Genomic DNA, 57,671 nt, shown 5'->3' with positions numbered 1-57,671 from the left:
TTTACCCCGTATCGCGGCTGAACCAATCACCCGCCTCGCGCGTTTGTGATGATGCACCATAAAGGGGACCGCCCGTGACCGATAACATCGCCTCGATCCGTCGATCCCTGCAATTGCTGTGCGTGATCGCCTGCTTTGTCACCGCCTATTTCGCCAAGGATCTGATCCTGCCGGTCCTTCTGGGCTTTCTGCTCGCCCTGACACTGAGCCCCGTGGCGCGCGGCATGGCCCGCATGGGCATCCCCAGCGGCGTGTCGGCGGTGCTGCTGGTCGGCACAGCGGGGGCGATGATATTCGTTCTTGTGGGGCTGTCGGCCAATACCATCAGCAGCTGGTCGAACGAGCTGCAGACCATGGGGGCGCAGATCCAGTCGCGCCTTGCCGGCATGGCCGACACTGTCGAGACCGTGCGCGAAACGACAGAGCAGGTCGAAAAGATCAGCAAGGGCGGTGAGGACGATCCACAGCGTGTCGTCGTCGAGCAACCCGGCCTGCTGAGCAGTGCCATGAACGCGGGCGTGACCCTCGGTGGCACGATTGCGGTGATGCTGGTGCTGGCGCTGTTCCTGCTGGCATCGGGCAATCTGTTCTACGTGAAACTGGTGCAATCCTTTCAGACCTTCACCGGCAAGAAACGCGCGTTGGCGGCGGTTTACGACGTGGAGCGGCGCGTGTCGCGCTATCTGCTGACGATTACGCTGATCAACGCGGGGCTGGGCCTGTGCGTGGGCAGCTTTCTGTATCTGCTTGGCCTGCCCGGCGCCTATATCTTTGGGATCGCGGCATTTTTGCTGAACTTCCTGCCCTACATCGGCGGCGTGATCGGATCGGTGATCGTCGGCGCCTACGCGATCATCACCTTCGATACGGTCGGTTATGCCCTGCTGGCGCCGCTAGGCTATCAGGCGCTGACCACGATAGAGGGGCAGTTCATCACCCCTTGGCTGGTGGGACGGCGCCTGAACATGAACACCGTGGCGGTTTTCTTGACAGTGGTGTTCTGGGGTTGGCTTTGGGGCATCGCGGGCGCGCTGATCGCGGTGCCGTTCCTCGTGGTGTTCAAGGTCGTGTGCGAGAATGTCGAGGCGCTGCACCTGATCGGCAACTTCCTCGACAGCTCGGAACAGCGGATGGAAACGGCGATGAACGAGCCCGAACCCTAACCCGCAAGCGACGGCAGCCACAGCACGATTCCGGGGAAGGCCACCAGCAGCGCGATCGTCACCGCATCGGCGAGGAAGAACGGTGTGACCCCCTTGAACACGTCCTGCACGGTCAGATCGTCCCGCACCCCCGCCACGACAAAGCAGTTGAGCCCGATGGGCGGGGTAATCAGACAGAACTCCGCCATCTTGACCACCAGGATCCCGAACCAGATCGCACACATCGGGCCCGACATGCCAAAGGCACTGTCGGCGGCAGAGACCAGCTCCCCTCCGTTGAGCGCCATCACCGCCGGGTAGACCACCGGCAGCGTCAGCAAAAGCATCCCGATCGCGTCCATGAACATGCCCAGCACGGCATAGGCCAGCAGGATGCAGATCAGGATCGCGATCGGCGCCATGTCGAGCGATGTGATCCAGTCGGCAAAGGCGTCCGGCAGCTCCGCAAAGCCCAGAAAACGCACGTAGATCAGCACGCCCCAGATGATCGAAAAGATCATCACCGTCAGCTTTGCAGTATCGAGCAGCGCGTCCTTGAGCTGTGCCCAGCGCATCCCGCGATAGAGCGCCATCAGGAAGATGATGAAGGCGCCCACCGCGCCACCTTCGGTCGGCGTGCCCCAGGCATCGCCGAAGGGGTTGTAGACAAAGAAGATGATGATTACGACCACCGCCACGATGGGCAGCGCGGGCGGCAGGCTTTCGAACCTTTCTTTCCAGGTGAATCCGCTGACCGGGGGGCCCACGTTCTTCCAGATCATCGCGATGCCCACGATCATCGAGCCATAGACGATGGCCGAGAACATCCCGGGGATGAAGCCCGCGAGCAGCAGCTTGCCCACGTCCTGCTCCACGATGATGGCGTAGATCACGAGGATCGCGGAGGGCGGGATCAGCGAGGCGAGCGTGCCGCCTGCGGCCACGACCCCGGCCGCGAATTGCTTGTTGTACCCGATCTTGAGCATCTCTGGGATGGCAATGCGGGCAAAGACCGCCGCCGTGGCAACGCTCGCGCCGGACACGGCGGCAAAGCCCGCCGTGGCGAATACGGTCGAGACGGCGAGGCCGCCGGGCACCCAGGCGATCCAGCGTTTGCACGCCTCGAACAGCGCGGTCGTCAGCTTGGCGTAATAGGCCAGATAGCCGATCATGATGAAGACCGGGATCAGGCTCAGCACCTGCGCGGAGACTTTGGAATGCGGGGTGAGCCCCGCGATTTTCGTGCTGATTTCAACGGCTTTCCAAAAGCGGTCGGGGTCATAGTCAAACCCGTTCCAGCGCAGCCAGACCAGCCCGACAAAGCCCGCAAGCCCCGCGGCAAAGGCCACGCGCATGCCGAGGATCACCAGCACCAGCATGGCGGCTGAGACGTAGATGCCGATTTCGATGGGTTCCATCAGTCGGCCCCTTCCAGTGCCTTGGCCTCGATACGGGCCTGTTCAGCGATCGTCAGTGTCATGGGGACGGCCACAGGATTTTCCAGACCGAGGATGAAGGCCCGCCCGTATCCCCATGTTTGCAAAAGCAAACGCAACGTCAGCACCGCGAAAGCGATGGGCACGACCAGCTTGGACGGCCAGATCGGGATACCGATGTCGATGGAGCTGTCACGTGAGCACAGCGGCCGCGCGCAGTCGAACGAGCGGTCAAAATGCTCCCACGCGCCCCAGGTCAGAAAGACGATCAGCAAGAGCATCAGCAGGACCGAGATCAGCTCGAATAGCCAAAGGATACGGCCCTTTAGCGCGCCCACCAGCATGTCCATGCGGATGTGGCTGCCGTCGCGCTGCACGTAAGAGACACCCATGATGGCGATCACCGGCATCGCGGCTTCGATATAGTCGACATAGCCCGCGAGCGGCGAGGCGAAAAACTTGCGCCCCGTGACGGAATAGGCCGCCAGAAACATCAGCGAAAAGATCGCGAGGCCCGAAAGAAGGGCCGCGAAACGCTCGACGGGCAGAAGCCATCGGTCGAGTTTGCTCAGTAGGCTGGAATCCTCCAGCACCGCGGCAGATCCTGCCATGATGTTCCCTCCCCTTGGGCCCGGACGGGGGCGTCTTTGGCCCCTCTTTTCGGTAAAATCAGCGTGTCACACGGTGTGCACACGACGTACACCGCCCGTGCACCGGCTGGCACACGGGCGGTGACCGTTTCAGGCGGGTTTAGCTGCCGCCGGCTTTCGCCTCTTCGAGGGTCTTGACGACCAGATCGTAGAGTTCCTGACCCGGCAGTCCCTGCCCTTCCATGTCGGCGATCCAGGCGTCGCGGATCGGCGTTGCCGCCTTGGCGCGGAATTCCTCGATCACCTCGGGCGCGATTTCGACCTTCTGCACGCCCTTCTCTTCGAGAACGCTGTCCCAACGCTCCAGAAGCTCGGCGTAGTTGGCGAGGTAGTGATCGAGCGCCTCGTCCACGGAGCTGTCGAGCGCTTCACGCTCCGCATCCGAGAGCGACTCGTAGGCGTCGATGTTGACGACCACCGGGCAGTTCACCGTGCCGGGGTTGAGGTTGGCGGTCCACCAATCGGCCTCGTTGATGGTGCCGAAGGACAGATGCGCGTGCTGGGCAAAGGCCACCGTGTCGACGACGCCGGATTCCATTGCCTGAAACGCCTCGGTCGCGGTTACGGAGGTGGGCACACCGCCGACGGCTTCAAACGCCTGACCCAGACCACCGGTCGCACGGACACGCATACCGTCGAATTCGGCCAGCTCATCGCGCGGCTCGCCGGTGCCGACGAGGTTGTACTGCGGCATCGGCGAGGTCATCAGCAGCTTGGCGTTCCACTGCGCCATTTCATCGGTCGCGGCGGGGTGGGCATAGACGGCCTTGGACACGGCCACTTCCTGTTCAAGGTTCTCGACGCCGAGGAAGGGCAGCTCAAGCACGGTGATCACGCGGTTCTTGTCGCGGTGGTAGCCCGCGCAGAACTGCGCCATCTCGAACGCGCCGATGGAAATGCCATCGAGGTTTTCGCGGTTCTTGCTGAGGCCGCCGTAGCTGACGTTCATGGTGAATTCGCCGTTCGTCTTTTCAGACACCAGCTCGGCGATTTTTTCGACGTGCTCGGTAAACGCACGGCGCTTGCCCCAGACGGAGACATTCCATTCGGTGGCCATCGCCTCGGCGGCGAAAGCAAAGGACACGGTGCTGGCAACGGCACCCACGATAAACTTGTTCATTTCTCTCTCCCGTAGTGTTTTTGGGGCCCGTCAGGCGGGCCGCTCCGCTTTTGCGGAATGAGCGTGAGCAAAGCGGCTCACGTGCCGAGTTTCAAGCATTTCCACCGGAAATCTCGAAACCGTTGATTTTGGACGCGTTAACAGTCGCTTGCGCGGAAACCGCCGCGTACCGCCGCCGACACCTGCGGCAGCCCCTGTCCGAATTTCCGCACAGGCGGTGCGGAATCGTGGCCGCGCGCCTGCGCCAAAGGTCGGATTTACACCCTTTACCGTTTGGCGGAAAAAACTTTACACAAAGGCCGGGAGGGCCGCGCAGGCCCGTTCCCTTCGCCCCGCAGCCGCCCTAGGCTGTGCCGCAATACGACGCCGCATGGCGCAGACAACGACGGAGGAGATCCCATGGCCGAGACGGCAAAAACATACCCGCCCAGTGATGATATGGCCGCATGTGCCCACGTGGACGCGAGCCGCTACGATGCAATGTACGCGGCCTCGCTGAACGATGCCGACGCGTTCTGGGCCGAGCAGGCCGGGCGGATCGACTGGATCAAGAAACCCACGCAGATCAAGGACGTGGATTTCACCCTCGGGAATGTGTCGATCAACTGGTATGCCGACGGTCAGCTGAACGTGTCGGCCAACTGCATCGACCGGCATCTTGAGACGCGCGGCGATCAGACGGCGATCATCTGGGAGCCCGACAGCCCCGATGAGGCCGCCCAGCACATCAGCTACCGCGATTTGCACGCGGGCACCTGCAAGATGGCCAATATCCTGCGCGATCTGGGCGTGGGCAAGGGCGACCGGGTCATCATCTATCTGCCGATGATCCCCGAGGCCGCCTATGCCATGCTGGCCTGCGCGCGCATCGGCGCCATTCATTCGATCGTCTTTGCCGGTTTCTCGCCCGATGCCTTGGCCGCGCGGGTGCAGGGATCGGACGCAAAGGTGGTCATCACCGCCGATGAAGCGCCCCGCGGCGGGCGCAACACGCCGCTTAAGGCGAATGCCGATAAGGCGCTGGCAAACTGCGACGCGTCCGTGAAATGCCTGACCGTGCGGCGCACCGGCGGCGATGTGGCGTGGGATGACGCGCGCGACGTGGATTATACCGCGCTGGCCAAGGAAGCATCGGACACCTGCGAACCTGCGGTGATGGACGCCGAAGACCCGCTGTTCATCCTCTATACTTCAGGCTCGACCGGCATGCCAAAGGGCGTGGTGCACACCACCGGCGGCTATCTTGTCTATGCCGCGCTGACCCATGAGACGACGTTCGATTACAAGGATGGCGATATCTACTGGTGCACGGCGGATGTCGGCTGGGTCACCGGGCACAGCTATATCGTGTACGGCCCGCTCGCCAATGGCGCGACGACGCTGATGTTCGAGGGCGTGCCGACCTACCCCGACGCGAGCCGGTTCTGGCAGGTCTGCGAAAAGCACAAGGTCAATCAGTTCTACACAGCCCCCACCGCGCTGCGCGCGCTGATGGGACAAGGCAATGATTTCGTCACCAAATGTGATCTGAGCGATCTGCGCATCCTCGGCACCGTGGGCGAGCCGATCAACCCCGAGGCGTGGAATTGGTACAACGAGGTCGTGGGCGGCGGGCGCTGCCCCATCGTCGACACCTGGTGGCAGACCGAGACTGGCGGGCATCTGATGACCCCCCTGCCCGGCGCGCACGCGATGAAGCCCGGATCGGCGATGAAGCCGTTTTTCGGCGTGCAGCCCGTGATCCTGGAGCCGACCACGGCGGAGGTCATCACCGAAAACCCCGCCGAGGGCGTGCTGTGCATCGCTGACAGCTGGCCGGGGCAGATGCGCACCGTCTGGGGTGATCACGAACGGTTCGAGAAGACGTATTTCAGCGACTACCCCGGATATTACTTTACCGGCGACGGGGCGAAGCGGGACGCGGATGGCGATTATTGGATCACCGGCCGCGTGGACGATGTGATCAACGTCTCGGGTCACCGCATGGGCACGGCGGAGGTCGAAAGCGCGCTGGTCGCGCACCCCAAGGTCGCGGAAAGCGCCGTCGTCGGCTACCCGCACGACATCAAGGGGCAAGGCATCTATTGCTACGTCACGCTGATGGGCGGCGAGGCGCCATCGGACGCGCTGCGCAAGGAGCTGGAAACCTGGGTCCGCTCGGAGATTGGGCCGATTGCCAAGCCGGACCTGATCCAATGGGCGCCGGGCCTGCCCAAGACACGCTCGGGCAAGATCATGCGGCGCATCCTGCGCAAGATCGCCGAGAACGACTATGGCGCGTTGGGCGATACCTCGACACTGGCGGATCCGTCGGTCGTCGATGATCTGATCGAGAACCGGATGAACCGCTAGGCAATCGGGCCGGCGCCCCGCGCGCCGGCCCGTTTCGCGCGGCTGCGGCCCCGCGCGCACTGGACAAACCCGGCCCTGCGTGGCACCGCGTGGGGCATGACAGCGCCCATGCACATCATCACCCCCGATGCGACCAACACCGACACCCTGCGCCGGGCCTTCGGGCAATTCGGCACGGGCGTCTGCGTGATAACGGCGCAGACCGATGCGGGGCCGCTGGGGATGACCGCGAATTCGTTTTCTTCCGTCTCGCTCGACCCGCCGTTGGTCTTGTGGTCGGCGGCGCGCTCCTCGGCGCGCCACGATGCGTTTGCGCAGGCGGCGGCGTTCTGCATCCACGTGCTGCGCGACGATCAGGGGGATCTGGCGCAGCATTTTGCCCGGCAGGGGCATGATTTTAGCGGGATCGACTGGGCCCCCGGCCCCGCCGACACGCCCACGCTCACCGGGTGCAACGCCACGTTTCACTGCGCGCGCTACGCGGTGCATCCGGCGGGCGATCATTCGATCATCCTTGGCCAGATCACGCAGGCCGCCCTGCAATCGGGCGACCGCGACGGGCTGCTGTTCAAAAAGGGTCGGTTCGGCCGGTTCGACCCGGATCAATAGTCCCGCTCAAAGAAGATCCCGAGCGATGAATTCCCGTCCGACCCCAGCGTCGCCTTGCCCTTGAGGTTGGGCGTGATGTCGAGGTTGAGCGAGACATCGGCCGTACCGTCGGAGGCCGCCGTCACATCCGTATAGACGTTATCGGTGAGGTATTTGCCGATGCGCAGCGCCGTTTCTCCGTCGTCGGTGGTGGTCACGTCCAGATCATCAAGGCCGAACTGGTCGCGCAGGTTGCCCACCACGCCGTTGCCGCCGCGCCCGGCGAGCGTGGCCACGGCATTGGCCAGTTGCAGCGCCTGAAACGCCGAAATCTCGGAGATGTTGCGCCCGAAGAGAAGCTGGGCCAGCACCTCGTCCTGGGGCGCTTCGGGATTGGAGGAGAAGGTCACATCGGGCGAATCCGCCGGCCCTTCGACGATGACGCTCACCGTGCCGCTTTCGGTCGAGGTGGTGGTGACAAAGCGGATGTAGGGCACAAAATCGCCCTGGAAGGTGGCGGAGCCTTCTTCGAGGTCAAACCGTTTGCCGAGGATGTCGAGGCGCCCGCGCTGAAGCTCGAACCGGCCCGCCGAGATGATGTTGTTCGTGGTGCCCGTGAGGCGCAGGGAGCCGCCAAGCTCCGCATCGAGGCCGCGCCCGCGCACAAAGATGCGGCCCGGCGCGTTGATGTCGATCGCGAGCGGATAGCCGCCCGAACCGCCGCCGGAGGCGGTGGGATCGCTTGCCGCCCCCTCCTCCAGCAGGCCCGCACGGTCACGCGTGGCGCGGTTGTCGGCGGGGGCGCCGATGTGGGTAATCGGTGGAATGTCCCCGATGCTGGTCAGGCCCGTCGAGGGCACGGTCACAACCGTTTCGCCCACATTGAGATCGCCCGCGATGCGCGCGCCGCCGGCGAGCGGGCCGTTGATGTTCACATTGCCGTCGATGGTGGTGCGGTAAAGGCGCGGATCCTGCACGACAACGCCCTGCAGCGCGATGGCCAGATCGGCGGGAAGGCCGCCGCCCAGACCGATCCCGCCCGTGGCCGTCAACCCGCCACCGCCCGTCGCTGCCGCGCGCACATCGAGTGCTGCGCGGCTGTTGGCGAGGCGGATATCGGCGCTGATGCCTTCCAGCCCCAGCCGCAGGTTGGGCGCGGTAAAGCTGGCGTTGCCCGTTCGGATGGTGCCGGTCACAGAGCTGAGCGCCGGCGGCCCGTTCACCGCCAGATCGAATTGCGCGATGCCCTGCAGCACGCGCGGCTCAAGAAATGGCTGCGTGAGGCCCAGCGGCGCCTGTCCGGCGACATCAAGATTGAGCGTGCCGCTATCGGCCACGGTGCCCGCAACGCTGGCCCGCGTGCCCGCAGGCCCGGCCACATCGGTATCGAGGCGCCAGCCGGTGCTGACCTTGTTGGCGGAGCCATCGACGCTGAGCGGGCCGTTGATCTGATCGACCAGCCGTCCGATATCCGGCATGGCAAAGCTGAAATCGACCGCCGCCTGCGGGCCTGTCACCACCCCTTCGACGCGCGCGCGGCTGGAATAGGGGCCGGTGGCGTTGGTGTTGACGCGCAGGCCCGCCTCGGTCTGCTGCACGGAACCGGTGGCGGCCAGCGCCCCGTTGATGCCCGGCGCAAAGGCCGCGACATTGGGGGCGTTCACGTCGAACGTCAGCGACATGTCGGGCCCGGTGGCCAGCCCTTCGACCAGCGCGCGCGATCCGGCGGGGCCACGCGCGTCGGTATCCACGAAAAAGCCACGCTCGGTCTGGCGCACGCGGCCTGTTGCGTTGAGCGGTCCGCGCGCCTGCGGCACCAGCGGCGCGAGATTGGGCACGGCAAGGTCAAACGCGATGTCCACCGCCGGGGTCAGCGCGCCCTGCACGCTCAGATCGGAGTTGTAGGGGCCGGACGCTTCGGTATCGATTTCAAAGCCGTCGTCCGTCTGGCGCAGACGACCCGTGGCGTTCAGCGGCCCGTTCACCTGCGGTGCCACCGCCGCGACCTGCGGCAGCGAGACGTCGAACCCGATGTCGAGCGCGGGCGTGAGCGTGCCGGTGACGCTCAGATCCGCGTCGTAGGGGCCGGAGGCGTCGGTGTCGATCTCGAACCCGTCGGCGGTCTGGCGCAGGCGACCCGTGGCGCGCAGCGGGCCGCTGACCTGCGGCGTCACGGCGGAAAGTTCGGGCAGCGAGAGATCGAATGCCACGTTGACGGCGGGGGTAATCAGCCCGTTGATCGTCGCATTGGCGTCATAGGGGCCGGAGGCGTCGGTTTGCAGCAGGTAGCCTTCGGGCGTCTGGCGCAGGGAGCCGTTGGCGCTGAGCGCGCCCTCGATCCCCTCGGCAAAATCGCTGATGCGCGGCACGCGGGCGGAGAAATCAATATCGGCGTCCGGTCCGGTGGCCAGACCGTCAACGCGGATCTGCGCGTCATAGGGGCCGTCGGCGTCCACATCCACGCGCCAGCCGATCGCGTCCTGCGTGGCCGATCCGGTGAGCGTGACCGGCCCTTCGTACTGGGGCAGCACGGTGGAGATGTCGCGCAGCGTCAGATCGGCGTCGACACGGCTGTTGTCGGTGGCAAGCTCCGCACTGCCGATGAAAAGCAATGCGGGGTTGTTGAGCTCAAGATCGCGCAGGAAAGTGCCGTTGACGTTGCGGATGGCGCGCAGGTTGAGATCGGTGCGTCCTTCGAGCAGCGCGTCGGCCTGTGCGATGCCGGTGATGATATCTTCGGTCGTGCCTTGCGCGGTCAGATCGAAGGTGCCCGACAGCGCGCCGATCTCACCGGCCAGTTGCAGGGCCGCGGCGCCCGCCAGCTCGCGCCCGGCGAGTGCGGAAAAGCGGCTGAGATCGGAGGCGGTGAGGCCCGCATCAAGCGTGATGTCCACGCCGGAGGTCAGGTTGTCGATCGACAGATCGCCGGTCAGCCCGTAATCGCTGCCCTCAAGATCGAGGCCCGAGATGCGCATCGGCTGATCGGTGAGGTAGTTGATATCCGCGCGACCCGAGATCTCGGGGCCGATCGCCTCGGCCAGCGCGGGATCGGCCAGCGCAAGCGCCTGTGTCGCAAAATTCACCGCGCCGCGCAGCTGGCCGATGCCGCCGTTGGCACCGCTGAGCGTCCCGGTCGAGCGCAAGGTAACCTGATCGGCCTGCGCCTGCGCCGTGACGAGATTGGCGATGTCGAACACGGCCTGATAGGCCTCGCCATTGGCCACGTCGTAATCCACGTCGAGGGCGATGCGCCCCACAGTCACGTCGCCGTTGCCACCCGGCAGCAGAACCGGTTCACCGTCGGCGCGCGCCACGGTGCCCTCAAGGTCGATGCGTTGCGGCCAGCCGTCGGGGGCCAGCGCCAGATCGCCCGTCAGATCCACCGCCGCCGCCAGCAGCGCCAGATCCGAAACCGCGATGGACCCGTCCGCGCCGATCAGCGCGTCGGCGCGCAGCGATACGTCGCGGCCAAAGAAATCGCGGTATTCGGGCAGGATGATTGCCGTCAGATCGCCGCCGATGTCGGCGGTGATGCGGCGGTCGGGATCGGCGGCGTCGCCTTCCTCGGCCAGATTTATCTCACCGGCGAGGCGTTCCTCACCGTCGGTGTCCAGTTGCAGGGTGATCGGCAGATCGCTGAGCGGTCCCGCGGCGGTGAGCGTCAGATCCACCGAGGGCGTGCCGGGGATGTTCATCAGGGTGGCGGCGATACCGTCCTCGGCCTCTTGCGCGGTGATCGCCAGATCCAGCACGTTGTCGCGGCCCAGCACGGCGGTGATATCGAACACCCCGCGCGCGCCGTCGATGCGGCTGGCGGTGAATTTCGCGTCCAGCCCGGTGTCGTTGAGCTGCGCGCGCGCCTCAAGGCTGAGGCTCACGGCCTGGCCCAGAATGCTTTCGCCAAGGCTGATTTCATTGGCGTTCAGCTGTTCGATGTCGATGGAGACCGGCAGATCGGGCAGCGTGGGAAAGGTAAACGGCTGCGCCTCGGCGGAGGGCAGCGCGTCGGGGTCGCCGTTGGGCAGGCGTGCCAGATCAATCAGCGCGGCGCTGAGCTCTTCGACCTCGAGCCGCCCGCGCAGCAGCGCCGAGCGGTTCCAGTCAAGCACGACGTCTTCGAGCGTGAGCCAGATGCCCTCGTCGTCCGCGATGGTCATCCGGTCAAAGGATGCGCTGGAGCTGAGCGCCCCGCGAAAGCCCACGATATCCACATCGCGGCCCGCGCCGCTCAGCACGTTCTGGATCTGGCGGGTGAGGAAGCCCTCGCCCTCTTCCTGTGCTGCGGCGGGCTGCACCGCGAAGGCGAGCAGCAAGAGAAAAACCTTGAAAAAACGCATTAAAATGCCTGCCCGATACCGATGTACACCTGGAAATTCTCGTCCGATTCAGGGCCCGAGACCGGCACCGCCACGTCGAGCCGGATAGGCCCCACGGCGGTGTCGTAGCGCAGGCCAAGACCCGCGCCCGAGTGCCACTCGCCCGAGCCGTCGTAGAATTCTTCCTCACCGACGTAGCCTGCATCGGCAAACCCCACGAGGCTGATCGCATCCGTCACGCCCACGCGCACCTCTGCCGAAAGCCCCACGAAGGCGCGCCCGCCCGCCGTCTCGTCGCCCACCGGCACGCCGAGGATCTGGTATTCCTGCCCGCGCACGGTGCCGCCGCCGCCGGAATAGAACAGATAGTCGGCCGGCGCCTCCGAAATCTCGGGGCCGAAGACCGAACCGACCTGCCCGCGCAGGGCCAGCGTGATCGGGCGCGCCTCGCCAAAGGTGCGGTAGGCGCGGGCGTCGAGATAGCTGCGGATGCCGTTGTCGGAGCCTGCAAGCGCCACGAAGGGCGTCGCGGAGGCATTGATATAGTAGCCGTTGCGCGCATTCAGCGAATTGTCGCGATAGTCGAATTCGGCGCTGAGCGGCAAGGTCAGCAGGGTGTATTTATTCTCGCCAAAGACATCGCGGGTCTCGGCCCGGCGCAGGCCGACGCCTAGGGTATAGGTCCGCTCCTGCGAGGCGATGCGTTCGATGCCCGCCTCAAGGTCAAGCTGGCGGGAGAAGAAGAACTCCTCGTCGAGTTGCTCAAGCTTGGCGAGCGCGTAGAAATTGGTGTCTTCGTTGAAGGTCGCGGGCCGGTCGAACCGGGCGCTGAGCGTGTAATCCTCGCCGCCTGTGCTGCCGCCGATGCCGGTGATTTCGGCGTCAAAGCGCAAGCGCTCCGCCCCGCCCAACAGATTGCGGTGCAGCCAGTAGGCGCTGAGCGACAGACCTTCGAGGGTCGAGACCTCTGCGCCGAAGCCAAGGCGGCGTTTGGGCGCGTCGGTGGTCTGAAGCTCGATCGGCAGGGTGTTGTTCGGGCCGATCGCGTCCGCCTCTGACAGGGCGACGGCATTGAAGGCCCCCGTGCGGCGCAGCCGTTCGGTGGCCAGCCGGATCTCTTCGGGCGAAAAGACCTCTCCGGTGGGCAGACCCGCGATGTCGATGATGCGCTGGGTGCGCACATCGCTTTCGCTGAGCACAACGAGCGGGCCGAAGGTCAGCCGGGGGCCGGGCGACAGGGTCAGATCGGCGTTGATCTGGCGCTGAGGGTGATTGGCGGTGATGTCCTGGCCGGTCAACGCGGCCTTGGCGTGGCCCTGTTCGCGCCAGCCGTCGACGCCCGCATCGGCGGTCGATTTCAGGATGCCGAGGCTGGCGGTTTCACCGGGGGCGAATTGCTCGGGCAGGTCTGTGCCCTCGGCCACGGGCGCGATTTGTGCCCGGCCAAAGGTGAAGCTGGGGCCGGGATCGACGGTGATGACCACCGCGCCGATGCTGGCGGGCGGCTGCACCGGCGGGATCGACGCCGCCTCGCGCCCGTCGACGGAAATGCGCACCGCCCCGCTGAAGCGTCCGTTGTCATAAAGCACGGCAAGAAGTCGGCGGTAATCGGCCTGTGCGGCCGCGAGGATCTCGGCGGTGCTGGGGGGATTTTCCTCAAGCAGGGTCTGTTCGATCAGGAGCGATCCGCCGCGCAGGGCATCGCGCAGATCATCGTCTTCGACGCCATTGAGACTGACATCCGCCGCGAAGGCGCCCGTGCTCATCACTCCCCACGCAACAAGGCTGACGCCCGCTGCGCGCATCACCGCTTTCGCCGTTCGCTTCACACACTCTTCCTCAAACTTGGCGCGGCATTTCGGGCGCTTGTGCGCTCTTTGAAATCCGTACCGTGACACACGCTTGGCCGGTAGTATCGTCGCAGACACCCGAAGGTGCAAACCACAAAGGCGCGATTGGCCGCCGATCTTGCGGCTAACTTACACTGCGGGGCAAAATCGGCAAGAAAATGCGCATCACGTTTCGCGTTAAAGCAGAGTGCGCGGCGCGTTGACTTCACCTGCGCGGGATCCGCATAGTTCGCGCGCGAGGAGGGGTTTTGCATGACGGTATTGATCGCGGGCGCCGGGATCGCGGGGCTGGCGCTGGGGCTGAGCCTGCATCAGATCGGCGTGCCCTTCCGGGTGATCGAGGCGCGCGCGGCGGTGCAGCCGCTGGGGGTGGGCATCAACCTGCAACCCAACGCGGTGCGCGAGCTGTACGATCTGGGGCTGGAGGGGGCGCTGGACGACATCGGCGTGCCGCTGCGCGACTACCGATTGCTGACGACCTCCGGGCTGGAGTTGTGGCGCGAGCCGCGCGGGATCGACGCGGGATATCGCTGGCCCGCCTATTCGGTGCACCGGGGGCGGTTGCAGATGATGCTCTACGAGGCGCTGCTGGCGCGCGCGGGGCCCGATGCGGTGCTGTGCGGCTGGCGCGCGACGGGTGCGGAGACGCGCGGGGCACAGGCGGTACTGCATCTGCGCGCAGCGGACGGGGCGGAACGACAGATGACCGGCGCGCTGGTGCTGGGTGCGGACGGGATCCATTCGGCGCTGCGCGCGCAGATGGTCCCGGACGAAGGCCCGCCCGCGTGGGGCGGCGCGGTCCTGTGGCGCGGCACCACGCAGGCGGTGCCCTTTGGCGGCGCGGCGACGATGGCGCTGGTGGGCGAGCCGGGATTGCGGTTCGTCACCTATCCGATCAGCCGCCCCGACCCCGACACCGGGCTGAGCACGGTCAACTGGATCTGCAATCTGCTGCGCGATCCGGCACAGGGCTACGCCCGCGAGGATTACGCGCGCGGTGCCGATCTGGCGGATTTCCTGCCCGCGTTCGAGCGGATGGTGTTCGACGGGCTCGACGCGCCCGCGCTGATCCGGGGCGCGCGCGAGGTGTTCGAATACCCAATGGTCGACCGCGATCCGCTGGAGCGCTGGACCCACGGGCGGGTGAGCCTTTTGGGCGATGCGGCGCATGCGGCCTATCCCGTGGGATCAAACGGCGCCGGATCGGGGATCATCGACGCGCGCTGGATCGCCGCCGAGATCGCCGCGCGGGGCTGCGAACCGGCGGCGCTGGAGGCCTATGAGGCGCGGCTGCGCCCGGCGACCAGCGCGATGGTTCTGGCCAATCGCGGGGCGGGACCGGACAAGATCATCGATACCTTTGCGGCGCGGGCGGGCGACGGGGCCACCGATGTGGCCGATGTCTTTACCGACGACGAGCGCGCCGAGCACGCCGCGCGCTACAAACAGATCGCGGGCTACGGCGTGGCGCAGACCAATGATGCGGCCCCCATCGTGCCGCCCGAGGCGCGGCGGCCGCTGCCGACGTAGGCGCGCGCCCTGCCCCGCGCGGCCTAAAGGCCTTTGCGCATAAGGGCCTTGATATCCGCCTCGGACGTGCCCGCCACGAGACGGCCCAGCTCGGCCTCGCCGCGCAACACCAGGAGGGTCGAGCGGCGCGGGATGCCGCGCGCGCGGGTCACGGGGTGGCTCTTGAAATCATCCCAATCGACCTTCACGAAGGTCATCGCGGCGTCATAGGCCGGATCGGCGGCGCGCAGGGCGTTGATCACCCGCTCCTGCCGTTTGCAGGTGCTGCACCACGTGGCGGAATAATCGACAAAGACGGTCTGCCCTGCGGCGAGTGCCTCACGGATCAGCCCGTCGCGGTAGGTGACGAAGCCTGCGGCGTGGCTCATCCCGGGGGCGAACGCAGCGGTGGCAGTGGCGGCAAGCAGGAAGTGACGGCGGTTCATGGCAATATCCTTTGCTAGACGGAGACGGAAAGATCCTGAAGCCAGATCGGCATGACATCGAGCAGCCAGCCTTCGAGCATGTGGTGCACGTTGAGCAGCAGCATGCCGCCCACGGCGATGAAGGTGACGCCGATGATCGGCTTGGCCCGCGCGGCGAGCCCGCGCAGGGATTGGGCGCGGCGGGTGATCGCCTCACGCGCGCCGAGGCCCAGACCGACGATCAGCGTCGACACCCCGGCGGCAAAGGCGACCATGATCGCCGTTACGTAGCCCAGGTTCTGCCCCTGTGAGGCCAGCGCGATGGCCCCGCCCAACGTGGGGCCGATGCAGGGCGACCAGACGGTGCCGAGCAGCAGACCGCCCAGAAACTGACCGCCCAGCGATCCGTGATCGAGCCCGCCCATGCGCGCGTCGGCGCCGGCGGCGATGCCGGCCGTCGCCAGCTCGAACCGCCGCGCGAACATCGGCAGCACCAGCATGAGGCCAAAGACGATCATCAGCACCGCGCCGATCTGCGCCAACCGGTCCTGCGTGAGACCCACGGCCGCGCCAAAGGCGGTGACAAGCACGCCAAAGACGACAAAGCTGACGCTCATCCCGGCGGCGAGCGCCAGAGGCCCCGCGCGATTGGCGTTGAGCGCGCCGACCAGCACGATGGGCAGCACCGGCAACACGCAGGGGTTAATCAGCGTCAGCAGGCCGGCAAGATAGGCAAGCAGGAATTCCATGGGGGCGTCCAGAGCTTGTGCGGGATTGCGGGCAGGATACCGAAGGGGTGCGGCGTGGCCAGCCCCCGCCCCTTCACATTCGCGTGGGGATGCCATGCGCATTGTCGGGCGCGGATGGGGCGCTATGATCGCGCGAACAACGCTAAAAAGGAAGTGCCGATGTCTGATCGTATGAAGGAGGGCGCGCGGGTGCGCCGATCGGTGCTGGGGGATGCCCATGTGGACCGCGCCGAGGCCGCGCAGACCGACTTCGACGCGCCCTTCCAACGCCTGATTACCGAAGGCGCCTGGGGCACGGTCTGGGCCGATGACACGATCCCGGCGCGCGAGCGGTCGATGCTGACGCTGAGCCTGCTGGCGGCCACGGGCAATTTCGACGAGATCCCGATGCATATTCGTGCCACCGCCAGTACCGGCGCAAGTCCGCAGGATGTGATGCAGGCGTTCCTGCACGTGGCCGTCTACGCAGGCGTGCCGCGCGCCAATCACGCGATCAAGCTGGCCAAACAGACCTACGCCGAGATGGGCGTCGATTTGTGACAGTGGCCCGCCCGGAAGGTCCGGACGGGCCACTGATGCGGCGCAACGGCGTCAGATGACGAGAAAGTCGCCCGCATCGAGGGTGGGCAGGGTGTCGAGCCGGACAAAGCCGGTCGCCGCCCCCGCCCCGTTGCCATCCCCGTCAAAGGAGACAAGACCCGTCGTGGTATTGTAGAGTACGCGGTGATCGGCGGTGGTGGCCAGACCGTCGGCGCTGGCAAGAAACGCCGCTGCGTCGAGCGTGCCCGCCGTCAGACCCGCAAAAACCGCGCTGTCGAGTGCCATCACGTCCTCTGCGCTGACAAAATCGGTGATGCGGTCCAGATTGCCCGCGCCCAAAGCACTGTCAAAGACGAAGCTGTCCGCACCGGCGTCGCCGCGCAGCACGTCATTGCCGTCGCCGCCCGAAATCGTATCGTCGCCCGCGTCACCGAACAGGAAATTGCGCGCCCCGTCGCCGGTCAGACTGTCGCCCGCCGCAGAGCCGCGCAGGTTTTCGAAACCGGTGATCGTATCACCCGTGGCGTCCCCTCCGCTGGCCGATGATGCGCCGGACAGATCGACTGTCACACCCGTGGTGGAGCTGTTGTAGAGCAGCCAATCCGATCCTGCGCCGCCGTCGAGGCTGTCGGCGCCGACACCGCCGCGAACCACGTCATCCCCGTCGCCCCCGGTGATCGTATCGTCACCGGCATCGCCAAACAGGAGGTTATCGCCTGCGTCGCCGGTCAGCCCATCGGCGAAGGCGGAGCCGCGCAGGTTCTCGACACCGGTAAGGCTGTCGCCCGTGGCGTGGCCGCCCGTCGCGGTGCCGCCCAGCTCCACGGTGACCGCCAGATCGGAGGTGTTGTAGGTGACCCAGTCAAGGCCCGCCCCCCCGTCGAGGCTGTCGGCACCGGCGCCACCGCGCAGCACGTCGTCGCCGTCGCCGCCGGTGATCGTATCGTCGCCCGCATCGCCAAAGAGCATGTTGACGCCGCCATCCCCGATCAGCACATCGTCGAGCACCGTTCCGCGCAGGTTTTCGATATTGGAGAGAACGTCGCCTGCCGCGTCGCCGCCGCTGGCCGTCCCCGCACCCAGATCTATGGTCACGGCGCTTCCCGTGCCCGAATAGACCGCCCAATCCAGACCATCGCCACCGTCGAGCGTATCCGCCCCCGCGCCGCCGCGCAGCACGTTGACGCCGGCATCCCCGGTCAGATCATCATCGAAGGAGGAGCCGTCGATGTTTTCGATGTTGCTGATCACGTCGCCCGTCGCATCGCCGCCGGAGGCTGTGTTTGCGCCCAGATCGACGGTAACGCCGGTGCCGGAGCCCTTGTACATCACCCAATCCACACCGACACCGCCGTTGATCGTATCCGCGCCGCCATCGCCGCGCAGCACGTCATTGCCGAATCCGCCCGTCAGCACATCGGCAAAATCCGATCCGCGCAGCTTTTCGAAACCGGAGACAAGATCGCCCTCGGCATGGCCGCCGCTGACGTTTTGAACGCCAAGACCATTCGCCGTCAGGTTCCCGAGGATGGCCGCATCGGAGCCATTGTAGAGCAGCCAGTCCGACCCGTCGCCCCCGGTCAGCACATCGGCGCCCGCGCCGCCCAGCACCGCGTCATTGCCGTCATCCCCGCCCAGCGTATCGTTGCCGTCGAGCCCGATCAGCACATCGTTGCCCGCATCCCCGGCGATGACATCCGCGCCGGTGGTGCCGATCAGCACATTGTCCGCAGCCGTGCCTGCCTGCACATCCACCAGATCCGCGATGTCCATGTTGACGGTCCCGAGCGCCACATCGCCGGAGCCGTCGTCGAGCGTCAGCGCGACCGTGGCCGCATTGTCACCGATCACGTCGAGCGCGCCGGTGAATTGCACGGCGGCGGCATTGGCGAGATAGGCGTTGAGCGCGGCGATGGCGCCTGTCAGCGTCAGCACGGCCGTGCCGGTGCCGCCGACCGTCACACCGCCCGCGTCCGCCGCGCTCAGCGTGCCGTCGCTTGCGGTAAGCGTCAGGGTCTGCGCACCGGCCTCGTCGACGTCCGCCAGTGTCACGCCCGACAGATCAAGGTTCCCCGGCGTCTCTTCGAGAACCGCCGCATCAGTGGGAAGCCCCGTCGCCGTGGGTGGATCGTTGACCGGCAGCACGAATACCGCGACCGTGCCAAGCGTCACGTCGCCTGTGCCGTCAAGATCGTTGAGCACCACGCTGAGCGTGTCGCCGGGAAGGCCAAAATCATCCGGTGCGCTCAGGTAGGAGACGGCACCGGAGGTCGCAAAAAAGCCGTTCACTTCCGCAAGGCTGCCCGTCACGGTGATCGTGGAGGTGCCGCCGCCGGTGACGAGCGGCGAGGCGATGGTGGAGAGCGTGCCCTCCGCCGCCGATATGCGGACGGTCATGTCGCCGCTGGCGTCCGCGTCGCTGATGACGATGCCCGACAGGTCGAGTATCGACAGGATATCCTCGGTGCCGGCGACAGAGGGGGGCAGCGTGCCGGTGGGCGCCGCGCCGATTGTGAAGGCTGTGGTCGACAGGGGCACGGAGGTGGCCGACAGGGTCCAGTTCGCCTCGTTGTTCAGCGCGGCCTTCAGATCGCCCAGCGCGCCGCTGAGCGGTCCGTTGTAGGTCGCCGTCTCGGTCTCGGAGCTGGAGGTTCCGACGGGCCCGCGGCCCAGGGAGATCGCGTTGACGCCATCCGTCAGCCCTCCGGGCACCAGCGAGCTTCCGGTGCTGTCGACATAGACGGTGTCCCACTCAGTCCCTTCGAACTGCACGGCCGTCAGATTGGTAATGCCCGTGCCGGTCGCGGTGGCGGTGCCCTGATAGGCGATCAGCTGGTCGCCAGAAGTCGACAGGCTGAAAGTGGATCCGAAGTGTCCGCCGTCGTCCTGCGCGTTGATGGTCGGATCGGTCGCCACGGCGCCGGAGTCCGACGCGACTTCGATCACGGTCCCTGCGCTGATCGCCGTGGGCGCGATCCATTCCAGCATCCCTTCGCTGGTGGTGCGGAAGGTCGTGCCGGTCCAGCCTGCATCGGTGAATTTGATCGACGTCCCCGCGACGACATCCGTCAGCAGCACAAAGGTAAACCCTTCGGGTGCGGCGGCGTTGAAGCCGGTGAAGGCGATATCGCCCGCCGCCAGTGTCGTGCCACCGCCCGCCGCACGGCCCGAGCCATTGACCGCAAAGGAAAATGCAGGCTCGTCCGGGTCATCGCTGGGGATGTTCACGACCGCCTCGCGCAGGCCCGCGGCAGAGGCGTCAAAGACCACCGAGAACGTGAGCGAGGTTCCCGCCGGAATGGTCGACGTTCCGGGGGGCGTTATCACGAAATCCCCGGCGTCATCGCCGCTGACGCTAAGGGTGCCCAGCGTCAGATCGGCTCCGCCGGCATTGCGGATCGTGAAGGTTTGCGATGACGTGCCCGCGCTCACGTCGACCGCGCCGAAGGACGTGGCGTCGGTATCCGAAGGAGTCGTATCCCCATCCACGATGCTGATCGCGGCGCCCTGCACGTCGATGTCGGGCACAAGCGGACCGGTCGCGAATGGCCCCGTCGGGATCGTCTGACCGCCGGTCGCATCGGTTCCCGACCAATTGGTGTCATTGTTGATCGCCGCGCGCAGATCCGCGATCGACGCCTGCGTGCTCTCGATCCAGATGCCCGAATTGAAATCGGTCGTGGCATCGGCGCCGAAGGAAATCGCGTTCACCCCATCGGTCAGCCCAAAAGGCACCGCGCTGTCGCTGGACGCGGTGGAGGTCAGATCGTATTCCGACCCGTCGTAATGCAGCGATGCGAGGTTGGTCGAGGTTGCCGTACTCGCACTCAGCGTGCCCTGAAAGGCGGTGATCGTGTCACCGCCCGAGGAGGGCGCGAAGTTGAACGCGGCAAAGCCGCCCTCGGTCGATTGCTGGAAATCACGGTCGTAGGTAGGCAGGCTCGTATCATGGATGACGACCGCACCGGCGGTGAAGTCGGTGGGGGCGGTCCATTGCACGACGCCCTCGCTTGCGTTGCGCCAGGCGGTGCCGGTCCAGCCCATGTCGGTGAATTTGATGACTGTCCCGGCAACGATATCGGCCAGCAGCACGAACCCGAACTCATCATTGTCGGAGTTGAAGCCGACAAAGGCCACGTCGCCCGCGCCCAGCACCGTGCCGCCGGTGGCCAGTGATCCGTTGCCGGTGACGTCAAAGCTGTAGCTGCCCTCGTCGGCGTCGTCATTCGCCACGGTGATCGTGGCCGTGCGGGTTCCGGCGGCGGTGGGGTCGAACGTCACCTGAAAGGTTGCGCTGCCGGCGGGCGCGATGGACGCGGGCGGCGGCGTCGAGACGGTGAAATCGCCGCTGTCGGCGCCCGAGACCGTCACGCCGCTGATGTTGAGCGTGGTGCCGCCGGTGTTGTTGATCGTGTAGGTCTGGGTGGTCTGGCCGCCGGTGACCTCTGCCGCGGCAAACACGGTGCCTTCGGCGGCGCTGGGGGTGCTGTCGCCGTCCACGATCTCCCCCCCACCGTTGTTGATCAGGATCTCGGCGGGCGTGGCCGCGCCGCCGATGGTGAAACTGCCCGGCGACAGATCGAAGGCGATGGGATCATTGCTGCCTGCCCAGTTGCTGGGCGTGTGGATCGCGGTGCGCAGGAATGCCTCGCTGCCCGAGGTGGGGCCAGTGTAATAGCCGTTGTCGAATTCATCGGGGGCCGCGCCCGAGGTATCCACGAAATGCAAGGCGGTCTGGCCCAGCACGAGCCCGGTCGGAAGCTCGGAATCAGACCCTGAAGCGGTAGCGACGAAGCCAGCGGGGCGGTTGGTAAACGCGGTGATAGGCGTGATCGCCCCGCCCGCAGTGCCCTGATAGGCGATGATCTGATCGCCGGCGCTGGAGTACGAATAGCTCCCTATCCCAAGAAACGCGTTATCGACCTCATCGACGACTGTTCCGGTGTTGGCGGTGTGCGTGCCTGTTGTGGCCGCACCCGTTTCGATGCGCACGACTGTCCCGGCGCTCAGGGCGGTGGTCGCGGTCCAGGAAATGGCACCTTCCCCCGCAACCAGATTGGACCCGGCCCATTCGGTATCCGTGAATTTGATTTCCGTGCCCGCGTCGATCGCACGGAACAGCACAAAGGAGATCCCATCAATCGAGGTGCTTTGCGTATCGGCGGTCAGGGGTTTTTCGGAGTTGTATCCAACAATGGCGATATCGCCCGCGCTCAGGGTGGTCATGGCTTTGTCCTGTCAAAAAATTCGTCAAAAAAGAGATGAGTGCATAGAGCCTTAACGAAGGCTGAAAATAAAGTGATTTGTGCCGCAGACCGCAAACTTCCCGCGCCTCGCGGGTGACGATGTGCATTCCACATCCTCGCAATGCCCCGCAATCAAACGCTATTCGGGCAGCGCAGCCCAAAAGCGCCCACTCCCACAGTGTCAATGGCGCAAAGGGGTCTCAATCGGGAGGGTTCAGCTCCGTAGGGTCATTGCCCCCTCCGAAAGAACAAGAAGCGTGACGCTCGATCGCTGGTTGAAACCTTCGGATCGTTAATGCGGGTGACGCGCGCCACGTCGCAGTTGCAACATGGTGTATGAGCGAAGATGGCTGATATTTTTTCTGCGGTTTGCAACCGGCCCTTTGTGTCCGCCGCCAGAGTTTTTCGGGGATTTGAGGCTGTATCGAAACGGAGGCTCTGGTTTGATTTCTGTCTGGGATTTTGCGGCAGCGGCGTGGTGCTGCAACCGGCGCTTTCCGATTCTCTGTTTCTTGATCTCCTCTCGCGTTTTCAGGATCTTCGCGCCTCGACCGTAATAGATGTCGGCGGGCGTCAGGCTGTCCAAGCTTTCGTGACAACGACGGCTGTCATGGTGATCGACAAACGCGCCGATCTGGCGTTGCAGATCGCCGGGCAGGAAGTGGTTTTCCGGGAGAACCCGGTGCATCATGGTCTGGTGGCAGCGTTCCACTGCCCGGCAGTTGATTACAAAGCAATCAATGAGAGGGGGCATACGTACGCCAAAGGCGGCGGTTCTCTTCGGCCATGCCCTTCATCTCAGACATCATGCCGGCAGCCATTCCCCCAAATTTGGCGCGTCATGTGCAGAAACTGGCGCTGCTCATTCCATGCTCACGGCACAGTACCGAAACAGGCACACCGTTCTCTGCCTGGCGCAGGATCGCCATGATCCGCGCGTCGCTGAACTTTGCGTTCTCCATTCGAATTCTCCTCGGTCATGGTGACGGAAAAATACTACAGATAAGCACCACTCATTTTCAGGGAGGATTACGCGCCCACTCAGAAAAGGGCGGGCGATATCAGTTATGTGCGGACCGGTGAAGGGTGGCTTTAGCTCGCTGTTATTCTTGACCTGCGTTCAAGGCGCGTGATCGGTTGGGCCGTGTCAAACCGCATGAAACGTAACCCAACGATCCGAGCGTTGAACATGGCCATCGCTCTGCGGTAACCGCCCAGAGCCTGTATTCACCACACGGAGCGCGGCAGTCGATAATGCTCCCACGGCTACCAGACGCCCCTGGCTCTGCATGGGTTAATCGGGTCGATGGGCAGCAGGGGTAACTGCTGAGGCAACCCGGCTGTAAAGGTCCACCTGAAGAACCATCAAGGCAGAGCTGATCTGGCGAAGGTCATGGCAAACACGCCGCAAAGCCGAAGCCGCCATTTTCCAACAGATCAATGGCTTTTTCGATCCGCAACGGCGGCATTCAATATTGAGCTGGAAAAGTCCGGTCGCGCTCGACGGAAAGTGGCCTGAACGAGGACTTGGGGCAGCACAAAAATGGCACAGGACAAGTAGTAATGGGGGACACTCGGGGGGCTGAGAAATCGGCCCCTTTCTTTTTTGCCATAAGAATAAGGGGGATCAGCCCGAAAAGTGGTGCGGTCGGAGAGACTCGAACTCTCACGGGTGTTACCCCACAGCGACCTCAACGCTGCGCGTCTACCATTCCGCCACGACCGCACGCCGTGGTGTGCAGGCTCATAGCCCGGAGTGGCGGTCTGCTCAAGAGCCAATCTGCACCAATTTGCCCGTTGGGTGAAAATCACTCCCCTGCGGACAGGCAAATCAGACCTGCCCCTTGAAACCACGCCGCGCAGCGGCGAATTTGAGGGCGTGCAGCCAAAGGAGCCCGCCCGTGGAAAATCAAGGTCCCGTCGTCGAGGTCGATATCGTCTCGGACATCATGTGCCCGTGGTGCATCATCGGATTTCGCCAACTGGAACAGGCGCTTGGCGCGACGGGCGTGGGCGCGCGCGTGCGGTGGCATCCGTTCGAGCTGAACCCGAACATGCCGCCCGAGGGGCAGAACCTGCGCGAACACATCACCGAAAAATACGGCATCGACGCCGAACAGAGCGCGGCGAACCGGCTCCAGATGAGCGATCTTGGCCAGAGCCTTGGCATCACGTTCAATTGGGGTGACGACAGCCGGATCGTCAACAGCTTTGCCGCGCATCAACTGCTGGACTGGTCGCTGGAGCACGGCAAGCAGCATCCGCTGAAGATGGCGCTGTTCGCCGCGCATTTTACCGACGGGCGCGATGTGTCGGACCCGCAGACGCTGGTCGCCATCGCGGGCGAGGTGGGGCTGGACAAGGACGCCGCGCGCCGCGTGCTAGAGAGCGGCAGCCACGTCGACCAGGTGCGCGAGCGGCAGACATTCTGGACCTCGCGGGGGATTTCCGGCGTGCCGTCGATGGTTTTCGGCGGCACATATCTGGTGACGGGCGCGCAGGGGGCGCAGGCCTACGCGCAATTGCTCAAACGCGTGGTGGCGGAGCAGACCGCCCCCGCGGCACAGTGACCGCCGCCGCGACGCCTTTCGCATGATCGAGTGGATCACCTCCCCCGGATTGACGGATTTCCGCACCGCCGAGGCGTGGATGGAGGCCCGTGTGGCCGCGATCCACGCAGGCGATGCGGCAGAGTGTATCTGGCTCGTTGAGCATCCGCCGCTCTACACGGCCGGTACTTCGGCGCGGGCGCAGGATCTGACCGATCCCGACCGGTTTGACGTCTATGCGACCAAACGCGGCGGCCAGTATACCTATCACGGACCCGGACAGCGCGTCGCATATGTGCTTTTGGATGTGGGCGCGCGCGGGCGCGACGTGCGCGCCTTTGTGCAGCAGCTCGAAGGCTGGGTGATCGACACGCTGGCCGACTTCAACGTCACCGGGGAGATCCGCGCGGGCCGCGTGGGTGTCTGGGTGCAGCGGCCCGACCGCCCCGCTCCCCTGCCCGGCCAGATCGCGGAGGACAAGATTGCGGCGATCGGCATCCGCCTGCGCCGCTGGATCAGCTTTCACGGGGTGTCGATCAACGTCGAGCCGGACCTGAGCCACTTTGACGGGATCGTGCCGTGCGGCATTGCCGAGCACGGGGTGACGAGCCTTGTGGATCTGGGGCTGCCCGTGACGATGGGCGATGTGGATATCGCATTGCATCGGGCCTTTGCGGGGCGTTTTGGCGAAGAGCCGGTGCTGGCGCCCGCCGTTCAGGCGGCAGAGGATTGTGCCTGAGCACGTTGGATTTCGTCCACGAGTTCCAACAAGACCTCCAGCTTGAGCGGCTTGTCCGAGAAGCAATGCACATTCGGGTCTGCCTCCGCCCGCGCGTGATCAGCCTTGAGCAGCGAGGTCGAGAGCATCACGATGATCAACGGCGCATCGGCGCCGATATGAAGCCTGGCGTATGCCTCGAGGAATTCGAACCCGCCCATGCGTGGCATATTGATGTCAAGAAAGACCAGTTCGGGCAGCTTGCGCCCGGTATCGATGTCATCCTGCAGCATCTCGAGCGCCTGTTCGCCGTCGTAGGCCACGCTCACCGCCTTTGCCCGGCCAGAGCGCTGGATGACGCGGGTGTGCATGAGGTTGGTCACCTCGTCGTCATCGACCAGCAGGATGCGTTCGAGGGGCGGTCTGTCGGGCGGGGTCATATCGACGCTCCTTTGGGTAGGGAAACAGTGAAACAGGCGCCTTCCCCCTTGCGGGCCTGTGCCTGGAGGGAGCCGCCGCGCCGGTTCAGCATCCGCTCCGCACAGTAGAGGGCGATGCCGCTGCCGGGCGGGCTGACGTGGGCGCGCTTGAACAGGCCGAACACCTTGTCGAGATCGCGCGTCATGTCAAAACCGGTGCCGGTGTCGCGCAGGCTCAGCTGCATCGTGCTGCTGCCTTCGCGGGCCTCGATCCGGATGTCGAGGGGGCGGTCGGGATCGGCGTAGTCGAGGGCGTTGCCCAGAAGCGTACCGAGAATCGTGCGGAATTCAGGCGGATGGAAAGAGATGGCCGCGCCCTTGGGGATCGCGGTGGTGAGGCGGGCGGCGCGCCTGCGGATCTCGCCGCGCCGCTCGAAAACGGCATGGGCGACTTCGGCACGCAGATCGACCGGGACATTCTTCCCGCTGTGCGGCGCGCGCAGGTGGGCGACCATCACCAGCCCCTCGATCTTGGCGATCAGCTGGTCGGCGCAGCGGCGCACCCAGCTGACCTGCTCGGCCTGTTCGGGCGTAAACCCCTCGCCCGCCTCTTCGAGCATGCGCGCCAGCCGGGCAAGATTGTTGACCGGCACCTTGAGATCATGGGTCGCCACATGGGTGAGCCGGTCAAGCTCTCCGGCGGTCTGTTCCAGCGCGGCGGAGCGTTCGCGCACCTGCTGTTCGAGCGCAGTATTGAGCGTCTCGATCTCGCGGGTGCGGCGGCGGATCCGGGTTTCAAGCTGGGCATTGAGATCCGCGAGCGCGCGTTCGGCGTGTTTTTCGGCGGTGATGTCGGTGGCGCAGCCGATGTGGCAGCGCACGCCGCCGCCCGCATCCCGGTCATAGACCGCGTCGGTCGAGCGCAACCAGCGCGTCGCACCGTGCTTGGTGCGCACGCGGTAGTCGATCTGGCAGGTCTCGTTGTCTGGCAACGCCGCGATTCGCGTGAAATGCGGCGCCAGCAGGCAGACATCGTCGGGATGCAGGATCGCGGGCAGCACCGCCTCCCCCATCGCAAGGACCTCTGCCGCGCTATATCCCAGATGCACCGCGACAGAGCGGTTGGCGAAGCGTGTCGATTGCGTGCCGTGGTCAAAGACATAGACGAATCCCGGCATCCGCCGCAGGATCTGCGCCATGTCAACCGTCCCACCGGCACCCGCCTGCGCAGGCGCAGCCACCGCCCCGTGGGGCATGGCGATATCGGTCGGAGCATCAAGGCGCGGTGACACGGATGGTATTTCCTGTAACTGGATCATCCAGAAATGCCCCGCCGCGCGTTAATGACGGATGAAAATCCCGCCTGTGCAGCGTCGCGCATTCGTCTCAAATGCCGCACAATGGATTGCGGCAAATCCACGGGCCCTGATGCGGAATTTATGTGTCCCTGCGACCATCGCGCCCATTGCGCGGCGCGGTCTATGGTTTTAGAAGGGCCGGGAGTTCCGTCCGTGCGTTTCGCCAACAGGCGCACGGGCCCAAATCAATAGCTTAGGAGGCACCGCATGGCAGACGCAGCCATTCACGGGCACGACCATGAAGACGAGCGTGGCTTTTTCACGCGCTGGTTCATGTCCACCAACCACAAAGACATCGGTATCCTGTACCTGATCGTCTCCGCCTTTGTCGGGTTTATCGCCGTCGCCTTCACCGTCTACATGCGGTTGGAGCTGATGGACCCCGGCGTTCAGTACATGTGTGCCGAAGGCGCGCGGATGTTCGCCAATGCGGCAGAGACCTGCACCCCCAACGGACACCTTTGGAACGTGCTGATCACCGGTCACGGCATCCTGATGATGTTCTTTGTCGTGATCCCCGCCCTGTTCGGCGGTTTCGGCAACTACTTCATGCCCTTGCAGATCGGCGCGCCGGACATGGCGTTTCCGCGTCTGAACAACCTGTCGTTCTGGCTCTATGTGGCGGGCTCGTCGCTGGCGGTCTGTTCGGTGCTGGCACCGGGCGGCAACGGTCAGCTCGGCTCCGGCGTGGGCTGGGTTCTGTACCCGCCGCTGTCGGTGAAAGAGGGCGGCATGTCGATGGACCTCGCGATCTTTGCGGTGCACGTCTCGGGTGCCTCGTCGATCCTGGGCGCGATCAACATGATCACCACCTTCCTGAACATGCGTGCTCCCGGCATGACCCTGTTCAAGGTGCCGCTGTTCAGCTGGTCGATCTTTGTCACCGCGTGGCTGATTCTGCTCGCCCTGCCCGTTCTGGCCGGTGCGATCACAATGCTGCTGATGGACCGCAACTTTGGCTTTGCGTTCTTTGATCCCGCAGGCGGGGGCGACCCGGTGCTGTACCAGCACATCCTGTGGTTTTTTGGTCACCCTGAGGTCTACATCATCATCCTGCCCGGTTTCGGCATCATCAGCCACGTCATCGCGACCTTCTCGCGCAAGCCGATCTTTGGCTATCTGCCAATGGTCTGGGCGATCATCGCGATCGGTGTGCTGGGCTTTGTCGTGTGGGCGCACCACATGTACACCGTCGGCATGAGCCTGAACCAACAGGCGTACTTCATGCTGGCGACGATGGTCATCGCGGTGCCCACGGGGGTCAAGATCTTTAGCTGGATCGCGACCATGTGGGGCGGCTCGATCGAGCTGAAGACACCGATGCTCTGGGCGTTCGGCTTCCTGTTCCTGTTCACCGTGGGTGGTGTGACCGGTATCGTGCTGAGCCAGGCCGCCGTGGACCGCTACTATCACGACACGTACTACGTCGTGGCGCACTTCCACTACGTGATGTCCCTTGGCGCCGTGTTCACCATCTTTGCGGGTATCTATTTCTACCTGCCCAAGATGACCGGCCGGATGTATCCCGAATGGGCAGGCAAGCTGCACTTCTGGGCGATGTTCATCGGTGCGAACCTGACGTTCTTCCCACAACACTTCCTGGGCCGTCAGGGCATGCCACGCCGCTACATCGACTATCCTGACGCGTTCGCGTACTGGAATTACTGGTCGTCGCTGGGCGCGTTCCTGTCCTTCGCTTCGTTCCTGTTCTTCTTCGGAGTGATGGCCTACACGCTGATGTACGGCCGCCGCGTCACCGAGGCGAACCCGTGGAACGAATACGCGGATACGCTGGAATGGACCCTGCCCTCCCCGCCGCCCGAGCACACGTTCGAGCAGCTTCCAAAGCGGGAAGACTGGGACAAGCAGCCAAGCCACTAAGCGGGCGCTGCTGAGAGATAAGAGGGCTCCGACGGCGGTCGGGGCCCTTTTGCGTTGAGGAAAGGCACGACCGATGATGACCCTTTTCACCCTTGCGGCCCTGTTGGGGCCACAGGCGATAGCCGTGCGGCGCGGCTGGCGCGTGGGCGGGCATCTGGCCGTGCTGCTGGCGGGGGTCACGGTGGTCAGCGTTGTCTGGGTCGTGGGGACCGACGCGCAACCGCCCCGACGGGGGGATGGAGCGCTGACGCTGCTCTGGCTCGCCATCGGCGCGCTGGCGATGCTGGTGCCCCTGTTTCTGGCGCTGCAACAGATGTTCCCGACCTACGACTACCGGCTGGCGACCGTGCTGGCGCAGGGATTCGCGCTGGCGCTGGCGGCGGCGATGATCCCGCGCGGGGCGCTATCGGGTCTGCCGGTATTCGAGGGCGGCGCGCTCGTGCTGAGTATCGCGCTTTTTTGTGTAGCGCTGCATGTGGTGCACCGGGGCGAGCTGCGCTGAGCCCGCGCGTGCCCCGCGCCTTCGGAGTTTCGCGTGCGGTCGCGTTTGCGTGACGCGGTCAGGGCGCTGCACAAAAAGCGTCACAGCCCTGCCCGGGGCACAGCCGCATCATGTCAGAGATTTCTCGAGGTAGTACAACGTATCTTCCCCCTTGTAGCGGGGCAGCTGGCCGAACACGCGGTAGCCGCAGGCCTCATAGAGCCTGCGCGCCCCTTCCGCGCGCGTCTCGATGTGGATGCGGGTGCAGCCCTCGCTGCAGGCGTGATCCTCGGCCTGCATCAGCAGACGCCGCCCCGTGCCCTGCCCGCGCAGCGCGGCGTCGACCCACAGCTCTGAGATATGCGCCGCGCCAAAGCACAGCTCCCCCTTGCACCCGGCAATCAGCGCGCCTGCATCGTTGTGGATAGAGAGCAGGAATTCGACCAACTCCTCCTGCGTGGCCGTCTGCCCCGCCTCGCGCAGACGCTGGTGCAGCGCGTCTGCGGTGGCTTTGTCGGGCGGGGATTGAATCTGGATTTCGGGGCGGTCATGGCGGCTCCTGTGGGGTGATGCCCCACGGGAGATGCGGTCGTTTCGCGCCGGGTCAAGCAGGGCGGCCAAGTCAGGGGGGGTGCCCCTCGCCGCGCCTTACGCTATTTGCCGGTCGAAAGGAGACCGACCAATGTTCGCGATGCTGATCTGTTTGCTGGCCCCGCAGGGTGTCGCCCATTTGAGGGGATTTGGGCCAGCGGGGCATCTGACGCTGCTGCTGCTGTCGCTCTGCGCGGTCACCGCCGTGCTGGCCGCAGCGGCGTTCTCCGCGCTGCCCGGGGATCTTCGGGCAACGCGTGATGCGACCTATTTCGTCGTGACGATCTCTCCGCTGGGCTATGCAATGATCGGCTTGACCCTGCTCGCGCCGCTTTACTGGGCGGTCGAGCAATTGCGGCCCGAGGCGCGGTTTTCGATCGACACCGCCTTGGCGCAGGCGCTTGCGCTAACCATGGCCGCAGCCTTGTCCGGCAGCGGGGCGCCAACGGGCGCGCCGAGAGTGGCAGAGCTTGCCAGTCTTGCGTTGGTTCTGGGCATGCTCGCCCGCTGTGGCTGGCTGATCCTGCGTCCCTCCGCCGGGTGAGCATGGTGTCGCATTGCACCGCCCTCAGAGCACGCTAAAACACTGTCATGCCGTATCAATGGACATCCGCCCCGCACAGCACCCCGCAGACCCTGCGCCTGTGGCCGCACCAATCCCTGCCGGCGCGGGGCATGGCGGCATTCGTGCTCAGCACCTTCACGCTGATCTGCATCCCGGTGATCCCCCTGCTGGGCTCCCCGATCCTGTGGGGGATGCTGCCGTTCACGCTGGCGGCGGTGTGGGGGATGTATTTTGCGTTGCAACGCAATCACAAATCCCGCCTCATCGAAGAGGAGCTGACCCTGTCGGATACCACCGCGCAGCTGCGGCGCACCAATCCCAAGGGCGACGTGCAGGAATGGGATTGCGAGCGGTACTGGACGCAGGTCACAAAATACGAAGACGAGGGGCCGGTGCCGCATTACGTCACCCTGCGCGGCAAGGGTCGTGAGGTGGAAATCGGCGCGTTTCTGAGCGAGGAAGAGCGCATCGCCCTCTACGACGATCTGACCCGCGCATTGGTCCGGTAAGGTCGGCCCGCCCTCAGGACGACAACCGATCCTTTACCATCGGTCCGACACGGCCAAAATCCATCTGACCTGTGTATTTGGCTTTCAGCACACCCATCACCGTGCCCATGTCGCGGATCGAGCTTGCGCCGGTCTCCGACACGGCGGCATCGACGGCGGCGCGCGCCTCGTCCTCGCTCAACTGTTTGGGCAGGAATTCCTCGATGACCGCGATCTCCGACCGCTCCGCCTCCGCGAGATCCAGACGCCCGCCCTCCTCGTAGGCGCGGGCCGATTCCATACGTTGCTTGGACATCTTGCCAAGGATGGCGAGCACTTCGGCATCGCCCACGCCGGCGTCATTGTCGTCGACACGCGCGGCGATATCCTTGTCCTTGATCGCGGCATTGATCAGACGCAGCGTCGACAGCTTTGTCTTGTCCTTGTCTTTCATCGCCTGCTTGAGGGCGGTCGTGATGCGCGTGCGCAGATTCATTTGGGGGGCCTTCCCGTGTCCGGTAGAACTCGAATGCTGACACTACCTAATGCAGGCGCAGCATGCAATCCACCATAGCGGCAACATCCCATTGATATAAAACACTATTTCATTTTTTGCGCACCTTGACCCTCCCCCGGTGCCGCTATAGTTTGCGGGCGTTTGCCGGGGCACGCGCTGCCCGCGCACGGTGCCACTGCCCCTGAGGAGATACACCAGATGACCGCCCCCACGCCCACCGCCTGCCTCGTTCTCGCCGATGGATCCGTCTTTTACGGGGAGGGGTTCGGAGCCACCGGTCAGACCGTCGCCGAGCTGTGTTTCAACACGGCCATGACCGGCTATCAGGAGATCATGACAGATCCCTCCTACGCGGGGCAGATCGTGACCTTTACCTTTCCGCATGTCGGCAATGTGGGCACCAACCCGCAGGACGATGAAACCGGCGATCCGGTGGCGGCCGGCATGGTCGTGAAATGGATGCCGACCGAGCCCAGCAACTGGCGGGCGGTGCAGCATCTGTCGGATTGGCTCGCCGCGCGCGGGCGCATCGCCATCGGCGGGATCGACACGCGGCGACTGACCCGCGCGATCCGCCAGCAGGGCGCGCCGCACGCCGCCCTCGCCCATGACCCCAACGGGAAATTCGACATCGAGGCGCTTGTGGCCGCCGCCCGCGCCTTTGCCGGGCTGGAGGGCATGGATCTGGCCAAGGATGTCACCTGCGCGCAATCCTACCGCTGGAACGAGATGCGGTGGGCCTGGCCCGACGGATTCGCGCCACAGACCGACCCCAAGCACCGCGTTGTCGCCATCGACTACGGCGCGAAACGCAACATTCTGCGCTGCCTTGCCTCGGCGGGCTGCGAAGTCACGGTGCTGCCGGCCTCTGCCACCTATGAGGACGTGATGGCGCACAGCCCCGATGGGGTGTTCTTGTCCAACGGTCCCGGCGATCCGGCGGCCACCGGGGAATACGCCGTGCCGATGATCCGCGACGTTCTGGATAAGACCGAGCTGCCGGTGTTCGGCATCTGTCTGGGCCACCAGATGCTGGCCCTCGCCCTGGGCGGTGAGACGGTCAAGATGAGCCACGGCCACCACGGCGCCAACCACCCCGTCAAGGATCTGGAGACCGGCAAGGTCGAGATTACCTCGATGAATCATGGCTTTGCCGTCGATGGGCAATCCCTGCCGGATGGCGTCGTCGAGACGCATCGTTCGCTTTTTGACGGGTCGAACTGCGGGATCCGCATGACCGGCCGCCCGGTCTATTCGGTGCAACATCACCCGGAGGCGTCACCCGGTCCGCAGGACAGCTATTACCTTTTTGAGCGCTTTGCCGCCGCCATGGCGGCGCGCTGACGCCGCACCGCAGCTACCGCCAGGGTTGAAGTTAACCACTTCAACTCAACCCACTGAAAAAAAACGATATTAACGGATCGTTAATCCTTCTCTGCCACCAGTGATCCGTTGTGACGCTGGTTTGGTAGGATGGGATGAATGATCTCAACCTGCGTTTTCCACGGCTCACGCTCCCGCCGGAACGCCTTCCGCTGGGGCGTATCCTGGTGAATGCGGGAAAAATTACGCAGGCGGATCTGGTGCATGCGCTGGATCTGCAACGGCATGTGGACAGCCCTCTGGGTGAAATTCTCGTGACGGAAGGATTGGTGCGCCGCCATGATCTGATGCGGATGTTGTCGATTCAGCATCGCGTGCGCATGGTCGATCTGGTGGGCAGCCCGCCCGCCCCCGCCTTGCGCCACCGTCTGCCCGCGTCCTTGTGCCTGCGCCACATGGTCGTGCCCTACGCCGTGTCGGGTGACATCTTGCTGGTCTGCACCGCGCATCCCGAAACCTTTGACGCCTTGCGCGCCTGCCTGGGACCGCAGGGCCGGCGGATCGAGCCGGTGCTGGCCCATGAGCGCGACATCCGGGCGGCGATCAGCCGTCTGTACGGGGCGGAGCTGGCGCAGAAGGCGGCGCGTCGGGTGCCGGCGGCGCTCAGCTGTCGCGGTTGGGATGTGACCAATCCGAACCGCCGTATCGCTGCCATCGGGCTGCTGGCGGCGGGTGCCGCCTCAGTAATCCTCGCGCCGCTGTGGACGATCACCGTGCTGATGGTCTTTGCCTTTGTCACATTGATGATGACCACGGCGCTCAAGCTTGCGGCGACCGTGGCACAGTTGTTTTTCCCGGCGACACCGCCGCCTGCCCGTGCAGAACCGGAGGCGTTTCCGCTGCCGCTTGTCTCGGTCCTGGTCCCGCTGCTGCGCGAAAAGGAAATCGCGGGCAAGCTGATCGAGCGTCTGTCGCGGCTGACCTACCCGAAATCCCTGCTAGAAGTCGTATTGGTGCTGGAAGCCGACGATCATGTCACCCGCGAGACCATCGCGCGCACCGCGATGCCGCCATGGATGAGCGTGATCGAAGTGCCCGGCGCCTCAGGTCTGACGACAAAACCGCGCGCGCTGAACTATGCGCTGGATTTCTGCCGTGGCTCGATCATCGGCGTCTGGGATGCAGAGGACGCCCCCGAGAGCGACCAGATCGAAAAGATCGTCACCCGTTTTCATAGCGCACCGCAGAATGTCGCCTGTCTTCAGGGGGTTCTGGATTATTACAATGCCCGCACCAATTGGCTGTCGCGCTGTTTCACCATTGAATACGCGACCTGGTGGCGGATGATCCTGCCGGGGGTGGCGCGGCTGGGTCTGGTGATCCCGTTGGGGGGCACAACCCTGTTTTTCCGCCGCAGCGTGCTGGAAAAGCTGTGCGGCTGGGACGCCCATAACGTGACCGAGGACGCGGATCTGGGGATCCGCCTCGCCCGGGCGGGCTATGTCACCGAATTGATCGCCACCACCACCTTTGAGGAGGCCAATTGCAAGGCCTGGCCCTGGGTCAAACAACGGTCCCGCTGGCTCAAGGGCTATCTGATTACGTGGTGCGTACACATGCGTGATCCCGCAGCACTGATGCGCGATCTTGGATTTTTGCGCTTCATGGGGGTGCAGGCGATCTTGCTGGCCACGTTTGCGCAATTCGCCGCGGCGCCGCTGCTGTGGTCGTTCTGGATCATGCTGATCGGCATATCCCATCCGGTAAGCGAGACGTTGGGCAGCGGGATCGCGACGGGCATGGCGATAAGCTTCCTGATCGCGGAGGTCATCAATCTGTCGACCTCGGTGCTGGCCGTACGCGGCGTGGGGCACCGGCATCTGACGGGCTGGGTCTTTACCCTGCCATTCTATTTTCCGATGGGGGCCCTGTCGGCGTACAAGGCGCTCAAGGAACTCGTTTCGGAGCCGTTCTATTGGGATAAAACCCAGCATGGCGTGTCGCAGGAAGAGAACGCGCGCGCGCTCAGCTCTCCGCCTCGCGACGCTCAGCCTCTTGCCTTAACCGGGTCGTGAAGGCGACAGAGATATGCGCGCGCAGGGCGGCATCGGCGGCGTCACCGTCGCGCGCCTCGATCGCGGTGACGATCTGGTCGTGCTCTGCCTGCGCAATCGCGCCGCGCCCCACGACCGCCAGCGACGTGGTTGCCATCAATGCCATGGAGCGGTGAACGAGATCGAGTTGCCGCACCAGAAAGCGGTTGTGCGAGGCAAGATGGATCTGCTTGTGAAACCGCCGGTTGGCACGGGCGAGTGCGGCCGGATGCTCCAGCAGCGCGTTGTCGGCCTCGAGCATGTCGCGCAGCAGGCGGATTTCCTCTTCGGTGGCGTTGCGCGCGGCAAGACGGGCGGCGAGGCCCTCAAGCTCTCCGCGCACGACATACAGCTCGGCCATCTGGTTGTGATCCAGTGAGGCGACGATCAGGCTGCGCCCGTCACGGGTGAGCAGCGATTGCGTCTCGAGCCGTTGCAGCGCCTCGCGGATGGGCGTGCGCGAGACGCCAAACCGCTCGGCCAGCTCGCTTTCCACCAGCCGGTCGCCGGGGGTGTAGATGCCCGTGTCGATCGCGTCGAGGATCATGGAATAGGCATCCGTATTGCCGGAGCGGGCGCCAGTGGTCGTCTTGTTCATGGACGGGCTTTCTGCATGTGCTGGGGTCAGCATAGCCGCCCGCGCCCCGCGCTGGAAAGACCCCTTGCGCGCCTGCGTTGGCGCGCCTACCACCGGGGCCATGGATCATGGTGCTTTTTCCGATGTGACGACCTGGGTGTTCGACCTTGATCACACGCTTTATCCGCCGTCGGCGCGATTGTTCGATCTGATCGAGGTGCGGATGCGCGATTGGGTGATGCGTACGCTGGGCGTTGATGCGACCGAAGCCGACCGCCTGCGCCTGCACTATTGGCAGACCCATGGCACCACGCTGGCCGGGCTGATGCGCGAGCATGACGTGGATCCGGCCCCCTACCTTGAGGATGTGCACGACATCTCGATGGCGAGCCTTGTGCCCGATCCGGTGCTGGCCGCGCGGATCGGTGCGCTGCGCGGGCGGCGGATCGTCTATACCAACGGCTGCGCCCCCTACGCTGAACGGGTGCTCGCGGCGCGCGGGCTGACGGGGCTGTTCGATGCGGTCTACGGGGTTGAGCACGCCGATTTCCACCCCAAGCCCGACGCCGCCGCGTTCGAGAGGGTGTTTGGCCGCGACGGGTTTGACCGCAGCCGTGCCGCCATGTTCGAGGATGATCCGCGCAACCTGATCGTGCCCGATGCGATGGGCCTGCGCACGGTGCATATCGCGCCCGAACGCGCGGACGCGCCGCATGTGCATTTCCACGCGCCGGACCTATCTACGTTTCTGGGCGAGATAGCGGAGCACACGGGATGAGCGAGACTTGCGATATTCTGATTTCGGGCGGCGGGATTGCCGGGCTGACGGCGGCGGCGGCCTTTGGCAGTGCGGGGTTTCACGTGATCTGCGTCGATCCCACACCGCCGGTCACGGACGGTGACAGCGACGGTGCCGATCTGCGGTCCACCGCGATGTTGCAGCCCGCCCGCGATTTGCTGGAGCGCGCAGGGCTATGGGAGACGCTGGCGCCCCACGCGGCCCCCTTGCAAGTGATGCGGATCATCGACGCCGGGGGCGAGGTGCCAGAGCCGCGGGTGGTCAAGGAATTCGATGCCGCCGATATCTCGGACGCGCCGTTTGGCTGGAACTTTCCCAACTGGCTTTTGCGCCGGGAGATGCTTGCCCGGCTGGCGGATCTGCCGACTGTCGATTTCCGTCCCGGCGTCGGCACCACGACGCTGTTTACCCGCACAGCGGAGGCGCGCGTGGGGCTGAGCGACGGCACACGGGTGCGCACGCATCTGGTGATCGCCGCGGACGGACGCGGATCGCCCATGCGGCAGGCGGCGGGGATCGGCGTGCGCACGCAGACCTACGGCCAGCGTGCGCTGGTGTTTGCGGTCACCCATCCCCTGCCGCACGGCAATATTTCGACCGAGGTGCACCGCACCGGCGGGCCGTTCACGCTGGTGCCCCTGCCCGACCGCGATGGCCAACCATGCTCGGCGGTGGTGTGGATGGATGATGCGGCAGCGACGCAGGCGCGCGAGCGGATGGATGTGGCGGAATTCGAGGCCGAAGCCTCCACTCGGTGCTGCGAGGTATTTGGCCCGCTCACGCTGGTGAGCCGTCGCCAAAGCTGGCCCATCAGCACGCAGCACGCGGAGCGGTTGACCGGCGAGCGGCTGGCCCTGATTGCGGAGGCCGCGCATGCGATGCCGCCCATCGGCGCGCAGGGGCTCAACATGTCGCTCGCCGATATTGCGACGCTGCTGGATCTGGCAGAGGCGCGACGCGAAGGCTTGGGCGATCAAGAGATGCTGGATGCTTACGACCGCGCGCGATTTGGCGACATACAGCTGCGGGTGCGCGGAATCGATATGCTCAACCGGGCAAGCCAGGTGAGGGCGCCGCTCTTGCGCGACGCGCGGGCGATTGGGCTGCGGGCGCTTTACGCCGCCGCCCCGGTGCGCCGGATGCTGATGCAGATGGGGCTGGGCGCGCGTTAGTCGGCGGCGTCGGCCTCCAGTTCAGCCGCACGTTTTTCGACCTGCTCGACGATATGGTCGACCATCTCGTCGTTGTTCAGCTTATGGCTCTGCTTGCCCGCGAGATAGACCATGCCCGAGCCTGCCCCCCGCCGGTAAAGCCCACGTCGGTCATCAGCGCCTCACCGGGGCCGTTGACCACACAGCCGATGATCGACAGGCTCATCGGCGTCTTGATATGCTCCAGCCGCTGTTCGAGTTTTTCGACCGTCTTGATCACGTCGAACCCCTGCCGCGCGCAGGAGGGGCATGAGATGATGTTCACGCCCCGGTGGCGCAGGCCGAGGGACTTCAGGATCTCGTAGCCGACCTTGACCTCTTCGACCGGATCGGCGGAGAGCGAGACGCGGATCGTATCGCCGATGCCCATCCACAAAAGATTGCCCAGACCGATGGCCGATTTGATCGTGCCGGAGGTCAGCCCGCCGGCCTCGGTGATGCCGAGGTGGATCGGCGCATCCGTGGCGTCGGCAAGCTGCTGGTAGGCGGCGGCGGCCATGAAGACATCGGACGCCTTGCAGCTGATCTTGAACTCGTGAAAATCGTTGTCTTGCAGGATCTTGATATGATCCAGGCCGGATTCCACCATCGCGTCGGGGCACGGCTCCCCGTATTTTTCCAGCAGGTGCTTTTCCAGACTGCCCGCGTTCACGCCGATGCGGATCGAGCAGTTGTTATCGCGCGCGGCCTTGATGACTTCCTTGACCCGCTTCTCATCCCCGATGTTGCCAGGGTTGATGCGCAGGCAGGCGGCGCCGGCCTCAGCAGCCTCTATCCCGCGTTTGTAGTGGAAATGGATGTCAGCGACGAGCGGCACCGGGCTTTCGGCGACGATCTGTTTCAGCGCCGCAGAGCTTTCCACATCGGGGACCGAGACGCGCACAATATCCGCGCCTACATCGGCGGCGGCCTGAATTTGCGCGATCGTGGCCTTGGCGTCAGAGGTGAGCGTGTTGGTCATGGTTTGCACGGTGATGGGTGCATCGCCCCCCACGGGGACATTGCCAACCATGATCTGCCGCGACTTGCGCCGGTAGATGTTGCGCCACGGGCGGATGTGATTGAGGGTCATGTCAACCTCGCTGGACAGTCGGTTCCCCCCTACCTAGTCACCCAGCAACGGCTGTGCAACGCAAAGCTTGGGGCTACTCGGCCTGTGCGTCCGCCTCGTTTGCCTGCGTGCGCAGTTCGGCCACGAGGGTTTCCAGCGCGCTGTCGTCAGCGGGGTTGGCCGGCGTGTAAAGCTCGGCTAGGGCCTGCTGTTGCAGCGGCACGTTGGAGGTCACGGCACCGCGCCCCCCGACGGGCCCGTAGAATTCGCCGTTCATCACGAAATACACCGCGCCGCTTTGGCCTGTGCGCAGCATGGGGGGTTCTTCGGTGGCGGGCACGCTGAAGGTATCGCCCTTCTGCATGACTTTCTCAAAGATGTTGGAGCCATCGACGGAGGTGATGCGCACCCAAGTCTCGCCGGTGGCGACGACTCGCACTTCCGGCACGGGGCCTTCGACGACCTGCGGCAACAGCGCGCCGAAACGCGTCTCACCCGCCAACGCCTCCGTCACGGCGCCGTCGGTGTCAGGAGTAGCATCGGCCAGCTGCGTCGGGGCATCGGGGACAGCGGGCGTGGCAAAGGCAGGGCCGTTGAACACCCCACCGGCCCGCGGATCGAGCGTCGCAATGGGCGCGTCACGGGCCGTGAGCACCGGCACATCAAGCGCTGCCGGGCGGTAGAGCCGATCCAGCGCTTCGACCCGTGGGGTATCATCGATAGCGGCTGGCGCGTTCACTTCCGCGCCCAACGTGGGCGCGGAGGGGGCTGCGGCCTGCAACGGATCCAGATCGGAAAGCACGATTGGCGTCTGATCGACCGGGGCGACCTGCACGCGCTGCACTTCCTTCAGGACGGTCCAGCCGCCAAAACCAATGGCGCCGATCAAGGCGACAAGAACGGCCATGGACACAATCGCCCCCGGCTCAATGCGCGCGAACATGCTGTCGCCGGTCGGCGCAAAGGGCATCGCCGGCCGCGAGAAGATATCGCTTTCAGGTTGGCGGGTCAGACGCTCTTCGCGGGTGGGCTTGCGCACCACGGAGGCTTCGGCGGACATGCCATGCGCCACGCTGAACCCGCTTTCGGTGCAGAAGGCGTCGAATGCCTTGTCAGGGTCCATTCCCAGATAACGGGCGTAGGAGCGCACGTAGCCAGCAATGAAACCGGGCGTATCAAAGGCATCTGGATCGGCATTTTCGATGGCGGCGATGTAGGACGCTTTGATCCGCAGCTCGCGCTGCACGTCCAGCAGGGATTTACCGAGCGTCGCCCGCTCCCCCCGCATCAGATCGCCCAAACGCAGCTCGAATGCGTCGAACCCCTGTGGCTCAACCGCATCATCTTCCGCGTTTTTCGACGCCCAACGCCCAATCATCGCAAATACCTTTAGTGCCCGTTCGCCTCGCTAGCGACGCGTCCCCACGATTCGCTCAAGGTCTTTGTTGACCGATGCATAACATAGTTCAACGGCATTTACGATATATAGAGGGTCTATCCCGCCTCTTCGGCACGATTTAGCGCACAATGCGACCACAGACCGTCCATGGCGTGCACCAATGCATCGATTTCACCCTTACCGTGCACGGGAGAGGGGGTAAACCGCAGCCGCTCCGTGCCGCGCGGCACGGTGGGGAAGTTGATGGGCTGCACGTAGATGCCGTGATCTTCGAGCAGCATGTCCGACAGCATCTTTGTATGGACCGGATTGCCGACCATGACGGGCACGATGTGGCTGCCGTGATCGATGATCGGCAGGCCAAGCCCCTTGAGCCGCAGCTTCAGCTTGGCGGCTTGTTCCTGGTGTCTCGCGCGCAGCTCTGGCGCGCGCTTAAGATAGGCAACAGAGGCGGCGGCACCGGCGGCCACGGCGGGCGGCAGCGAAGTGGTAAAGATGAAGCCCGGCGCGTAGGAGCGGATCGCATCGCACATCTTGGCAGAAGCGGCGATGTAGCCACCCATCACGCCGTAGGCCTTGGCCAGCGTGCCGTTGATGATGTCGAGCCGGTGCATCAGGCGGTCGCGTTCGGCCACCCCTGCCCCGCGCGGGCCATACATGCCTACCGCGTGCACCTCGTCGATATAGGTCAGCGCGCCGAATTCATCGGCCAGATCGCAGATCGCCTCGATCGGACCAAAATCACCATCCATCGAGTAGATGGACTCAAACGCAATCAGCTTGGGCGCGTCGGCGTCGTCTGCTGCGAGCAATTCGCGCAGGTGGTCGACGTCGTTGTGGCGAAAGATCCGCTTGGCCCCGCCGTTGCGGCGCACGCCTTCGATCATGCTCGCGTGGTTCAATTCATCCGAATAGATGATGAGCCCCGGAAACAGCTTTGGCAGGGTCGAGAGGGTCGCGTCATTCGCGATGTAGGCGGACGTAAACAGCAGCGCCGCTTCCTTCCCGTGCAGATCCGAAAGCTCGGCCTCAAGACGCTTGTGATAGACGGTCGTGCCCGAGATGTTGCGCGTCCCGCCCGAGCCCGCGCCCGTCGCCTCAAGCGCCTCGTGCATCGCCTGCAGCACGACGGGGTGCTGGCCCATGCCCAGATAGTCATTCCCGCACCAGACCGTGATATCCTGCTCGGATCCATCCGGACGGGTCCAGACGGCGTGCGGAAACTGGCCATTGCGCCGCTCGATATCGATAAAGGTGCGGTAGCGGCCTTCGTCGTGCAAGCGTTGCAGGGCCTGATCGATCTGGTCCGAGTAGGTCATAGGCGTCTCCGTGGGCGCGCGGGCCCGTCCCGCTGATTGTTTAGAACGAATATAGATCGGGGGCTGAGGCTTCAATACGCAAACGGGCGCAGAGTGTCGCAGCCCTTGTTTCCAATGGGAAACCTGCGCCACTGGACACTGCCCCGCGCATCGCTACGCTCACGCCAAAGTTGACCCGATGACGGAGCCTGATCCCATGTCCCTCGATGCCACCCTCACCCATATCGACGCCGCCCTGCCGGAGGCCACCGAACGACTGCTGGAGCTGATGCGGATCCAGTCGATTTCGACCGATCCGGCGTTCAAGGCAGACTGCGACCGCGCCGCCGACTGGATGGTGGCGGATCTGCAAAGCATTGGATTTGATGTGCAAAAGCGCCCGACACCGGGTCATCCGATGGTGGTGGGGCACGCGGGGCCTGCGGACGGGGCGCCGCATCTATTGTTCTACGGCCACTACGATGTGCAGCCCGTTGACCCGCTGCACCTGTGGGACCGCGACCCGTTTGACGCCACGGTCGAGAGCACACCCACGGGCGAGGTGATCCGCGGGCGTGGGGCCGCGGACGATAAGGGCCAGCTGATGACCTTTGTCGAAGCCTTGCGCGCGTGGAAATCCGTAAACGGTGAATTTCCCTGTCGCATCACAGTTTTTCTGGAAGGCGAGGAAGAATCAGGCTCCCCCTCGCTGGTGCCCTTCATGGAGGAAAACGCGGACGAGCTGCGCGCCGATTTTGCGATGATCTGCGACACGGTGATGTTCCAAAGCCGCACCCCCGCGATCACCACCATGCTGCGCGGCCTGCTGGGCGAAGAGCTGACGATCAAGGCGGCCAGCAAGGATCTGCATTCCGGCATGTTCGGCGGGATTTCGATCAATCCCATCCGCGTGCTGAGCCGCATCATCGCGTCGCTGCACGACGATACGGGCCGCATCACCGTGCCGGGGTTCTACGACGGCGTGCCCGATCTGCCCGACGATCTGGAGGCGCAGTGGCAGGGGCTGAACTTCGACCACGCAGGATTTCTGAACGAGGTCGGGCTGAGCCATCCGGCAGGAGAGCAGGACCGCACCCCGCTCGAGATGATCTGGTCGCGCCCGACCTGCGAGGTCAACGGCATCGGTGGCGGCTATCAGGGCGACGGGTTCAAGACGGTGATCCCGGCGGAGGCATCGGCCAAGATTTCGTTCCGGCTGGTGGGCGATCAGGATCCGCACGCCATCCGGCAAAGCTTTCGCGCGATGGTCGAGGAAATGCTGCCGCCCGATTGCGAGGCCGTCTGGTCAGCGCATGGCGCCTCGCGCGCGTCGGGGGCCGCAACGGATGATCCGGCCTTTGCCGCAGCGCTCAAGGCGCTGAGCGAGGAATGGCAAATCCCCGCCGCCTATATCGGCTGCGGCGGGTCGATCCCGATCGCGGGGCATTTCGCCAATATCCTCGACACGCCGCCGATGCTGATCGGCTTTGGCAAGGACGACGACCAGATCCATTCCCCGAACGAGAAATACGATATGCAGAGCTTTCACAAAGGCATCCGGTCATGGGCGCGGATTTTGGACGCGGTGAGCTGAGATGGGGATTGCGGCGTCGCAGCGGATGGCGGGAATGAGGCCGAAGTCCGGAGGACCAAACGGCAATCCAATATCCGCCTTCGCTGTGTACCCACCTAAGATTTTCAGGTAGTAGTACCCATAGAAAACTTGGAGACGCCCGTGAAATTCCCGATTGCCCTCGGATTTGTAATCTCGCTCATTTCGACCTCGGTTTCCGCCGAGAGTATTCGTTGGAAACCCGAGACTCTCAAACCTGGTGACTACACCAGTATCAACCAAAGCCAGGGAGGTCTTATCCACCATGTATTTCGTGGGAAGGTCGGGCGTTTTTACGTTTTGGACAGCTATCGCGGTTCTTCTCCATCGGGGAAACCCGTTTTTTCAACGTACATGGACAAAGATGGAAATCAGGTTCGGTGGGTCAGGCAAGACGGTTTTGAGCTGAAATTCCGTCCCCATGACTGCAAGCGAACACTTGGGCGATGCCAGTATACTCAAACCGGTTCTGACGGAAAAAAGGAAGTCCGCTTGAGAATAACAGAGGCCACGCGGAACGGGTTCAAGTTCTCTGAATACGGATCTGACGGCAAGCGATTGTTCGGAGGTAATATTACTTTGGATGCACGCGGCAATGCAGGCAACGGTCGTTTGGACGGCTACCAAGGAAAGCAACGGTTTCGTCTGGTTAAGCAAGCATATCAATAGCAACCGACAAACCAACCTGCGCAGCTACAGTATGAAACCAGCCGTTGACGCGACTGTAGCGAATTCACGCTTCGTCCCGCTCACCAGACAAATCCCGCCACTCTCAAAGCACCTTTTCAACAACGGCCCTGAGCCGCGCCACGGTGCCGTCCACGTCATAGAGCTTGTCCAGCCCAAAAAGCCCCAGCCGGAAGGTTGAGAACCCCTCGGGCTCGCCCACTTGCAGCGGCACGCCTGCGGCGATCTGCATGCCGTGGGCCATGAATGCCTTGCCCGATTTCACATCCGGGTTGTCGGTATAGCAGACCACTACCCCCGGCGCGCCGTAGCCCTCGGCGGCCACGCTTGTCACGCCCCGCTCGGCCATGAGCGCGCGCACGGCGTCGCCGAGCCTCCACTGTGCTTCTTTGAGGCGGGCAAAGCCGTATTTCTGGGTCTCAACCATCGTGTCGCGGAAGGCGCGCAGGGCGTCCGTGGGCATGGTCGCGTGATAGGCGTGACCGCCGTCGAGATACGCCTGCATGATCGCGTGCCATTTGCCCAGATCAATGGCGAAGCTGTCGGATTGCGTGTGCGCCAGTTGCGCCACCGCCCGGTCGGACATCATCACGAGGCCCGCACAGGGTTGCGCGCTCCACCCCTTTTGCGGAGCGGAGATCAGCACGTCGACGCCCAGCGCCTTCATATCCACCCAGGCACAGCCCGAAGCGATGCAATCGAGCACCATCAGCGCGCCCACATCATGCGCCGCCGCCGTGAGGCGTTTGATATAGTCGTCGGGCAGGATCACCCCGGCGGAGGTTTCGACATGCGGGGCAAAGACGACTGCCGGGCGCGCCTCAGCAATGGCGGTCTCGACCTCTTCGATGGGGGGCGGCGCAAAGGGGCTGGGGGCGGCGTTGCCCTGCGGGCGTGCCTTGATGACGGTGGTGTTGGCGGTCAGCCCGCCGGTTTCGATGATCTGGCTCCAGCGGTAGGAGAACCAACCGTTGCGCACGACGACCACATCGCGGTCGCGGGCGAATTGGCGGGCGACCGCCTCCATCCCGTAGGATCCGCCCCCGGGATCACGGCGACCGCATCGGCGTTGTAGACCTCGCACAGCATCGCGTGGATATCGCGCATCACCCCCTGAAACGACGCGCTCATGGAATTGAGCGAGCGGTCGGTGAACACGACCGAGAATTCTTCGAGCCCGTCCGGGTCCACTGTATCAAGCAATGCCATGATGATCTCTCCCTTGGATGTGGCGGGAGCGTACCCCGGCGGCGCGCAAAGGCAAAGCGCCCGTCGCACGGTTTCGCGCCGATCCGCGTTTCCGATAGGCGGCGGTCAGCCGCGCAAAGGCCCCGGCAGCCGTTCCTCGCTCAGCAGCACGTTCGCCTCGACCTGCCCTGCGCCGGGCAGCGTCATGATGCGGCGGCGCAGGACACGCTCAAAATCCGCCAGATCGCGCGCGACCACGCGCAGGCGGTAGTCATAGAGGCCCAGCACATGCTCGACCGTCTGCACCTCCGGAATGGCGATGACGGCACGTTCGAAATCCTCAAGGCTGACGCGCCCCTTGGTCGCCAGTTTCACGCCCAGAAACACCGTTACGCCAAAGCCGAGCTTTTCCGCGTCGAGCCGCAGGCGGCGACCTTTGAGCATGCCTGCCTCTTCGAGGCGGCGGATGCGGCGCCATGTGGCGGGCTGGCTCAGGCCCAGCCGTTTGCCCAGCGCCGCCGTGCTTTGCGCGGCATCGCGCACCAGTGCCAGCACGATGGCGCGGTCGGTGTCGTCCAGCGGCATCATATCGGCAACCCGTGCGCGTCCTTGATCCGCGCCACATGCATCAGGGCCTCGATGTCGGCGATATGCGGCAGGGTCAGGATGCGGCTGCGGTAGATACTTTGATAATGGGTCATGTCGCGGGCGATCACCGACAGACGTGCGTCGACCCGGCCCAGAAACGTCTGCGCCTCGATCACTTCGGGCACTTCGCGGGCGGCGGCAAGGAAGGCGTCGAACGCGTTGCCTTGCGTCTTGTCCAGCGTCACGCGCAGCGAAACCTCGACCGTGTAGCCAAGAGCGGCCCAATCGACGATGGCCTCAACCTCGCCCAGAATCCCCCTGTCGCGCAGACGCGCGATGCGCCGCGCGGCCTTGCCCTGCGTCATCCCGCACCGCTCTGCCAGCTCCCCCGTGCTCAGGCTTGGCTCCGCCTGCCAATAGCGCAATAAGCGGCGGTCCAGATCATCAAGCATGATTTTTCCGTTCTTCAGACATTGCACGCATTACCACGCCTGAATTCCTGAATAAAGCGGCGATAGATCGCTGGCCCCTCGCCACGGTTTGTCTATAACTCGGGCCAGAACCCATCCCCGAAAGGACAAGACAATGCGCGTATACTACGACCGCGACTGCGACGTGAACCTCATCAAGGACAAGAAGGTCGCCATCCTCGGCTACGGCTCCCAAGGCCACGCCCACGCCCTGAACCTGCGCGACAGCGGCGCCAAGAACCTCGTCGTCGCCCTGCGCGACGGCTCGCCCTCGAAAGCGAAAGCCGAAGGCGAAGGCCTGCAGGTCATGGAAATCGCCGAAGCGGCGGCCTGGGCCGATGTGATCATGTTCACCATGCCAGATGAACTTCAGGCCGAGACCTACAAGAAATACGTGCACGACAACATCCGCGAGGGTGCGGCAATCGCCTTTGCCCACGGTCTGAACGTACACTTTGGTCTGATCGAGCCCAAGGAAGGCATCGACGTCATCATGATGGCGCCCAAGGGCCCCGGCCACACCGTGCGCGGCGAATACACCAAAGGCGGCGGCGTGCCGTGTCTGGTAGCGGTGGATCGCGACGCTTCCGGCAAGGCGCTGGAAATTGGTCTGTCCTATTGCTCCGCCATCGGCGGCGGGCGTTCCGGCATCATCGAGACCAACTTTCGCGAGGAATGCGAAACCGATCTGTTCGGCGAGCAGGCCGTGCTTTGCGGTGGTCTGGTCGAACTCATCCGCATGGGTTTTGAGACGCTGGTCGAGGCGGGCTACGCCCCCGAGATGGCCTATTTCGAATGTCTGCATGAGGTGAAGCTGATCGTCGATCTGATCTATGAGGGCGGCATCGCCAACATGAACTACTCGATTTCGAACACCGCTGAATATGGTGAATATGTCTCCGGCCCGCGCGTGTTGCCCTACGACGAGACAAAGGCCCGGATGAAGGCGATCCTGACCGACATCCAGACTGGCAAATTCGTGCGCGATTTCATGCAGGAAAACGCCGTTGGCCAGCCGTTCTTCAAGGGCACGCGCCGGATAAACGACGAGCACCAGATCGAAGCCACCGGCGAGACGCTGCGCGGCATGATGCCATGGATTTCCGACGGCAAGATGGTCGACAAATCCAAGAACTAAGGCCCGCCTCGCGCGGCACAGGAAAAGGCCCGCCTCGCGCGGCACAGGAAAAGGCCCGGAGCGATGCTTCGGGCCCTTTTGGTTTATTTCACATCCGCAGGGGTGCCGTGCGGATCACCGTCCTTGGCGAGCGTCGATTTGGGCGCGTGCGGGTCATCCATCCGCTCTTCGACCTTGTTCTTGTTCCAGTAGGCAAAGCCCACTGCGAGGATCAGCGTGGTGAAAACCAGCGCTGCGGTCAGTAGTGTCCAGTCCATGATGTGTCTCCAGTCAGGTTGCAATATCTTGCAAAGGTAACCGCCACCGGGCGGGCATCGTTCCCGGACGCGATGTCACACCTTGCCAGCGCGGGGCAAAGAGGGCATGGCAGCGCGATGGAAACCGCCCCCCGCATCACGCTCGCCAGCTGGCTGATGGTCGCCACGCTCGCCTTTGTCTGGGGCGGGACGTTTCTGGTGACCGAAGTCGCGTTGCTGGGGATCACGCCCTTCTGGCTTGCCGCCGCGCGCATCGGGTTTGCCGCCGTGCTGATGGGGATGGTCTGGGCCGCGTTGGGCTTTCGCCTGTTCGAGGTGCGCCCCGCGCGCGCCACGACCGCCACGGTTCTGGCCATCGGCGTGCTCAGCTCTGCGCTGCCGTTTTCGCTGCTGGCCTGGGGGCAGCAATATGTGACGTCGGGCTTTGCCGGCGTGTCCATGGCTGCCGTCGCGCTGATCGTGCTGCCGCTGGCGCATTTCACCGTGGCGGGCGAGCGGATGACACCGCGCAAGACGGTGGGATTTGCCATCGGGTTTGTAGGCGTCGTGATCCTGATCGGTGCGCAGGCGTTTGAAAGCACGGGGGCCGCGCGCGAGGGATGGGGACGCATCGCCTGTGTGGGGGCCGCAGCCTGCTATGCGGTGGCTTCGATCCTGATGCGCCGACTGCCTGCGGTGCATCCGATCGGGCTCGCCTCCGTTTTGCTGATGATCGGCGCGGCGGTGAGCCTGCCGGTCGCGCTGGCGGTCGAAGGCCCGCCGCCGCTGCCCGATGCCAAGACCCTTGGCGTGCTGGCGTTTCTGGGTCTTATCCCCACGGCGGCGGCGAATTTCCTGCGCGTTTTGGTGGTGCGCAGCGCGGGGCCTGTTTTCATGTCGCTGGTCAATTATCAGGTGCCGCTGTGGTCCGTCCTGTTGGGCGCATGGCTCTTGTCTGAGCCTCTGCCCTCCTCGCTGCTGCTCGCCATGGCGCTGATCCTGACCGGCGTGGGACTGAGCCAGTTCGGCGCCCTCAGCCGTCTCTTCAAGCGCCGGGGCTGACCTCCGGCGCGTGCCTGTCGCTGCGCGCGCGACCTGAAAAATTTCGTGCTGGCCCGCAGGGGCTGCGCATGTCTTAAATATTTCGCGCAGGCCCGCAGGGGCTGCGCTGGGCGGTCACGCGCGCACGGCGTCCTCGACGGCGCGGACCACGCTGTGCACCGTGCGGGTCATCAGGGCGGCATCCTCATGCTCCGCCATGACCCGTACCAGCGGCTCGGTCCCAGACTTGCGGATCAACAGCCGCCCACCCTGCGCCAGATCGGCCTCCGCCTGCGCGATGGCAGCCTGCACAGACGTGTCCTCCAGCGGCGTCTGGCCCGCGGAAAAGCGCACGTTTTCCAGCAGCTGCGGCACCGGATCGAACTGGTGCAGAAGCTCGGATGCGGAGCGTTCGGCGCGGATCATCTCGGCCAGGAATTGCAGGCCGGCCATCAGCCCGTCGCCGGTGGTGGCATAGTCGGTCATCACGATATGGCCCGACTGCTCGCCCCCGAGGTTATAGCCCTTCTCACGCATCCGCTCGACGACGTAGCGGTCGCCGACACCGGTGCGTACCAGCTCGACCCCGCGACCGGCCAGAAAATGCTCAAGCCCCAGGTTGCTCATCACCGTGGCCACCAGCGCATCGCCACGCAGGCGCGCGTCGGCCTTCCAGCGCGCGGCCATCAGCGCCATGAATTGATCGCCGTCGCCCACGCGCCCCGTCTCGTCGAGCAGGATCACCCGGTCGGCATCGCCATCAAGGCAAATGCCCACATCCGCACCATGCGCCACCACTGTTTCGGCGGCCGTGGTGGGGTGGGTCGAGCCGCAGGCGTCGTTGATGTTGTGCCCGTTGGGCGAGACCCCCACCGGGATCACCGTCGCCCCCAACTCCCACAGGGCCATCGGCGCCACGTGATGCGCGGCGCCGTTGGCGCAATCGATCACCACCTTCAACCCGTCGAGCCGCATCTGGCGCGGAAAGCTGGATTTCACCCGCTCGATGTAGCGAAAGCGGCTGTCGTCGATGCGTTTGGCCCGGCCGATCTCGGGGGCGGCCACCGGCTCCACGCCCGCCGCGACCAGCGCCTCGATCTCCGCCTCGACCGCATCCGACAGCTTGAACCCATCGGGGCCGAAGAATTTGATCCCGTTGTCCTGTGCCGGGTTGTGGCTGGCCGAGATCATCACCCCTAGATCCGCCCGCATCGATCGGGTCAGCAGCCCCACTGCCGGTGTCGGCACAGGCCCCAGCAAGAGCACATTCATCCCCGTCGAGGTCAGCCCCGCCGTCAGCGCGTTCTCGAACATGTATCCCGACAGGCGCGTATCCTTGCCGATCACCACGCGTTTGACCGATGACGCACTCTCGCGGCGGAAATAGCGGCCGACGGCGGCGCCGATGCGCAACGCCATATCGGCGGTCATGGGATGGATATTCGCCGTGCCCCGCACGCCGTCGGTACCAAAAAGCTTAGTCATTTGCGTATCCTGTCACAGTGGCGCGCCAAAGGGAAATCGCCTGAACGGTCTGCGCCACGTCATGCACGCGCAAAATTTGCACCCCCTGCCCCAGCGCCGCAAGTGCCACGGCAATCGAGCCCGGCGCACGGTCGGACGCTTCGGGTGCCGCGCCGATGGTGCCGATAAACCGCTTGCGCGAGGCGCCCAGCAGGATCGGCACGCCCAGCCCGTGAAACGCCGAGATCCGCGCCAGCAGCGCAAGGTTATGCGCCTGGGTCTTGCCAAATCCAATCCCGGGATCGGCGATGATGCGGGCGCGCGGGATGCCCGCCGCCTCAAGCGCCGCGATGCGGGCGGCGAGATGGTCGTAGACGTCGTGCAGCACGTCGTCGTAGCGCGGGTTTTGCTGCATCGTGGCCGGGTAGCCCTGCGCGTGCATCACGCAAACCGGCACGCGGGCTGCTGCCGCCACGTCCGCCAGCGCCGGCTCATGGGTGAAGCCCGAGACATCGTTGATCAGATCCGCCCCGGCGGCCAGCGCGGCCTCCCCCACTGCCGCCTTGCGCGTGTCGATGGATATCGTGCCGACAAATCCAGCCGCGCGCAGACCCGCGATCACCGGCACGACGCGCTCGATCTCTTCGCCCGCGGGCACGTAGGCCGCACCGGGCCGCGTGGATTCGCCACCGATGTCGAGGATCGCGGCCCCCGCCGCCGCCATCGCCAGCCCGCCGCGCACCGCATCCTCGGCGGCGGCGTGCAGACCTCCGTCGGAAAAGCTGTCGGGGGTGGCGTTCACGATGCCCATGACGGTCGGGCGTTCCCCAAAAAGCGCGCGGGGCGCTGTCAGCGCCTCCAACTCGCCCACCTTCTGTGCCCGCAGAATTTCGGGCGGGGCGTCGCGGCGCAGAAGCTCGACCCGGTCAAACCACCCCCAGCCGCCCGCCAGCGTGCGGGCACCTTCGGGACGGGCCACATCGGTGCTGACGACTGGGCGCAGGATCATCGGCTAGATCTCTGCCTCATCCACAGCCAACGCGCGTAGCGGCACCGACGCGCCCTCCGGCAGGGCCGCGCCGATCACCAGCATCTCGCGCGCCTCGAAGCCTGCGGCGAACCACGCCGCAAGAGACACGGCATCGCGCGGCTGGGCGGAGGGTTGCTCCACACTGTCGAGCACGATCTTGGAAGGCGCCCAGACGCAGGTCTGGCCGTTCTTCATCGCCCAGTCTAGCTCGGTCCGGGTTTCAACCACGACGCAACGCGCATCGCGGGCCGCCAGCACCCATGCGTTTTGTTCAATCGCCAGCAGGTCGATGCGGCGCTGTGCCATCGGGTGCGACACCTGCGGGGCAGCCACGTCCGCGGGCCCCACGCACAGGATCAAGGGGCGCTCACGTGCGTGCAATTGATCCAGCCAGCCGGGCAGATGATCCGACGCAATGGCCGCGTTACTCAGAAACACGAGCCTCGGATGCGGGGTCTCTTCGGGCGCGATTTCAGCGGGGGGGCACCGACGCGGGCACGCACGATCTCGACCCCCAGCGCGCCGGGACCGCGATCAAGCTTTTCGATCCGCACGAACACCCGCATTGCCTGCGGCTCCAGCAGGATCCGCTCCGCCACCCGTTCGGCCAGCGTTTCCAGCAGGGCCAGCCGTTCGATGGCAAGCTCGGCGCCGATGGCCTCGGTCACACGGTCGTAGGACAGGATGCGGTCGACATCATCGTCGATCGGCCCCGCCAGCGGCTGCACCTCGACGACGATGTTGAAACAGATGCGCTGGGTCACGCCCCGCTCGGCCTGAAACGCCCCGATCTCGACCTCGACGGTGTGATCGCGCACCGAAATACGGTCCAGCGGCGTGTCGGGCGCACTGGCGGCGGCACGCTCGGACGGGTGCGCAAAGGCAAGGCGGGTCTCGGATGTCATGGCAGCTCACATGATGGGGTCGCGCGCCTCTATACCGCGCGCGGCCCCGGTCGCAACCGCGCTTCGCGCCACCCCAGAGCCAAAAAGCGTCAGTTGCTCGCGGTCTGCACGCCCCGGCGGTAGAACAGATGCACGCCGTAGCGCGCGGTGCGGGTGAACTTGCGCGCCCAGCTGGGACGCACGGCGGTGGTGTGATAGAACGTCGCCCCGTCGGTAATTTCGGGCGCGCGCCCGTCTAGGGCGGCACGGGCGACTTTCGACACCTGCGCGTAGGCGCGTGGTTCTGCGATCACCTCGGCGTGGCCGTCGCAGGTATAGGTAAACTGGCACTGGTACTTGCGGCCCGTGCCCTGATTGATCACGCCGCAGTAGCTGTCGGGAAAGCGCGCGGATTTCACCCGGTTCGAGATCACCTCGGCGACCGCGAATTGCCCCTTCACGGTTTCGCCGCGCGCTTCGAAATAGAGCGCTTCGGCAAGGCATTTGAATTCGCTGTTGCCGCTGGGCTTGGGCTGGCTGGCGAGCCAGTCCCGGCTGAACACCACGTCTCCTGCCGCCTGCGGGCTGGCGGAAATCACCAGCTTGTTCAGGCGCGCGGCATCGATCTTGCCCATGTTTCGGGCCTCGATCTTGGCAAGATTTTCGGCGGCGGCGTTGGCCACGGCGGTTTGCGGGGCTGCCACGAGCGTAAGTGATGCCAGTGCGAGCGCGAGTGTCTTTCTGTATCCAGACCGCATTGTCTGTCCCTTTTTATCTTTTTCAGATGGAACAGCGCCTAGCCGGCGGTACGGCCTCGGGCAAGCCAGCCGCCCCCGTTGGGCAAATGCCCGCCGGTCCAAACAGGTCTTCTATTTGATTTCAAAGGCTTGAAGGCGTCAACCGGTCCGTTATCGCAAGTTGAGCGGCGGCAAGCCGCGCAACCGGAACGCGGAACGGCGAGCAGGAGACATAGTCGAATCCCGCCGCGCGGCAGTAGGCAATCGATTCGGGGTTGCCGCCGTGCTCGCCGCAAACCGACAGCGTGATGTCGGGTTTTGCCCCCCGACCGCGCTCCGCGCCGAGGCGCAACAGCTCTCCCACCCCGTCGTGATCGAGGGTGTGAAAAGGATCTTCGTCAAAGACCCCCTGCTGCACGTAATCCGACATGAACCGCCCCGCGTCGTCGCGCGACAGACCGTAGGTCATCTGCGTGAGGTCGTTTGTACCAAAACTCAGAAAGGCACAATGCGGCGCGATCTCGGCCGCGCGCAGGGCTGCACGCGGCGTTTCGACCATCACGCCAAGGCGGTAGTCAAACGCGATACCGGTCTCGCTGCGCACCGAAGAGGCCACCGCGTCGATGGCGGATTTCACCAGCTCCACCTCGCGGCGGGCGGAGACAAGGGGGATCATAATCTCGGGCACGACGGTGTCACCGGCGCGGGCAACCTCAACCGTCGCCTCGAAAATCGCGCGCGCCTGCATCTCGTAGATCTCCGGCACGGTGATGCCCAGCCGCACACCGCGCAGACCCAGCATGGGGTTATATTCGCGCATCGCCTCGATCCGGCGTGTCACATCCGACCGCGGCAGGCCCAACGCCTCGGCCAGTTCGCGCTGGCCATCGCGGTCGACAGGCAGGAATTCGTGCAGCGGCGGGTCGAACAGCCGGATGCAGACGGGCATCCCGCGCATGATTCCAAAAAGCTGTTTGAAATCATCGCGCTGCATGGGCAAGAGCCGCTCAAGCACCGCGCGCCGCCCGTCGGAGGTATTGGCAAAGATCATCTCGCGCATGACTGTAAGGCGACCGGGATCGAAAAACATATGCTCCGTGCGGCACAGGCCGATGCCCTCGGCGTCGAAATTGCGCGCGGTCTGGGCGTCGTCGGGCGTGTCGGCGTTGGCGCGCACGCCGATATCGGCGCTGTCGGCGGCCCAGCGCATCAGCGTGCGGAAATAATCGTCAAGGGCCGCCTCCTGCAGGGTCGCGGCACCCGCCATGATCTGCCCGGTGGAGCCATCCAGCGTGATCGCATCCCCCACGCCGAACACGCGCCCGTCCTTGGACGTCAGGGTACGGTCGCGCAGGTTGAAAGTAAGCGAGGACGCCCCCACCACGCAGGGCAACCCGATGCCGCGCCCGATCACCGCCGCGTGGCTGGTGATGCCGCCGCGCTCGGTCAGCACACCGTTGGCCGCGTGCATGCCGCGCACGTCTTCCGACGAGGTTTCACGCCGCACCAGAATGCACGGCTCTCCGCGTGAGGCGGCAGCCTGTGCGGCGGCGGCGTCGAACACGAGCGTACCCGTGGCCGCCCCCGGGCTGGCGGCGATGCCGCGCCCGATCACGTCGCGCGCCACGGTCGGGTCGATCTGCCGGTGCAGCAGCTCCGTCAGCAAGCGCGGCTGCACGCGCATCAGCGCCTCCTCGCGCGGGATCACGCCGTCCTCGGCCAGCGTGACCGCGATGCGCACCGCCGCGCGGGACGAACGCGCCACGCGCACCCCGTCGAGGATGTGCACGGTGCCGTCGTCGATCGCGAATTCAACCTGCATCTCGGCGCGCAGACGGGTGCGCATCAGCTGGGCGTAGGATTTCAGCGTCTCGAACGCCTCGGGCAGCTCTTCTTCCAGCGAGCGGCCACGCGGGTCGCGCACCAGATACAGCGCTTCCTCGCGGTCCTCCAGCGCGTCGCGGCCCTGGCTTTGGCCCAGATAGCGCCCGGTAACCTGCGGCGCGCCGGTATCGCTGTCGACCAGTTGCAGCACGCCCGAGCCGCACTGCCCCGCGCCCACGCCAAAGATCATCTGCTGCACCACCAGCCCCAGACCCGCATCCGCCGGCGCGCCCTTGGCCTCGCGCAGCAGCCGCGCGGAGGTGCCGTTCCACGCCCGCGCCATGGAGCGTAACACGGCGGCCAGCTGCACCCGGCGGTGCTGGGGAAAGCTTTCCTCGGTCTCTTCCTCGTAGGCGGCGAGCGTCTGTTCCAGCCCCGCGCGCCCCTCATCTGAGACGTGATCGAACATATCCGGGTCCAGCCGGGCGACATTGATCGCGTAGGACTGGATAAAACGGGTGTAGAGGGCTGCGGCAGGCCCCTCGCCCATCGTCTTGGCAAACCCTTCAAACCGCGCGTCATTCATGCCGATGTTGAGCACCGCGCCCGGTCCGCCCCAATCGGCATCCTGGCTTGACGGGCGCACGCACAACAGCGCGTCACGGTCGAACTGATCCACGACGGAGCCCACATCCGGCAGCTCGCCCATGGCGATCTGGTGCACGGTGTCAAACGACAGCGCCACGGTGCGCGGCACCGGCAGATCAAGCCGCACCAGACGCTGCAAACACTTCGCCCGGCCACCGTGGGTATTGGTGGCGACGGGCGCGGTTTGCGTGATCAGCGTGGTATGCGGATTATTCTGCACTGCGGCATCCTTTGGTTTCAGGTGCAGCATAGGCGCTGGGAAGGGCCGTGCAAGAGTTACGTGACAGTGCGCGGCGTCAGGCGCGCCTTACCCCTCGATCCGCCGCAAATCGGCCACGCCAAGGCACAGCTGGCGGATCCGGCTGAGCAGGTTGAGCCGGTTGCGCCGCACGGTGGCGTTGTCGGTGTTGATCTGCACCGCCTCGAAAAACGCATCGAGCGCGGGGCGCAGGGAGGCCATCGCCCCCATCGCCGTGCCAAAATCCTGCGCGGCCATGGCGGGCGTGATCGCGGCCTCTGCGCCATCGAGCGCGGCAAAGAGCGCGCGTTCCTCGTCGGTCTCGGCAAATTTCACATCCGCGCCGTAGGAGTATTCGACACCGTCGGCCTCTTCGGCCTGCGTCAGGATGTTGTTGGCGCGCTTGAAGGCCTGCAAAAGGTTCTCGCCATCGTCGGTTTTCAACGTATCGGAAAGCGCTCGGGCGCGTTTGACCAGAAGGGCGAGGTCGTCGTTGCCCTCCATCGCGATGCAGGCGTCGATGATGTCGTGACGGATGCCCTGATCCTTGAGGTAGACTTTCAGGCGGTCGTGCAGGAAGGCGAGAAGGTTGTGGGCATCGGCATCGTGGGCCGCACTGGCAAAAAGCGCAGATGCAGGCAGGCTTTGATCGTTTTCAACGGCGATCCGGATGATCCCCAATGCCGCACGGCGCAGCGCGAACGGATCCTTCGACCCCGTAGGCTTTTCATCAATCGCCCAGAAGCCCGTCAGCTTGTCGATCTTTTCGGCAAGCGCCACGGCCACGGAAACGGGCGCCGTGGGCACGGCATCGGAGGGGCCGAGGGGGGCGTAGTGATCTTCGGACGCCGCCGCGACTTCCGCAGGCAGGCCCGCCGCCTCGGCGTAATAGCGGCCCATCAACCCCTGCAGCTCGGGAAATTCGTAGACCATTTCCGACGACAGATCGGCCTTGGCCACCCGCGCGGCCTGCTCTGCCAGATCGGGATCGGCGCCGACCATCGGGGCGATTTCGCGGGCGAGCGTCGCCATACGGTCGATCAGCTCGGCCTGTGTGCCCAGCTTGTTGTGGAAGGTGACATTCTTGAGGTTTTCAACCCAAGCCTGCATGCCGGCGTCAGAAGTCGCCACGCGCAGGTCGTTCTCCCAGAAGAACTTGGCGTCGGCGAGCCGGGCGCTCAGCACCTTTTCGTTGCCCGCGAGGATCGTGGCGCCATTGTCGGCCGTCTCGCGGTTGGCGACGGTGACGAAACGCTCGATCCGGCCCGATTTGGTGTTGCGCACGGAAAAGAACTTTTGATGCTCTTTCATCGAGGTTTGCAGCACCTCGGCGGGCAGGTCGAGGAAATCCTCCCCGATGCGGCCCATCAGCACCACGGGCCATTCGACCAGCCCCGCGACCTCATGCAAAAGGCCCGCGTCCTCAACCACTTCCATGCCGTTGGCAAAGGCCTGATTGGTGGCGTCGTGCCAGATCGCCTCGCGCCGCGCCTCGGCGTCGAGGATCACATGGGCGCGGCGCAGCTTGGCGGAGTAATCGTCAAAACCGGTCACGCGGATGGCGTCGGGCGCGTGGAAGCGGTGGCCGTAGGTCACATCGCCCGACACGATGCCATCGACCGTGAGCGGCACCACTTCGGCACCGTCCTCGCGCGACAGCACGCAGAGGATCGATTGCAACGGGCGCACCCAGCGCAGGCTGCCACTGCCCCAGCGCATGGATTTGGGCCAGGGGAAATTGCGGATCGTCTCTTCGAGCACTTCCGCAATGATGTCGGCGGCCGGGCGGCCCTCGCGGGTGATCCTTGCAAAGAGGATCTTGCCCTTGGGCGTGTCGCGTTCCTCTAGGGCGTCGCGGGTAACGCCTGCGCCGCGCAGGAACCCTTCGATCGCTTTTTCGGGCGCGTCGGCCTTGGGGCCTTTGCGCTCCTCAACCGTGCGCGGGGAGGCCTCCAGCAGCCCCTCGATCGTCAGGCACAAGCGGCGCGGCGTGGTGAAGGCGGCGGCGGAGGCATAGGTCAGCCCCGCCTCGACCAACCCATCGGTCACGCGCTTTTTCAGATCTTCGCCCGCGCGGGTCTGCATCCGGGCGGGGATTTCTTCGGAGAAGAGTTCAATCAGCAGGTCGGCCACGGGGCGCTCCTAGTCTTGGCTTGCGGGACGGTCGGGGCATTCTTCGCCCACGATGGTGCCGTCATAGGCTTTTTCGCCACATTCATTCAGCTCGTGCCAGACATAGCCGCGCCCGTCCTCGGTGACGGCCACGATCCGGTCAACGCCGAAATGCACGTTCTTGGCCCCCAGAAAGCTGAGCGCCGTGCCCGCGTCCAGCTCTGCCGCGATGTCTGCGGCGTCAAAGCAATCGAACCAGCCCGGCGCGTTGCGCGGTGTCGCGTCCTCGATCAGCTGGAACGTCTCGCTCATCAGCGCGAGGCTGTATGGCGTGGTGAAACACGCACGGTAGCGGATGGGGGAGCTGTCGGCGTCGATCGCCTCAAAGCTGTCGGTGGGAATGGGCTCTGCCAGACCGGCGAGCGAGATCATCGTGACCCCCTCGGCGGGCGCGTCGACCTCTTCGTAAAAGCCGTAGATCTGCAAATAGTACAGCGCAGCGCCTGCGATGAGGGCAGAGATCATGATGACGA

General features: G+C 64.9%; 45 protein-coding genes, 1 tRNA gene and 5 pseudogenes (2 of these 51 only partly in view). 21 read left to right on the top strand and 30 right to left on the bottom strand.

Translation table 11 applies throughout. From position 1 onward, the window contains the following. Together KDD17_RS04155 and KDD17_RS04150 are read left to right on the top strand one after the other, a co-directional pair. Positions 1-21: the 3' portion of a M20/M25/M40 family metallo-hydrolase gene (locus KDD17_RS04155; protein ID WP_212705414.1), read on the top strand. Its footprint begins 1,386 nt before the window's first position; 21 of the gene's 1,407 nt are visible here — the last part of the coding sequence; the start codon falls outside the window, past its left edge; the stop codon is at positions 19-21. Between the two features lie 53 nt (positions 22-74). Then, positions 75-1,163, top strand: coding sequence for an AI-2E family transporter (locus KDD17_RS04150; RefSeq protein ID WP_254796885.1), 1,089 nt, complete (start codon positions 75-77; stop codon positions 1,161-1,163). On the opposite strand, the gene KDD17_RS04145 is transcribed toward KDD17_RS04150, so the two are convergent. The 3 genes from KDD17_RS04145 to KDD17_RS04135 all read right to left on the bottom strand — a co-directional run bounded on the left by KDD17_RS04145 (position 1,160) and on the right by KDD17_RS04135 (position 4,348). Then, positions 1,160-2,560 (bottom strand): TRAP transporter large permease, encoded by a 1,401-nt coding sequence (locus tag KDD17_RS04145; RefSeq protein WP_212705413.1) that lies wholly within the window; start codon positions 2,558-2,560, stop codon positions 1,160-1,162. The two genes, KDD17_RS04150 and KDD17_RS04145, sit on opposite strands and share 4 nt — an antisense overlap. Continuing rightward, on the bottom strand, positions 2,560-3,189 hold the full coding sequence (locus tag KDD17_RS04140; RefSeq protein ID WP_212705412.1) for a TRAP transporter small permease subunit: 630 nt from the start codon (positions 3,187-3,189) through the stop codon (positions 2,560-2,562). Before KDD17_RS04140 ends, KDD17_RS04145 begins: the two co-directional genes overlap by 1 nt. Positions 3,190-3,328: 139 nt before the next feature. Beyond that, a complete protein-coding gene (locus KDD17_RS04135) occupies positions 3,329-4,348 on the bottom strand; it encodes a C4-dicarboxylate TRAP transporter substrate-binding protein (protein ID WP_212705411.1) in 1,020 nt (339 codons plus the stop codon). 399 nt (positions 4,349-4,747) lie between these two features. Between KDD17_RS04135 and acs the strand changes: the two genes are divergently transcribed. Together acs and KDD17_RS04125 are read left to right on the top strand one after the other, a co-directional pair. Beyond that, the gene (acs, locus tag KDD17_RS04130; RefSeq protein WP_212705410.1) at positions 4,748-6,700 is read left to right on the top strand and encodes an acetate--CoA ligase; all 1,953 of its coding nucleotides are present in this window, start codon (positions 4,748-4,750) and stop codon (positions 6,698-6,700) included. A 96-nt stretch (positions 6,701-6,796) separates the two neighbouring features. Next, positions 6,797-7,309, top strand: a complete 513-nt coding sequence (locus KDD17_RS04125) for a flavin reductase family protein (protein WP_212705409.1) — start codon at positions 6,797-6,799, stop codon at positions 7,307-7,309. Here KDD17_RS04125 and KDD17_RS04120 read toward each other — a convergent pair. Next, complete coding sequence (locus KDD17_RS04120; protein ID WP_212705408.1) at positions 7,303-11,601, bottom strand: translocation/assembly module TamB domain-containing protein; 4,299 nt, start codon at positions 11,599-11,601, stop codon at positions 7,303-7,305. The two genes, KDD17_RS04125 and KDD17_RS04120, sit on opposite strands and share 7 nt — an antisense overlap. A gap of 23 nt (positions 11,602-11,624) precedes the next feature. Continuing rightward, on the bottom strand, positions 11,625-13,433 hold the full coding sequence (locus KDD17_RS04115; RefSeq protein ID WP_254796884.1) for an autotransporter assembly complex protein TamA: 1,809 nt from the start codon (positions 13,431-13,433) through the stop codon (positions 11,625-11,627). Positions 13,434-13,706: 273 nt separating this feature from the next. Here KDD17_RS04115 and KDD17_RS04110 point away from each other — a divergent pair, with 273 nt between their 5' ends. Next, positions 13,707-14,984, top strand: coding sequence for a flavin-dependent oxidoreductase (locus KDD17_RS04110; protein ID WP_212705407.1), 1,278 nt, complete (start codon positions 13,707-13,709; stop codon positions 14,982-14,984). 23 nt (positions 14,985-15,007) lie between these two features. Here KDD17_RS04110 and KDD17_RS04105 read toward each other — a convergent pair whose 3' ends face one another. Beyond that, on the bottom strand, positions 15,008-15,409 hold the full coding sequence (locus KDD17_RS04105; RefSeq protein WP_212705406.1) for a thioredoxin family protein: 402 nt from the start codon (positions 15,407-15,409) through the stop codon (positions 15,008-15,010). Positions 15,410-15,423: 14 nt separating this feature from the next. Beyond that, positions 15,424-16,137, bottom strand: a complete 714-nt coding sequence (locus KDD17_RS04100; protein ID WP_212705405.1) for a cytochrome c biogenesis CcdA family protein — start codon at positions 16,135-16,137, stop codon at positions 15,424-15,426. Positions 16,138-16,296: 159 nt separating this feature from the next. Here KDD17_RS04100 and pcaC point away from each other — a divergent pair, with 159 nt between their 5' ends. After that, positions 16,297-16,677, top strand: coding sequence for a 4-carboxymuconolactone decarboxylase (pcaC, locus tag KDD17_RS04095; RefSeq protein WP_212705404.1), 381 nt, complete (start codon positions 16,297-16,299; stop codon positions 16,675-16,677). A 51-nt stretch (positions 16,678-16,728) separates the two neighbouring features. Here pcaC and KDD17_RS04090 read toward each other — a convergent pair whose 3' ends face one another. The 3 genes and pseudogenes from KDD17_RS04090 to KDD17_RS04080 form a co-directional block, all read right to left on the bottom strand. Further along, complete coding sequence (locus tag KDD17_RS04090; RefSeq protein ID WP_212705403.1) at positions 16,729-21,903, bottom strand: beta strand repeat-containing protein; 5,175 nt, start codon at positions 21,901-21,903, stop codon at positions 16,729-16,731. Positions 21,904-22,215: 312 nt separating this feature from the next. Further along, positions 22,216-22,635 (bottom strand): integrase core domain-containing protein, encoded by a 420-nt coding sequence (locus tag KDD17_RS04085; protein WP_212705402.1) that lies wholly within the window; start codon positions 22,633-22,635, stop codon positions 22,216-22,218. 37 nt (positions 22,636-22,672) lie between these two features. Beyond that, a pseudogene (locus KDD17_RS04080) lies at positions 22,673-22,885 on the bottom strand (transposase); the annotation flags it as partial. Positions 22,886-22,929: 44 nt separating this feature from the next. On the opposite strand from KDD17_RS04080, the pseudogene KDD17_RS18710 reads away from it, so the two are divergent. Next, a pseudogene (locus tag KDD17_RS18710) lies at positions 22,930-23,434 on the top strand (DDE-type integrase/transposase/recombinase); the annotation flags it as partial. A 129-nt stretch (positions 23,435-23,563) separates the two neighbouring features. On the opposite strand, the gene KDD17_RS04075 reads toward KDD17_RS18710, so the two are convergent. Further along, positions 23,564-23,649, bottom strand: a tRNA-Leu gene (locus KDD17_RS04075). Positions 23,650-23,872: 223 nt separating this feature from the next. On the opposite strand from KDD17_RS04075, the gene KDD17_RS04070 reads away from it, so the two are divergent. Both KDD17_RS04070 and lipB read left to right on the top strand, forming a co-directional pair. Next, positions 23,873-24,493 (top strand): DsbA family oxidoreductase, encoded by a 621-nt coding sequence (locus tag KDD17_RS04070; protein WP_212706142.1) that lies wholly within the window; start codon positions 23,873-23,875, stop codon positions 24,491-24,493. A 22-nt stretch (positions 24,494-24,515) separates the two neighbouring features. Next, complete coding sequence (gene lipB, locus KDD17_RS04065) at positions 24,516-25,211, top strand: lipoyl(octanoyl) transferase LipB (RefSeq protein WP_212705401.1); 696 nt, start codon at positions 24,516-24,518, stop codon at positions 25,209-25,211. On the opposite strand, the gene KDD17_RS04060 is transcribed toward lipB, so the two are convergent. Next, a complete protein-coding gene (locus KDD17_RS04060) occupies positions 25,187-25,630 on the bottom strand; it encodes a response regulator (RefSeq protein ID WP_212705400.1) in 444 nt (147 codons plus the stop codon). The two genes, lipB and KDD17_RS04060, sit on opposite strands and share 25 nt — an antisense overlap. Next, entirely contained in the window at positions 25,627-26,901 is a 1,275-nt protein-coding gene (locus KDD17_RS04055) for a PAS domain-containing sensor histidine kinase (RefSeq protein ID WP_212705399.1), read from the bottom strand. Before KDD17_RS04055 ends, KDD17_RS04060 begins: the two co-directional genes overlap by 4 nt. A 273-nt stretch (positions 26,902-27,174) precedes the next feature. Here KDD17_RS04055 and ctaD point away from each other — a divergent pair, with 273 nt between their 5' ends. After that, positions 27,175-28,848, top strand: a complete 1,674-nt coding sequence (gene ctaD, locus KDD17_RS04050; protein ID WP_212705398.1) for a cytochrome c oxidase subunit I — start codon at positions 27,175-27,177, stop codon at positions 28,846-28,848. Between the two features lie 73 nt (positions 28,849-28,921). Next, complete coding sequence (locus tag KDD17_RS04045; RefSeq protein WP_212705397.1) at positions 28,922-29,350, top strand: hypothetical protein; 429 nt, start codon at positions 28,922-28,924, stop codon at positions 29,348-29,350. 108 nt (positions 29,351-29,458) lie between these two features. Here the strand turns inward: KDD17_RS04045 and KDD17_RS04040 are convergent, their stop codons facing one another. Next, entirely contained in the window at positions 29,459-29,950 is a 492-nt protein-coding gene (locus tag KDD17_RS04040; protein ID WP_212705396.1) for a GNAT family N-acetyltransferase, read from the bottom strand. 61 nt (positions 29,951-30,011) lie between these two features. Here KDD17_RS04040 and KDD17_RS04035 point away from each other — a divergent pair, with 61 nt between their 5' ends. Next, positions 30,012-30,464 carry a hypothetical protein gene (locus KDD17_RS04035; protein WP_212705395.1) on the top strand — a complete coding sequence of 151 codons (453 nt, stop codon included), beginning with the start codon at positions 30,012-30,014 and terminating at the stop codon, positions 30,462-30,464. A 47-nt stretch (positions 30,465-30,511) separates the two neighbouring features. Continuing rightward, a complete protein-coding gene (locus KDD17_RS04030) occupies positions 30,512-30,994 on the top strand; it encodes a DUF2244 domain-containing protein (RefSeq protein WP_212705394.1) in 483 nt (160 codons plus the stop codon). Between the two features lie 13 nt (positions 30,995-31,007). Here the strand turns inward: KDD17_RS04030 and KDD17_RS04025 are convergent, their stop codons facing one another. After that, positions 31,008-31,469 carry a GatB/YqeY domain-containing protein gene (locus KDD17_RS04025; RefSeq protein WP_212705393.1) on the bottom strand — a complete coding sequence of 154 codons (462 nt, stop codon included), beginning with the start codon at positions 31,467-31,469 and terminating at the stop codon, positions 31,008-31,010. Between the two features lie 219 nt (positions 31,470-31,688). On the opposite strand from KDD17_RS04025, the gene carA reads away from it, so the two are divergent. Together carA and KDD17_RS04015 are read left to right on the top strand one after the other, a co-directional pair. Then, on the top strand, positions 31,689-32,834 hold the full coding sequence (gene carA / locus KDD17_RS04020; protein ID WP_212705392.1) for a glutamine-hydrolyzing carbamoyl-phosphate synthase small subunit: 1,146 nt from the start codon (positions 31,689-31,691) through the stop codon (positions 32,832-32,834). A gap of 134 nt (positions 32,835-32,968) precedes the next feature. Further along, positions 32,969-34,888: a glycosyltransferase gene (locus KDD17_RS04015; RefSeq protein ID WP_212705391.1), complete on the top strand. Its 1,920-nt coding sequence runs from the start codon at positions 32,969-32,971 to the stop codon at positions 34,886-34,888. Here KDD17_RS04015 and KDD17_RS04010 read toward each other — a convergent pair. After that, the gene (locus KDD17_RS04010; protein ID WP_212705390.1) at positions 34,839-35,504 is read right to left on the bottom strand and encodes a GntR family transcriptional regulator; all 666 of its coding nucleotides are present in this window, start codon (positions 35,502-35,504) and stop codon (positions 34,839-34,841) included. The genes KDD17_RS04015 and KDD17_RS04010 overlap by 50 nt on opposite strands. 100 nt (positions 35,505-35,604) lie before the next feature. Between KDD17_RS04010 and KDD17_RS04005 the strand changes: the two genes are divergently transcribed. Beyond that, positions 35,605-36,261, top strand: a complete 657-nt coding sequence (locus KDD17_RS04005) for a pyrimidine 5'-nucleotidase (RefSeq protein WP_212705389.1) — start codon at positions 35,605-35,607, stop codon at positions 36,259-36,261. Continuing rightward, a complete protein-coding gene (locus KDD17_RS04000) occupies positions 36,258-37,454 on the top strand; it encodes a UbiH/UbiF family hydroxylase (RefSeq protein ID WP_212705388.1) in 1,197 nt (398 codons plus the stop codon). Before KDD17_RS04005 ends, KDD17_RS04000 begins: the two co-directional genes overlap by 4 nt. On the opposite strand, the pseudogene ispG reads toward KDD17_RS04000, so the two are convergent. The 3 genes and pseudogenes from ispG to hemA form a co-directional block, all read right to left on the bottom strand. Then, positions 37,451-38,565: pseudogene (ispG, locus tag KDD17_RS03995) on the bottom strand (flavodoxin-dependent (E)-4-hydroxy-3-methylbut-2-enyl-diphosphate synthase). The gene KDD17_RS04000 and the pseudogene ispG overlap by 4 nt on opposite strands. 73 nt (positions 38,566-38,638) lie before the next feature. Then, positions 38,639-39,922 (bottom strand): helix-turn-helix domain-containing protein, encoded by a 1,284-nt coding sequence (locus KDD17_RS03990; RefSeq protein WP_212705387.1) that lies wholly within the window; start codon positions 39,920-39,922, stop codon positions 38,639-38,641. A 116-nt stretch (positions 39,923-40,038) separates the two neighbouring features. Then, the gene (gene hemA / locus KDD17_RS03985; protein WP_212705386.1) at positions 40,039-41,262 is read right to left on the bottom strand and encodes a 5-aminolevulinate synthase; all 1,224 of its coding nucleotides are present in this window, start codon (positions 41,260-41,262) and stop codon (positions 40,039-40,041) included. Between the two features lie 196 nt (positions 41,263-41,458). Between hemA and KDD17_RS03980 the strand changes: the two genes are divergently transcribed. Continuing rightward, the gene (locus KDD17_RS03980) at positions 41,459-42,835 is read left to right on the top strand and encodes a M20/M25/M40 family metallo-hydrolase (RefSeq protein ID WP_212705385.1); all 1,377 of its coding nucleotides are present in this window, start codon (positions 41,459-41,461) and stop codon (positions 42,833-42,835) included. Between the two features lie 141 nt (positions 42,836-42,976). Further along, complete coding sequence (locus tag KDD17_RS03975) at positions 42,977-43,522, top strand: hypothetical protein (RefSeq protein WP_212705384.1); 546 nt, start codon at positions 42,977-42,979, stop codon at positions 43,520-43,522. Positions 43,523-43,625: 103 nt separating this feature from the next. Here KDD17_RS03975 and KDD17_RS03970 read toward each other — a convergent pair. The 3 genes and pseudogenes from KDD17_RS03970 to KDD17_RS03960 all read right to left on the bottom strand — a co-directional run bounded on the left by KDD17_RS03970 (position 43,626) and on the right by KDD17_RS03960 (position 45,768). Continuing rightward, positions 43,626-44,749: pseudogene (locus KDD17_RS03970) on the bottom strand (aminotransferase class V-fold PLP-dependent enzyme). Positions 44,750-44,854: 105 nt separating this feature from the next. Further along, on the bottom strand, positions 44,855-45,316 hold the full coding sequence (locus tag KDD17_RS03965) for an Lrp/AsnC family transcriptional regulator (RefSeq protein ID WP_212705383.1): 462 nt from the start codon (positions 45,314-45,316) through the stop codon (positions 44,855-44,857). Next, on the bottom strand, positions 45,313-45,768 hold the full coding sequence (locus KDD17_RS03960; RefSeq protein ID WP_212705382.1) for an Lrp/AsnC family transcriptional regulator: 456 nt from the start codon (positions 45,766-45,768) through the stop codon (positions 45,313-45,315). Before KDD17_RS03960 ends, KDD17_RS03965 begins: the two co-directional genes overlap by 4 nt. A gap of 133 nt (positions 45,769-45,901) precedes the next feature. On the opposite strand from KDD17_RS03960, the gene ilvC reads away from it, so the two are divergent. Then, positions 45,902-46,924 carry a ketol-acid reductoisomerase gene (ilvC, locus tag KDD17_RS03955; protein WP_212705381.1) on the top strand — a complete coding sequence of 341 codons (1,023 nt, stop codon included), beginning with the start codon at positions 45,902-45,904 and terminating at the stop codon, positions 46,922-46,924. A gap of 83 nt (positions 46,925-47,007) precedes the next feature. On the opposite strand, the gene KDD17_RS03950 is transcribed toward ilvC, so the two are convergent. Then, complete coding sequence (locus tag KDD17_RS03950) at positions 47,008-47,181, bottom strand: hypothetical protein (protein WP_212705380.1); 174 nt, start codon at positions 47,179-47,181, stop codon at positions 47,008-47,010. A 117-nt stretch (positions 47,182-47,298) separates the two neighbouring features. Here KDD17_RS03950 and KDD17_RS03945 point away from each other — a divergent pair, with 117 nt between their 5' ends. Continuing rightward, positions 47,299-48,222, top strand: a complete 924-nt coding sequence (locus KDD17_RS03945; RefSeq protein ID WP_212705379.1) for a DMT family transporter — start codon at positions 47,299-47,301, stop codon at positions 48,220-48,222. A gap of 114 nt (positions 48,223-48,336) precedes the next feature. Here KDD17_RS03945 and glmM read toward each other — a convergent pair whose 3' ends face one another. From glmM to KDD17_RS03910, 7 genes and pseudogenes are all read right to left on the bottom strand, one after another. Beyond that, the gene (gene glmM, locus KDD17_RS03940) at positions 48,337-49,686 is read right to left on the bottom strand and encodes a phosphoglucosamine mutase (protein WP_212705378.1); all 1,350 of its coding nucleotides are present in this window, start codon (positions 49,684-49,686) and stop codon (positions 48,337-48,339) included. Continuing rightward, positions 49,679-50,674: a dihydropteroate synthase gene (gene folP, locus KDD17_RS03935; RefSeq protein WP_212705377.1), complete on the bottom strand. Its 996-nt coding sequence runs from the start codon at positions 50,672-50,674 to the stop codon at positions 49,679-49,681. The genes glmM and folP overlap by 8 nt, the downstream gene beginning before the upstream one ends. A gap of 3 nt (positions 50,675-50,677) precedes the next feature. Further along, positions 50,678-51,600 (bottom strand): annotated as a pseudogene (locus KDD17_RS03930) (dihydroneopterin aldolase). 89 nt (positions 51,601-51,689) lie between these two features. Beyond that, positions 51,690-52,337, bottom strand: a complete 648-nt coding sequence (locus KDD17_RS03925; protein WP_212705376.1) for a cell wall hydrolase — start codon at positions 52,335-52,337, stop codon at positions 51,690-51,692. A 121-nt stretch (positions 52,338-52,458) separates the two neighbouring features. After that, the gene (locus tag KDD17_RS03920) at positions 52,459-55,038 is read right to left on the bottom strand and encodes a putative PEP-binding protein (RefSeq protein WP_212705375.1); all 2,580 of its coding nucleotides are present in this window, start codon (positions 55,036-55,038) and stop codon (positions 52,459-52,461) included. Positions 55,039-55,095: 57 nt separating this feature from the next. Continuing rightward, on the bottom strand, positions 55,096-57,159 hold the full coding sequence (glyS, locus tag KDD17_RS03915) for a glycine--tRNA ligase subunit beta (protein ID WP_212705374.1): 2,064 nt from the start codon (positions 57,157-57,159) through the stop codon (positions 55,096-55,098). A gap of 9 nt (positions 57,160-57,168) precedes the next feature. Further along, on the bottom strand, positions 57,169-57,671 hold the 3' portion of the coding sequence (locus KDD17_RS03910) for a DUF6446 family protein (RefSeq protein ID WP_212705373.1). The gene runs 22 nt beyond the window's last position; only the last 503 of its 525 coding nucleotides appear in the window; its start codon lies off the right edge, out of view; the stop codon is at positions 57,169-57,171.

This window comes from Sulfitobacter albidus, from assembly GCF_018200035.1.
GTDB classification, from domain to species: domain Bacteria; phylum Pseudomonadota; class Alphaproteobacteria; order Rhodobacterales; family Rhodobacteraceae; genus Sulfitobacter; species Sulfitobacter albidus.
This window is presented reverse-complemented; position numbering and strand designations above follow the sequence as displayed.

Coding starts and splice junctions, on each gene's coding strand:
- KDD17_RS04060 (WP_212705400.1), bottom strand. CDS start 25,630: ATGACCCCGCCCGACAGACCGCCCCTCGAACGCATCCTGCTGGTCGAT.
- KDD17_RS04025 (WP_212705393.1), bottom strand. CDS start 31,469: ATGAATCTGCGCACGCGCATCACGACCGCCCTCAAGCAGGCGATGAAA.
- ctaD (WP_212705398.1), top strand. CDS start 27,175: ATGGCAGACGCAGCCATTCACGGGCACGACCATGAAGACGAGCGTGGC.
- KDD17_RS03945 (WP_212705379.1), top strand. CDS start 47,299: ATGGAAACCGCCCCCCGCATCACGCTCGCCAGCTGGCTGATGGTCGCC.
- acs (WP_212705410.1), top strand. CDS start 4,748: ATGGCCGAGACGGCAAAAACATACCCGCCCAGTGATGATATGGCCGCA.
- carA (WP_212705392.1), top strand. CDS start 31,689: ATGACCGCCCCCACGCCCACCGCCTGCCTCGTTCTCGCCGATGGATCC.
- KDD17_RS04000 (WP_212705388.1), top strand. CDS start 36,258: ATGAGCGAGACTTGCGATATTCTGATTTCGGGCGGCGGGATTGCCGGG.
- KDD17_RS03925 (WP_212705376.1), bottom strand. CDS start 52,337: ATGCGGTCTGGATACAGAAAGACACTCGCGCTCGCACTGGCATCACTT.
- KDD17_RS03980 (WP_212705385.1), top strand. CDS start 41,459: ATGTCCCTCGATGCCACCCTCACCCATATCGACGCCGCCCTGCCGGAG.
- KDD17_RS03965 (WP_212705383.1), bottom strand. CDS start 45,316: ATGATGCCGCTGGACGACACCGACCGCGCCATCGTGCTGGCACTGGTG.
- KDD17_RS03920 (WP_212705375.1), bottom strand. CDS start 55,038: ATGCTGCACCTGAAACCAAAGGATGCCGCAGTGCAGAATAATCCGCAT.
- KDD17_RS03950 (WP_212705380.1), bottom strand. CDS start 47,181: ATGGACTGGACACTACTGACCGCAGCGCTGGTTTTCACCACGCTGATC.
- folP (WP_212705377.1), bottom strand. CDS start 50,674: ATGATCCTGCGCCCAGTCGTCAGCACCGATGTGGCCCGTCCCGAAGGT.
- glmM (WP_212705378.1), bottom strand. CDS start 49,686: ATGACTAAGCTTTTTGGTACCGACGGCGTGCGGGGCACGGCGAATATC.
- KDD17_RS04140 (WP_212705412.1), bottom strand. CDS start 3,189: ATGGCAGGATCTGCCGCGGTGCTGGAGGATTCCAGCCTACTGAGCAAA.
- hemA (WP_212705386.1), bottom strand. CDS start 41,262: ATGACCTACTCGGACCAGATCGATCAGGCCCTGCAACGCTTGCACGAC.
- KDD17_RS04045 (WP_212705397.1), top strand. CDS start 28,922: ATGATGACCCTTTTCACCCTTGCGGCCCTGTTGGGGCCACAGGCGATA.
- KDD17_RS04100 (WP_212705405.1), bottom strand. CDS start 16,137: ATGGAATTCCTGCTTGCCTATCTTGCCGGCCTGCTGACGCTGATTAAC.
- KDD17_RS03960 (WP_212705382.1), bottom strand. CDS start 45,768: ATGCTTGATGATCTGGACCGCCGCTTATTGCGCTATTGGCAGGCGGAG.
- KDD17_RS04030 (WP_212705394.1), top strand. CDS start 30,512: ATGCCGTATCAATGGACATCCGCCCCGCACAGCACCCCGCAGACCCTG.
- KDD17_RS03990 (WP_212705387.1), bottom strand. CDS start 39,922: ATGATTGGGCGTTGGGCGTCGAAAAACGCGGAAGATGATGCGGTTGAG.
- pcaC (WP_212705404.1), top strand. CDS start 16,297: ATGTCTGATCGTATGAAGGAGGGCGCGCGGGTGCGCCGATCGGTGCTG.
- KDD17_RS04105 (WP_212705406.1), bottom strand. CDS start 15,409: ATGAACCGCCGTCACTTCCTGCTTGCCGCCACTGCCACCGCTGCGTTC.
- lipB (WP_212705401.1), top strand. CDS start 24,516: ATGATCGAGTGGATCACCTCCCCCGGATTGACGGATTTCCGCACCGCC.
- KDD17_RS04090 (WP_212705403.1), bottom strand. CDS start 21,903: ATGACCACCCTGAGCGCGGGCGATATCGCCATTGTTGGATACAACTCC.
- KDD17_RS04110 (WP_212705407.1), top strand. CDS start 13,707: ATGACGGTATTGATCGCGGGCGCCGGGATCGCGGGGCTGGCGCTGGGG.
- KDD17_RS04005 (WP_212705389.1), top strand. CDS start 35,605: ATGGATCATGGTGCTTTTTCCGATGTGACGACCTGGGTGTTCGACCTT.
- KDD17_RS04010 (WP_212705390.1), bottom strand. CDS start 35,504: ATGAACAAGACGACCACTGGCGCCCGCTCCGGCAATACGGATGCCTAT.
- KDD17_RS04015 (WP_212705391.1), top strand. CDS start 32,969: ATGAATGATCTCAACCTGCGTTTTCCACGGCTCACGCTCCCGCCGGAA.
- KDD17_RS04070 (WP_212706142.1), top strand. CDS start 23,873: ATGTGCCCGTGGTGCATCATCGGATTTCGCCAACTGGAACAGGCGCTT.
- KDD17_RS04135 (WP_212705411.1), bottom strand. CDS start 4,348: ATGAACAAGTTTATCGTGGGTGCCGTTGCCAGCACCGTGTCCTTTGCT.
- KDD17_RS04035 (WP_212705395.1), top strand. CDS start 30,012: ATGTTCGCGATGCTGATCTGTTTGCTGGCCCCGCAGGGTGTCGCCCAT.
- ilvC (WP_212705381.1), top strand. CDS start 45,902: ATGCGCGTATACTACGACCGCGACTGCGACGTGAACCTCATCAAGGAC.
- KDD17_RS04145 (WP_212705413.1), bottom strand. CDS start 2,560: ATGGAACCCATCGAAATCGGCATCTACGTCTCAGCCGCCATGCTGGTG.
- KDD17_RS04125 (WP_212705409.1), top strand. CDS start 6,797: ATGACAGCGCCCATGCACATCATCACCCCCGATGCGACCAACACCGAC.